This is a genomic window from Streptomyces niphimycinicus, assembly GCF_018883605.1.
Lineage (GTDB): Bacteria > Actinomycetota > Actinomycetes > Streptomycetales > Streptomycetaceae > Streptomyces > Streptomyces niphimycinicus.
The window spans coordinates 1-48,450 of the sequence record NZ_JAHLEM010000066.1 but is presented as its reverse complement, the minus strand read 5'-3'; the positions used below and the strand labels follow the sequence as shown (position 1 = coordinate 48,450).

28 protein-coding genes and 1 tRNA gene are annotated in these 48,450 nt (G+C 65.8%); 21 read left to right on the top strand and 8 right to left on the bottom strand.

Annotated elements, in window-relative coordinates; translation table 11 throughout:
* Positions 1–561 precede the first annotated feature (561 nt).
* From KN815_RS08100 to KN815_RS51845, 8 genes are all read left to right on the top strand, one after another.
* Positions 562–1,020 carry a hypothetical protein gene (locus tag KN815_RS08100; protein ID WP_216341060.1) on the top strand — a complete coding sequence of 153 codons (459 nt, stop codon included), beginning with the start codon at positions 562–564 and terminating at the stop codon, positions 1,018–1,020.
* A gap of 1,272 nt (positions 1,021–2,292) precedes the next feature.
* Positions 2,293–5,748 carry a helicase-related protein gene (locus KN815_RS08095; protein ID WP_216341059.1) on the top strand — a complete coding sequence of 1,152 codons (3,456 nt, stop codon included), beginning with the start codon at positions 2,293–2,295 and terminating at the stop codon, positions 5,746–5,748.
* A complete protein-coding gene (locus tag KN815_RS08090; RefSeq protein ID WP_216341058.1) occupies positions 5,745–7,646 on the top strand; it encodes a DUF8724 domain-containing protein in 1,902 nt (633 codons plus the stop codon). The genes KN815_RS08095 and KN815_RS08090 overlap by 4 nt, the downstream gene beginning before the upstream one ends.
* A 769-nt stretch (positions 7,647–8,415) precedes the next feature.
* On the top strand, positions 8,416–9,906 hold the full coding sequence (locus tag KN815_RS08085) for an ATP-binding protein (RefSeq protein WP_216341057.1): 1,491 nt from the start codon (positions 8,416–8,418) through the stop codon (positions 9,904–9,906).
* Between the two features lie 68 nt (positions 9,907–9,974).
* Positions 9,975–12,767, top strand: a complete 2,793-nt coding sequence (locus KN815_RS08080) for a Z1 domain-containing protein (protein ID WP_216341056.1) — start codon at positions 9,975–9,977, stop codon at positions 12,765–12,767.
* Entirely contained in the window at positions 12,764–13,777 is a 1,014-nt protein-coding gene (locus KN815_RS08075) for a PD-(D/E)XK motif protein (RefSeq protein ID WP_216341055.1), read from the top strand. Before KN815_RS08080 ends, KN815_RS08075 begins: the two co-directional genes overlap by 4 nt.
* Positions 13,770–15,794 (top strand): AIPR family protein, encoded by a 2,025-nt coding sequence (locus KN815_RS08070; protein ID WP_216341054.1) that lies wholly within the window; start codon positions 13,770–13,772, stop codon positions 15,792–15,794. Before KN815_RS08075 ends, KN815_RS08070 begins: the two co-directional genes overlap by 8 nt.
* Positions 15,694–16,128 (top strand): PDDEXK family nuclease, encoded by a 435-nt coding sequence (locus KN815_RS51845; protein ID WP_308403644.1) that lies wholly within the window; start codon positions 15,694–15,696, stop codon positions 16,126–16,128. The genes KN815_RS08070 and KN815_RS51845 overlap by 101 nt, the downstream gene beginning before the upstream one ends.
* Before the next feature lie 230 nt (positions 16,129–16,358).
* Here the strand turns inward: KN815_RS51845 and KN815_RS08060 are convergent, their stop codons facing one another.
* On the bottom strand, positions 16,359–18,272 hold the full coding sequence (locus tag KN815_RS08060) for a DNA cytosine methyltransferase (RefSeq protein ID WP_253208830.1): 1,914 nt from the start codon (positions 18,270–18,272) through the stop codon (positions 16,359–16,361).
* A gap of 474 nt (positions 18,273–18,746) precedes the next feature.
* Between KN815_RS08060 and KN815_RS08055 the strand changes: the two genes are divergently transcribed.
* Both KN815_RS08055 and KN815_RS08050 read left to right on the top strand, forming a co-directional pair.
* Positions 18,747–19,121 (top strand): hypothetical protein, encoded by a 375-nt coding sequence (locus KN815_RS08055; protein WP_216341053.1) that lies wholly within the window; start codon positions 18,747–18,749, stop codon positions 19,119–19,121.
* 485 nt (positions 19,122–19,606) lie between these two features.
* Positions 19,607–21,367, top strand: a complete 1,761-nt coding sequence (locus KN815_RS08050) for a DEAD/DEAH box helicase (protein ID WP_216341052.1) — start codon at positions 19,607–19,609, stop codon at positions 21,365–21,367.
* An 85-nt stretch (positions 21,368–21,452) separates the two neighbouring features.
* On the opposite strand, the gene drmB is transcribed toward KN815_RS08050, so the two are convergent.
* From drmB to KN815_RS08035, 3 genes are read right to left on the bottom strand one after another with little or no spacing between them, the layout of a single operon-like run.
* Positions 21,453–23,195: an MrfA Zn-binding domain-containing protein gene (gene drmB, locus KN815_RS08045; protein WP_216341051.1), complete on the bottom strand. Its 1,743-nt coding sequence runs from the start codon at positions 23,193–23,195 to the stop codon at positions 21,453–21,455.
* Positions 23,196–23,198: 3 nt separating this feature from the next.
* Entirely contained in the window at positions 23,199–27,107 is a 3,909-nt protein-coding gene (gene drmA / locus KN815_RS08040; RefSeq protein ID WP_216341050.1) for a DISARM system helicase DrmA, read from the bottom strand.
* A complete protein-coding gene (locus KN815_RS08035; RefSeq protein ID WP_216341049.1) occupies positions 27,100–29,406 on the bottom strand; it encodes a sensor histidine kinase in 2,307 nt (768 codons plus the stop codon). The genes drmA and KN815_RS08035 overlap by 8 nt, the downstream gene beginning before the upstream one ends.
* Before the next feature lie 1,779 nt (positions 29,407–31,185).
* Here KN815_RS08035 and KN815_RS08030 point away from each other — a divergent pair.
* Positions 31,186–33,666, top strand: a complete 2,481-nt coding sequence (locus tag KN815_RS08030; RefSeq protein ID WP_216341048.1) for a Mu transposase C-terminal domain-containing protein — start codon at positions 31,186–31,188, stop codon at positions 33,664–33,666.
* Positions 33,667–33,950: 284 nt separating this feature from the next.
* Complete coding sequence (locus tag KN815_RS08025; protein WP_216341047.1) at positions 33,951–34,559, top strand: hypothetical protein; 609 nt, start codon at positions 33,951–33,953, stop codon at positions 34,557–34,559.
* A 226-nt stretch (positions 34,560–34,785) separates the two neighbouring features.
* On the opposite strand, the gene KN815_RS08020 is transcribed toward KN815_RS08025, so the two are convergent.
* Positions 34,786–35,187 carry a helix-turn-helix domain-containing protein gene (locus tag KN815_RS08020; RefSeq protein WP_253208829.1) on the bottom strand — a complete coding sequence of 134 codons (402 nt, stop codon included), beginning with the start codon at positions 35,185–35,187 and terminating at the stop codon, positions 34,786–34,788.
* Between the two features lie 155 nt (positions 35,188–35,342).
* Between KN815_RS08020 and KN815_RS08015 the strand changes: the two genes are divergently transcribed.
* The 4 genes from KN815_RS08015 (at position 35,343) to KN815_RS08000 (ending at position 39,160) form a co-directional block, all read left to right on the top strand.
* The gene (locus KN815_RS08015) at positions 35,343–36,173 is read left to right on the top strand and encodes a hypothetical protein (RefSeq protein WP_216341046.1); all 831 of its coding nucleotides are present in this window, start codon (positions 35,343–35,345) and stop codon (positions 36,171–36,173) included.
* 227 nt (positions 36,174–36,400) lie between these two features.
* On the top strand, positions 36,401–37,327 hold the full coding sequence (locus tag KN815_RS08010) for a site-specific integrase (RefSeq protein ID WP_216341045.1): 927 nt from the start codon (positions 36,401–36,403) through the stop codon (positions 37,325–37,327).
* On the top strand, positions 37,324–38,832 hold the full coding sequence (locus KN815_RS08005) for a hypothetical protein (protein ID WP_253208828.1): 1,509 nt from the start codon (positions 37,324–37,326) through the stop codon (positions 38,830–38,832). Before KN815_RS08010 ends, KN815_RS08005 begins: the two co-directional genes overlap by 4 nt.
* Positions 38,833–39,084: 252 nt before the next feature.
* Positions 39,085–39,160: transfer RNA gene (locus KN815_RS08000), tRNA-Arg, on the top strand.
* A 90-nt stretch (positions 39,161–39,250) separates the two neighbouring features.
* Here the strand turns inward: KN815_RS08000 and KN815_RS07995 are convergent.
* The 3 genes from KN815_RS07995 to KN815_RS07985 are packed head-to-tail and all read right to left on the bottom strand — an operon-like array spanning position 39,251 to position 41,197.
* Complete coding sequence (locus KN815_RS07995; RefSeq protein WP_216341044.1) at positions 39,251–39,679, bottom strand: arsenate reductase ArsC; 429 nt, start codon at positions 39,677–39,679, stop codon at positions 39,251–39,253.
* Entirely contained in the window at positions 39,672–40,796 is a 1,125-nt protein-coding gene (gene arsB, locus KN815_RS07990) for an ACR3 family arsenite efflux transporter (protein ID WP_216341043.1), read from the bottom strand. The genes KN815_RS07995 and arsB overlap by 8 nt, the downstream gene beginning before the upstream one ends.
* Positions 40,796–41,197 (bottom strand): ArsR/SmtB family transcription factor, encoded by a 402-nt coding sequence (locus KN815_RS07985; protein WP_216341042.1) that lies wholly within the window; start codon positions 41,195–41,197, stop codon positions 40,796–40,798. Before KN815_RS07985 ends, arsB begins: the two co-directional genes overlap by 1 nt.
* Before the next feature lie 80 nt (positions 41,198–41,277).
* On the opposite strand from KN815_RS07985, the gene KN815_RS07980 reads away from it, so the two are divergent.
* The 5 genes from KN815_RS07980 to KN815_RS07960 form a co-directional block, all read left to right on the top strand.
* Complete coding sequence (locus tag KN815_RS07980; RefSeq protein ID WP_216341041.1) at positions 41,278–41,745, top strand: ArsI/CadI family heavy metal resistance metalloenzyme; 468 nt, start codon at positions 41,278–41,280, stop codon at positions 41,743–41,745.
* Positions 41,746–41,952: 207 nt separating this feature from the next.
* Positions 41,953–43,008: a hypothetical protein gene (locus KN815_RS07975; protein ID WP_216341040.1), complete on the top strand. Its 1,056-nt coding sequence runs from the start codon at positions 41,953–41,955 to the stop codon at positions 43,006–43,008.
* Positions 43,009–43,329: 321 nt separating this feature from the next.
* A complete protein-coding gene (locus KN815_RS07970) occupies positions 43,330–45,450 on the top strand; it encodes an ATP-binding SpoIIE family protein phosphatase (RefSeq protein WP_216341039.1) in 2,121 nt (706 codons plus the stop codon).
* A gap of 341 nt (positions 45,451–45,791) precedes the next feature.
* On the top strand, positions 45,792–46,631 hold the full coding sequence (locus tag KN815_RS07965; protein WP_216341061.1) for an FAD binding domain-containing protein: 840 nt from the start codon (positions 45,792–45,794) through the stop codon (positions 46,629–46,631).
* Positions 46,628–48,450 (top strand): molybdopterin-dependent oxidoreductase (locus tag KN815_RS07960; protein WP_216341038.1); only part of this gene is annotated, 1,823 nt, incomplete at its 3' end. The genes KN815_RS07965 and KN815_RS07960, both read left to right, overlap by 4 nt.

Genomic DNA, 48,450 nt, shown 5'->3' with positions numbered 1-48,450 from the left:
CCGGGAAATGGTCGACCTCCAGGACCCGGCGGGGGCCCTCCAGCTCATCGGCACACTGAAGAACCCGATCGCGGCCTTCGAACGGGAGGACTGAGACGGCCGGTGCCCTTCGGTCCGGGGCTTGAGGGGCGGGGCTTCGGGCGAGGGCTTGGGGCCGGGAGCAGCCCGGCCCCAAGCCCTCGCCGGCCCGGAGCACCCGAAACGATCCAAGTGCACGACCCGCTACACTGTGGCGGTGCGACGCGGCGGCACCACCATGCCGCCCCGACGCCGGGCCTCCGTGGGATGTGTGGGAAATTCCGTCGCCGCAGGTCAAGCCTGGTGGCATGCGACGACCCAAAACGCGGCAGCCCCCAATCCCAAACGCCGTTTCAGCGTTTTCGCAGCTCATGACGTGTGCACAGAGTGCAGTACAGCGCCCGAGATCGGCGCAACTGTGCACGCCAGCGGGAGCAGGCAGGCACAGCGCGCGGCGCGCATCTGGCACTGCCCGAGTGAACCTGTCACCCATGGGACGGCACCCAGATTGCTACTTGAGTAGCGAGGCGACAGCCTGGCCGCATGGCAACCTCCCATGCCCCGTCAATCGCCGACCGCCGCGTCCTCCTGCTCCTCCTGGACGACCAGGATCGCCTGATGCTGTGCGGCGGATGCTGCGGCGGCTGGACGGTGCCGCAGACACTGCTCGCCGCCGGCGCCCCTTTCATGGAGGGGGCCGCTCGGTATCTCGCCGAGCGATTTCACATCGAGAATCCTCACTTCGGATCCCTCTATGGCGTTCGTGAAACGCGGAAGTCCGACTGCTGGGAACATGACCAGCGCACGGTTTCCCGCGTTTTCATCGTGAGGATCAGCACGAAAGAGTCGGACTCGTTTCAGGCGATGTCTCCGTCACACGCTCGATGGGAAATCAGCGAGCTCAGATCTCGCCATCGAGACGTCTCACCTGAAGGCGTGGCCCTTCTGATCTCCGGATATGTGGAAGGCTGGCTCCCCGACGGCCCCATCTCACTCTACTGACCTGGAGCCCCCATGCCTCTGCACGCAATTGATATAACCCTGACTCGGGCCGTAGATGAAGTTAAGCCGAAAGCTACACGGCAGTTCAGCGGCACGCCGATCGCATCGCCACAAGACGGCAAGAACATCGCCGTTCTCGTATCGGCACGTAACGAGAAGCGCGCCATTAAGAAAGTCTGGCGGCGACTCGGAGGTCCCCTGGATGTCCTGTGCGGTCTCTTCCCGGGGCGGAAAAGCATGCTCAAGATGAGCGTTCCGTTCACGCCTGGGGTCAAGAGACGAATCCACGCATGGACCAAAGGAACAGGGACGAGTGGGAGGAGTTTCTGATCGAGGCCGTCACAGGACATTGACCCGCGATCAAGCAAGGAGCGCAGCACGTCAGGAATCTACACAAGATTCACTACTCCGAAACTCGCATCATTTTCGCCCACGACACCGCCCCCACAGCTTCACTGATCAGCGGGCGGGAGCTGACGGTACTCGAAGACACCCTCATGGTCACTGAATGCGAGCGGGGGAAGATCGACGACTCATCTCGTGTACCGCATGATGAAGCGGTAGAGAATCTGTCGGGCGATGAAGAACTTCACGGCGGTGGGGAGAACCCTGGAACTGCCTGATCCCGAGTACTCGCTTGCGGGGATCTACGGTAGCGCTGGCCACCCACAGTCACCGGGGTGCTGAACCGCTGGGCGGCGCGTTCTGCCGACGCAGGGCGACCCGCCCGCCCGCCACCGCCGTAGACCTGGGCCCCGGAGTCCAAACCAGCCTCAGCCAGGATCCCCAGGGGAATCTCAACCGCTCCGCCCTCGCCCAGCCGGACTTCCGCAGGTTCCCTGATCACGGCCCCAAAATGCCACGTCCCCGGTGACCCCGCCGCCCGGCAGGGACGTGACCCCCGCCGCCGTGCAGCGCTCACACCATCCAACCGGCGTCAGAATCCGGCAAAGCACAGTCTAAATCAAGACAGATTCGATCAACTTGGCATACTCGCTTGTGACTTCAGAGGCTCCCGTTCGATGCTGCTGAGGTTCGGAGAAGCAGAAGACGACCGGCCATGGCGCCGTGCCATGGCGACTTCTGACTCGCGGACCTTGGAGATCCCGTGGACACCCATGTCCTGCGGGCCGATTTGGCATGTCTGCCACGACCGGCACGCACTTCTGAGCCGTCTCGGCTCTCGTTTCCCTCTGCATGTGCAAGCAGGCACCCCCGTCCCCTTTCTCCTCCGCCGCTGGCGGAGCGTTTCGGATCCGACGGGGAGGCGCGATGACCACGCCCCGTTTTGAGCCGAGCGTCGCCCAGCAGACCGCCCTCGTCGATCATCTCGTACACGCGGTGGTCACTGATGCAACCGGGGAAGCCCAAGGCGACATCTGCCTCGGCGAGCCTCCGAGCGCTCGCTACTTCATGGAGAGTCTTGGCCCGCACACCGTCGAACCGGGCGGTGCCGCCCCGAGATACGGCCGCACGACTCCGGACAGCCTCGGGTTCGAGTTCGAGGCCGAAAACGCCAGCTCCATCACCGTCAAGGCACGGGCGTCGTTCTACTACGCAGTCCTGCCGACCCGCGCCCAACAGCTGGAGTGGGCCGGTGAGCGCGAGGAGCCGTACCGGCTGGCGCCGTTGTTCAAACGGCTCGGCGTTACGGTCGGGCCGGTCGAGATCGTCCTGGGGCACGAGGCTGGCCTGCGCCAGACCCTGGAACGTGAGTTCCGCCACGCCTTCGACGAGGCCGTCAAGCATGCCCTCCGGGACCCCCGGATCGACCGCCGCGTCGGGAGCGACCGCAGAGAGCGACTGGTGCCTCCCGCCGCCATGGCGGACGACGGGGCCTTCGAGCAGTGGCTGACCCGGGAGGTGGGCGGTGACCCGGTGGTGCCGTCCCCCGCCGCGCACGTCGTCGTCACGTCGAGGCCCGTCGCGTCCGGACGGCTCCGTGTGACCGCGACGCTGCAGAACCTCGCCACCGATCCCGTCGTGACCGTCCAGGGCCGGGGCAGCAACGCCGGCCGTAAACGCCGCGACGAGGCCAGGGACAACGCTCTGTTCCGCGCAGGGCTGGAGGTCGAGGGCGACCTGCTGCTGCCCATCACGATGGACCTCGGTGCCGACGCCTACCGCTACTCCGGGGAGCTCGGAGCGTACGCGAACAACTGCGGTGTGGAGTCACGGTGGCACCAAGGCCAACTCGTGACTGTGCGCAGTGTGCCCGTTCCGGAGCATGACACCCACCGCGCAGTGGCCCGGACCGACGAACGCTGGGGCTACGCGACGCTCGCCGCCGACCCGATTCCGGTTCTCGACGATCTCGCCGACGAGATGGAGGCATATCTGGACGCTCCCGTCTGGGACACGGCAGATCTCCAGGACAGGCCTGAGCTGGCCTATCGGAAGGAAGCCGACCGACGGGCCGCCAAACTGGAGGTTGCGCGATTCCGCGACGGTATCGCGTGGCTGCAACAGGACAAGCGTCTGTTGACGGCCTTCCAGCTCGCGAACGAGTCCATGACGGAACTCAACCATCGTCGGAAGCGGCCGAGCCGGGGGTGGCGCCTCTTCCAGCTCGTGGCCATCGTCAGCCAGCTGGGCGCCCTGGCCTGGCGGGAGCACCCACAGCATCTCTTCACCCCAGGGCTCTGGGGTGACGACGGAGACGTGGATCCGACCGAGGCGGCAACCGTCGTCTGGTACCCGACCGGAGGGGGCAAGACCGAGGCGTATCTCGGTCTGGTGCTGGTGTGCATGTTCTACGACCGGGCCAGGGGGAAGAAGGTCGGGGTCTCGGCTTGGTGCCGGTTCCCCCTCAGGTTGCTGACACTCCAGCAGACGCAGCGGCAACTTGACGTCGTCGCTGCCGCGGACACCGTCCGGGACCGGAACGCCGACCGGCTCAGGGAGGTCGGCGGCGACCCAGGGTGGCCCTTCTTCATCGGCTTCTACGCCGGCGGCGGCAACACTCCCAACTCACTCACGTCCGACCGCATGCTTGACCGACTTCGGTCGAGCGAGGAGGAGCGGCACGCGTATCGACTCGTGCACGACTGTCCCTACTGTAGTGAACGGTCCGTGCACATCCCGCCCCCTGATCCCCAGCGGCTCAGGCTGGAGCATGTCTGCGGCAACGAGCAGTGCGGGAAGGTCCTCCCGATTGTCGTGGTCGACACCGAGATCTACCGCTACCTGCCCACGGTCGTGGTCGGCACCCTGGACAAGCTCGCCAACATCGGGCTGTCGGACCGGTTCGGCGCGCTGTTCGGCGACGTCGACTGCTGGTGCCCTCCCCACGGGTTCGGTCGGGGTGGGAAGTGCCACGAGCGTCATGCGCCGGGCCACCCGAAGTCGCCTCCCAAGGCCCTGGACAAACCCCTCTACGACCCGTCTCCCTCGCTGGAGATCATCGACGAGCTACACATGGTCAACGAGGAGCTCGGAGCGTTCTCAGGGCACTACGAGGGGCTCTTGGCGGAGGTACAGCGCACTCTGACGTCCAAGCACCGCCCCGACGGACGGGGCGTCCGCATGAAGGTGGTCGCGACCACCGCGACCATCCGCGGCGAGGACCGACAGAGCGAGCACCTCTTCGGCCTGAGGTCGGTGGTGGTGCCGCTTCCCGGGCCCAACCTCGACGAGAGCTTCTACTGGCGTCTCGACCGCAGCCTCCCCCTCCGCCGCTTCGTCGGGGTCATGCCGACACGAGGGACGGCGGAGATGACACTGGTCAGGATCCTGACATCCGCGCACCGGGCTCTGTGGAAGCTCGACCAGCGCCGCGATCTTCCCCTCAGCCTCGCAGAATGGCCGGAGGAGGAGCTTCGCGCGGTGGTGGACCTGTACCGGACAAGCCTCACGTACGCCACCACCCTTGTCGACTTCGGTCGTATCCGCCGCTCGCTGGACACCCAGGTCAACGAGGCGCTGCGCAGGGAGGGCTTCCCAGATCTCCGTGTGGCCGAGCTGAAGGGTGAGACGCGCTTGGACGAGGTCCGTGGCGTCCTGGACGACCTAGGCAGTACCAACGGCAGCACGGGCATGGTCGTCGCGACCAGCATGGTTAGCCACGGGGTCGACGTGGACCGGCTGAACCTCATGCTGTTCAACGGGATGCCCAGGTCCATGGCGGAGTACATCCAGGCCTCGTCGCGAGTCGGCCGCGCCTACCACGGGCTCGTGTTCATGCTCTTCAACCCGGTGAGGGAACGGGACCGGTCGCACTACCGGTACCACGGCAAGTTCCACGAGTACCTGGACCGTATGGTCGAACCGGTGGCCATCAACCGGTGGAGCCGGTTTGCGGTCCGCAAGACCCTCCCGGGGATACTGATGGGGCATCTCCTCCAGATCGCCAACCGCGACTGGTGGCGCGCGGGTAACGCACCGAGCCACCTGCACGACCTCTCGAAAATGCAGGCCGCCCTCCGTGATCCGTCCGGCGGAGGGCTCGAGGGGGCCCAGCTCACCGAGCTGCTGGAGGCGCTTCACGCGGTCTTCCAGTCGCAGCGCCCCGAGGCGCAGGAACTCCGCAGCGACCTTGAGGACATGGTGGAACACGCCTTGGCCAGCCTTCGCTCCGCTGGCGCCTCCGCCGGTCTCGCCGGCGGCAACAACCGAGGATACCGCGCAACGGGCGACTACCTGGGCCTTGAGTACAGGCCCATGACCAGTCTCCGTGACGTGTCCGAGGGCATCCCATTCCACATCGTGTCCGACAGCCGGAGGTCATGATGGCGTTCAATCCCAGGAACGACGACATGGCCCGCGACCGGGGCCAGGTTCTCTACCGGTACCGCCCCGGCCAGACCTTCGACCATCGCGGCGGCTACACGGCCCAAGTGGTGCAGTTCGGGCGTGACGAGGAGTTCGACGGCCCCTCCCTCGACCGCGAGCACCTGGTTCAGGAAGCCATGCGGTTCGTGCGCAGGTGGCGGGCCGCCGGCCGAGCATTCTCCACCGGATCCGACCGGGCGCCGGAGTTCCCCGGAGACGAGGACCGACTCGCCGATCGCCACTACGAGGTCGTGGTCCCTGGCAAGGTCTTCTGCCGCATCTGGCCCCGGGTTGTGCGCTGCTCCAGCGGCCACTGCGGACACGTCTGGACGGCCAGTGATCCACGACCCGGAACGGACGACTGGCCGCCGGCCTGCCCCGCCTGCGGTAACCCCGTGGGGAACCGGCAGCTCCAGTTCATCTTCGCGCACAAGTGTGGCGAGATGTCACCCATGTACCCACCAAGCAAGTGTCCCAGGGGACACACCGGGTTCAGGCTCGATGACCGCCCCAGTCGGTTCCGTGACTTTCGGTGGGAGTGCATGACCTGTGGCTTCCCTCTGGGTGTGCAGTGGAGCTGCAGCAACTCCTCGTGCAGTTATCCGGACAGATTCATGAGCCCCCTGCTCCACACAGCGGGGACGGCGCATGTCGGCCAGGGCCTGACACTCGTCAACGTGACCACGACCGAAGAGGCCACCCGACAAAGCAACCCCTTGTACACGCCCGCCGTGCTCGGCTGGTGGCTTGGGGAGATCACCGAGGACGAGTTCCGGCGGCTCACGGACGGGCACACGGTCGACGTCCCCAGCGAGGTCGTCGAGAGCATCCGTGTGATGGAGGAGGCTGGCCTGCACGACCAGGCACGTGCGCTCCAGGCACGTTTCATGCCGGTTGAGGTGGACCACCTGCGGGACCGGGTGGGCAAGGCTCTCGGACTCGACACAGAGAGCGACGATGCGCGCGGACTCGCAGCCGAGCTGCACACCTACCGTCGGGTTCTGAACCTGGAACGCCTGGGTGTCCCCCGTCTCCAGAGGGAAGCTCACAACGCCGAGCGCCGTGCCCTGTACGAGCGCTACCCCGGCGTCCTCGCGTCTGCAGGTCTCGGCCAGGAGACCTGTCTGATCAGTGATCTCCCGATCACCTACCTGGCGATCGGCTACAGCCGGACTGGCTTCAGCCCCGAGGAGGCGGACCTGGTCCCCTACCGGGGACGTGCTGTACGAGGAGCCCCCGAAAAGACCCTTCTCTACGCCCACCCCACCGAGGCCGAGGCACTGCTTTTCCCAGTGGACCGGGAACGGGTGAGCCGGTGGCTCGTCCGCAACGAACTCGTCAGCCGCAGCACTCTTGAGGAGGCCGGTGGCGTCGCCCGGTGGCTGGTGCACCAGCTCGGGCCAAGCGACGGCAAGGCTCTCTCGCACGAAACCCGCCCGGCACCGGGACACCCGGACCTCCCGGTCCACGAACTGTTCGGTCTGCTCCACTCCCTGTCGCACCAACTCCTGCGAGCCTTGGCCGTTGACAGCGGCTACAGCGAGACGAGCCTGTCCGAGTACCTTTTTCCGTACGACCTAGCCTTCGCCATCTATCCCAACGGTGGCAGCGACTTCAGCCTCGGCGCCATGCGGACGGTACTCGAACAGAATCTGGACGCAGTCGTCAGCCGTGCCGTCGACAACGACGCGTGCCTGTACGACCCGAACTGCATGATCACGAACGAGGGCGCGGACCACGGCTGTCTCCAGCTTCCCGAGACCGCCTGCCAGTCCTGGAACCGGAACCTCTCCCGCTGGCACCTGTTCGGCTCTCCGGACGGCTCCAGGGTCGGGTACTGGGATCCGACCTTGTGAACACCAGTGGGGAGGGCACTGGGCTGGTGCCCTCCCCACCTCCTCCCCTTCGTGGGTGGAACCCCGGCCAACCGTCGGTCACGCACGATTAGGAGTCCCCCTGAGGCCCGAGCTGGATCTTCTGGACACCGTCTCCGACTCGCGTGCCCGTGTCCGCGCGGCCCCCGGCTTGGCGCTCCGGGCCGGAACGGATCTACGACCCGCTCCGTACGGCTACCAGGCACGGCGACAGCCGAACCGCGGAGCGACCCACCGTTCGAGTCGATCGACTGGACCTGGTACGTCGGTGCCCCTCAACAGCTCTGCCTGCGCCCCCTCCCGGTGCAGGAAAGATGCACGCCACGTCCCTTCGCTACGTACAGGCCCTGGGAACGACACCCAACCTCAGCACCTTGGTGAAGGTACTGGTGAGGCCCGACCTACCGGTCAAGGACGCGCACTTCGAGGTCATCAAGAGATTCTTCCTGTGGGACGTCGCCAAGTGCGCTTGGACGCCCTCGGCGTGTCTGTGGGCATTGACACTCTCGTTTCCGCTAGGGGTGGTTGACGAGGTGGATGACCGATTAGTGGCTGCAGCATCGATGCTCCATGTATGGACGCTTCTGAGCGTCCTGCAACTATCATCGGTCCGGGGTGGAGCATCCGCGCTCATGGTGATGTGGCATGAAGAGGGAAGGGCCCCGCTACGGGGACCATGCCCGTCACTGTCATGGGAATCCCGGACGGCCGCCCATCGCAACCGCTGGCCAACGGGGACATGACGCCGAACATGAGTGTGAAGTACGAGGACTACGAAGTCGCCGCGCCGGATCCGGCTGGCATGGTCGCTTCTCTGAGTTCGCTCGGCTACTCGCTGGAGGCAGCCGTCGCGGACCTCGTGGACAACAGCATCTCGGCCAGGGCACGACGCATCGACATTGAGTTCACCTGGGCCGGAGGGGACTCCTGGATCGCCGTGGTCGACGACGGTGACGGCATGACGAGCGACCAGCTCGTGACCGCGATGACGGTGGCGGCACGAGGCCCGGGCACCCTGCGTACGGGTACCGACCTCGGCAGGTTCGGTGTGGGGCTCAAGTCCGCCTCGTTCTCACAGGCCAGACAGCTCACCGTGGCCAGCTCCGACGGCGGTGAGTGGAGCGTCCGGACCTGGGACCTGGACGTCGTCGAGACCTCGGGCAAGTGGCTGCTGCGCCGTGGTACGGGTCCGGACACCGCCGCCCTCATCGAGGGTCTTCGTGACGGTGCGGACAAGGGCACCATCGTGCTCTGGCGACGTCTCAAGGGATTCCACTCCGAGGGTGTGGGCGAGGACGACGAGAAGGTGCAGCAGCAGTTCTACGATGAGGCCGAGCGCACCGAGTCCCACCTGGGCATGGTGTTCGCACGATTCCTCACCGGATCGGGCAGGCGGACCATCCGCGTCTCCGGAACATCGGTCGAACCTTGGGACCCGTTCATGGCCACGCATCCGTCCGTGCAGCGTCTGCCGGTTGAGAACCTGCCGCTGGCCGAGGACCAGGTCAGGGTGGAGGCTTTCGTACTTCCCAGCGCGCAGCGCCTGTCCGAGGACGATCACGCCCGTGCTGCCGGCCCCGCCGGGTGGCTGGGACAGCAGGGGTTCTACGTTTACCGCCGCAACCGGCTGATCCTCGCAGGGCAATGGTTGGGACTCGCGGGCATGCGCCGGGAGGAGAGGTACAACCTGGCGCGGATCGCGATCGACATCCCGGCCGAGACGGATGCGGACTGGGGCGTCGATGTCCGCAAGGCCAGCGTTGTGCCTCCCGTTGCGCTGCGACGGCACCTGCGCCGGATCGCCGCGAAGACCCGTACCCGTGCCGCAGAGGTGCTCCGACACCGGGGCAGGGTTTCGGCACGAACCCATGGGGATCCGCTCCTCTACGCCTGGACCGTCAAACGAGAGAACGGACAGGTCAACTGCAGGATCAACCGGAGCCACCCACTCGTGCGCGAGCTGCTGCAGCACGGGCGTGACTCGGCGCCCGAAGCACGGGCGCTGATCCGCCTGCTGGAGGAGACGGTGCCAGTCACAGCGCTGCGCGCGCTCCATGAGACGGACTCCGAGGACGACCCCGTTCCGTTCGGGGGCGAATCCATGGCCCCGCCGGAAGCGGTGGAGGTGGCCGAGCAGGTGTTCAAGTCGCTCGTCACCCAAGGACGCTCCCCAAGCGCGGCCCGGGACAGGATTCGAGTCATGCCCCCCTTCGACCAGATGCAGGGCTTCTGGAACACCTGATCCCTGGATTGTCGGTAGGTGCCCCTCACCTTACTTCCCATCAAGTAGAGACCCTGCGGAGGCCGTTCGTGAGCACCATCCCCGACGACACCTTCACCGTGGCCCGACGCGTCGCCCTGGCCATGTTGCCCGTGAACCGCCAGGCGTCGTCGGAGGAAGTGATCACAGCGGTCAATGCCGTCATGGGCATGATGGCCGCCCAGGGCAAAGTCCTAGACCGCGAGCAGTTCACGAAGGACCTCCAGGAGATGGTCGCCGTCTACCAGGAGACGTCGTCCGGGCTGCACGACGACACAGGGCACAGGGCGTGGTTGCCGGATGCGAAGAACGACCGGGAGTGGGACTTCTGGGAGCGTTACCGGCTCTACCTCGAAGACGTGCGCAACATGCCCCGCCGGGTCGTGTGGCGTCTCGACGAGAGTACCGACGAGGTTCTGGGGGAGCTGGAGGACCCGCGGCGTGAGGGTTCGTGGCGTCGCTCCGGCCTCGTGATCGGCCAGGTCCAGTCTGGCAAGACCGGTCACTACATCGGTCTCGCCGCCAAGGCGGTTGACGCTGGCTACAGACTGATCGTCATTCTGGCCGGCATCCACAACGACCTGCGCAGCCAGACCCAACTGCGTGTGGACGAAGGGCTCCTCGGGTTCGACAGCCAGCACCTGATGCGCTCGGACGAGGCGGGGGCCAGTCGCCGCCGCATCGGGGCCGGGGCCATGTCCCACGCCAAACAGCTCCCCAGCGCGTCGCTGACCAACAGCTCCGAGAAGGGTGACTTCGACCGCAGGACCGCAGCCAAGGCCAACCTGCCCATCGGCAGCTTCCCCGTCGTCCTAGTGATCAAGAAGCATCGCAAGATCATCGACAACCTGCGGGAGTGGGTGACGAGCACCCACGGGCAGCACGATCCCGAGACCGGACGGGACATCGTCCGCAACGCACCGCTGTTCGTTATCGACGACGAGGCGGACAACGCGTCGATCAACACGTCCAAGGACGCCGACACCGACCCCTCCAAGATCAACGCCGCTGTCCGCAAGCTCCTGAACAGCTTCGACAGGGCTTCCTATGTCGGATACACCGCGACTCCGTACGCGAACATCTACATAGACCCGCATGCCAACCACAAGAAGTACGGACCGGACCTATTCCCCGAGGGCTTCATCCGCACGCTGCGTGCTCCCTCCAACTACCTCGGGCCGGATCGCGTCTTCGGTCTTCGAACGGACGACGTGGAGGAGGACGACGTCGAGCCGCTTCCCCTGGTCCATGATGTGAAGGACGCCGACGGCTGGCTCCCGGGCAAGCACAAGTCTGGTCACGAGCCGGCCGACACCCTGCCTGCGTCGTTGAGGAAGGCGATCCACTCGTTCGTGCTCTCCTGCGCTGCGCGCCGTGCCCGCGGCCAGCTGACCGACCACAACTCGATGCTTGTGCACGTCACACGGTTCACCGCCGTCCAAGGCATCGTCCGCACCCAAATCGACGACTTCCTCCGCCTCGTCAAGGACAGTCTCCGCGACCGCCACGGCGACGCGGCAAGCATACGGATGGAGGAGTTCCGGAACATCTGGGAGGCGGATTACGTCCCCACCACGCGCTACTTCACCGCGGACGAGGCGGTCCGTCTCACCTGGGACGAGGTGGTCCCTCACATCCTTCCGGCGCTGCGGAAGATCGAGGTGAAGGCGGTGAACGGGGCGGCCAGGGACGCCCTCGACTACTACGAACACCGCAGGACAGGGCTGTCGGTCATCGCCATCGGCGGCGAGAAGCTCTCCCGGGGGCTGACCCTCGAAGGGCTCACGATCAGCTATTACCTCCGCGCTTCGAAGACCTACGACACCCTGCTCCAGATGGGCCGATGGTTCGGATACCGCCCGGGCTACGAGGACCTCTGCCGCCTGTACACCACGGCGTCCCTGAAGAGGGCGTACGTGGAGATCACAGCAGCGACGGACGAACTCCGCAGGGAGGTGGAGGAGATGGCGGCCCTTCGCCTCACTCCTCGTGAGTTCGGGCTCAAGGTCAAGGCTTCCTCCCTGGGGCTCGGAGTCACCGCGGCCAACAAGATGAGGAAGGGCACAAAGGTCCTGCTCAGCTATTCGGCCGAAGGCCCCGAGACCGTGCTCTTCAACCTGTCGAAGAAGGCCGTGCAACGGAACTTCGAGACGCTGCAAGCATTCGTCAGCAGGTTGAACGTCATCGCCAGCCCCTCGGTGGAGACACCGGGCAACAGTGTGGTCTGGAGGGACGTCCCGCCGGAGGAGATCGTTTCCGGGTTCTTCGCGGAGTACCAGCCCGATCGTGCGGCACAGCGGGTGCGACCGGCGTTCATCGCCGAGTACATCCGAAAGTGTGCCGCGGCTGGGGAGCTGGGGAGGTGGACCGTGAGGCTGGTGGGCAAGAACCCTGCGGAGCCACCTGTGGACCTCTCGGGACACAGCGTCGGAATGGTCACACGTGAGCCGCTGAACGATCCGGAGAGTGAGGGTCGGTACACCATCCGTCGAGTGCTGAGCCCGACCGACGAGAGCCGGGACTTGGACGAGGAGCAGTACGCAATCGCTCTAGCCAGGACCAAGAAGGCCGCCGAGGGAAAGACCACCCCCAAAGGCGAGCCGCGGGACCCGAAAGTGCCCGCCGGCCCGCAGATCCGGTACCAGAGGCGTCCCGACCAGCCCCTGCTGCTGATCTACCCCATCAAGCCGCCGGTCTTCGGTGACCTTGACGCCAAGACCCCGTTGGTCGGCTTCGCCGTGAGCTTCCCCCGCTCCAGCAACCAGAAGAAGACCGAGTACGTGGTCAACGACATCTGGATCAAGGAGGACATCGAGACGTACGACGAGGAGGACGACGAGTGACGATCACCGAAGGCGACTGGATCGAACTGGAAGACGCCCCCCAGGCCACGTCGGGCCGGTCCATGCGTCGCATCCACTCGAAATCGCCTCACGACATCTTCCTTTCCGTCTCCCACCCCGGCCGTCGGCGGATGCTGGTGTTCCAGGCGGACGCCACTGCCGCCGAGGGCGTGGTGCGTTCCCTGGGACGGCTTCCCCAGACGGCCGGCCTCGAGTTGTCACTCACCTCCCTGTCGCGCCACCAGTACGAGCTGCAGGTGGTGCTCACTGCGGACGACCTACGGGAGGTCTTCTCCCCGCTCGTCACGGACATCGCCGCGACCGCGAAGGACGAACTGACCAGTCTTGAAGCACTCACCGCGGTTGTCAGCCGATTCGGTCACTGGCAGAACCTTCTGCGTTCCGTCGGCCGCGACGGTCTCGGAGTCGAGGCGCGGCGCGGCCTCTTCGGTGAAGTCCTGGTCCTGAGGGAACACATAGCGCCTTCACTCCCACAGTCCGAGGCGGTTGCCGCCTGGACCGGTCCCACCGGCGCCAACCAGGATTTCCAGTGCCCGTGCGTGGCTGTTGAGGTCAAGACGACCACCGCCAGGAACGCTGGATCCGTGCGTATCGCAAGCGAGCGACAACTCGACGACGCAGGGACCCCCTCGCTGCTGCTGGCGCTCGTCATGCTCGACGAAAGACGCGGAGGGCTTGGCCAGAGCCTCAATGCACTCGTCGACCAGGTGCGGAACCAACTTGCCAACCCGGGCGCACGAGCCCGTTTCGACGGACTGCTGATCCAGGCCGGCTACCTGCCAGGCCAGCGGGACCTGTACGACGAACCACGCTACACACCTCGTGACGTGCGGTTCTGGGAGGTGCGCGACGGCTTTCCCAGGGTCGTCGAGTCCGAACTGCCCGCCAGCGTAAGCGACTGTTCCTACAGTCTGGCGCTTTCAGGGCTCGACCAGTACCGCCTCAGCGACGCCGGGGTGGGCAACCTGATCAGGGGAAAGAATGAGTGAGCTCGACCAGAGTGCGTATGCCCGCCAGCTCGTGGGCGACGTCCTGGCGACCGCGGAGGCCGAACGCACGACCACGCCGGAGGCGTTCACGGCGCGTGTGCTTGAGGAGCTTGAGGAGGCGGGCGTCGTCTCCAACACCTACACCGCCTACCACCGGTCGCACGGTCTGGAGGTGCACGGTTACGGCGCAGGAGAGGACTCCGGCAGGCTTGACCTCTTCGTCACCGAATTCCGGCTGTCGCCGCTGGAGGACAGGCTCACGAAAGCGCAGGCCGAGTCTCGCTTCAAGCGGCTTCTGACGTTCCTGCGTCGCTGCCAGAACGGACTGCGTCAGCACATCGACGAGTCGTCGGACGTCTACGACATGTGCGACGCGGTGGAGAAGGCCCTCACCGACGTCATGCAAATCCGCCTCTTCCTGCTCAGCAACGGCGTCAGCACGTCGACAGCCCCGAGCCCAACCGAATTCGACGGCATCCCGGTCATCCACGAGATCTGGGACCTGGCCAGGCTGCACCGACACGCGACGTCCGGCACCCTGAGCGAGCCCATTGTTGTCACGTTCGACCCGCCCCTTCCCTGCCTTTCCGCACCGAGCACGGAGGCGGACCACTCCGTGGCGCTCGCCGTTCTGCCCGGGGACAGGCTCGCGGACCTCTACGCGGAGCACGGCACGCGCCTGCTCGAACTCAACGTGCGCTCCTTCCTGCAGACAAGAGGCACGGTGAATAAGGGAATCCGGGAGTCGCTGCTGCATTCGCCCGGTCGCTTCCTCGCCTACAACAACGGCATCACGGCCACTGCCTCCGAGGTGGAGTTTGCCGAGGGGGCGGACGGCCAGCACCTCGGGATCTCGAGTATTCACGGGCTGCAGATCGTGAACGGCGGCCAGACCACAGCCTCGCTCCACCATGCCAAGAAGCGGGACAAGGCCGACCTGTCGAATGTGCGCGTGCAGATGAAGCTCACGGTGGTCTCACCCGAGAGATTGATGGAGATCGTCCCGATGATCTCCCAGTACTCGAACACCCAGAACAAGGTGACCGCCGTCGACTTCAGCTCCAACCACGAGTTCCACGTCGACGTGCAACGGGTCACCCGTTCCCTCTGGGCTCCTGCCGTTGACGGCAGCGGACAGGAGACGCGCTGGTTCTACGAGAAGGCCCGTGGACAATACGCCGACGCACTGGCCGACTTGAGCGCTGCAGGCCAGAAGCGGTTCAAGACAATCTGGCCCACAAGGCAGAAGTTCACGAAGGCGGATCTGGCGAAATACACCCACTCCTGGGAGCAGTTGCCGTTCCTGGTGAGCCGGGGAGCCCAGAAGAACTTCAACGAGTTCATGATCAACCTCCGCAAGCAGCCTGTCCACGTGGACACGGCGTACTGCCAGCGGATCGTCGCGAAAGCCATCCTCTTCAGAACAGCCGACAGCATCGCCCGTGATCACGATGCGGGCAGTTACAAGAGCGCCATCACGACGTACACAGTCGCACGCCTCTCCCTGGCTGTGGGAAAGCGCATCGACCTCGACGAGATTTGGCGCCGGCAACAGGTGTCCAAGGCTCTCACGGATGCTCTTGACGACCTCTGCCCAAGAGTCATGGCCGTTGTGACCAACCCGCTCCGAGGCACGCACGTCGGCGAGTGGGCCAAGCAACCCGCCTGCTGGGAGGCAGTGTCCCGGGTCAGGTGGACGGTGCCCCAGGCCCTGGAGGCCGAGCTGTTGGATCTTCCTCTGGAGAATCGCCCTGCCAGCGACGCCGACGAGGCTGGCACCGCCGTGGCCCGAGAAGCCGTCGCCAGGGTCCCGCTGCAGGAGTGGGCCGACATCGAGCAGTGGGCGAGGGCGACGCGTACCCTGGAACCCTGGCAGCGTCAGCTGCTTCAGGTGGTGGGACGGCAGCTGAAGGTGAATGAGTCGGTTTCGGAAACCCAGGCTGCACAGCTGCTGCACGTACGCAGCGAGGCGGTACGTCTGGGATTCGCCCCTGCCGGAAGTGCGAGTGTTCAGTGACTTCCCCGTCCAAGGTGCACGGCCCCTCTGCGATCATGTCACAGATGGTGCCGAAGGGGAGCAGCGAGGTGGGAGCCAGATGTCTTCCCGTGGTGACGAAGCCGACAGAAGCTGGATGAAGACGGAGAAGGGCGAACACCTGAAGGGTCGGCGTGTGCGTGACACGGCCCCGGAGGTAGCGCCCGGCCGCGCCCTGCACCAGCTCAGCTTCCATTTCCGCCTGCAGCGACGTGTGGCGCCCCGGTGTACCGCGGACTTCGTCCTGCCGAAGCCCCACGTGGCCGTGTTCGTCAACGGGTGCTGGGCACGGCTGTCCAGAGCACGGGGCTCGTGAGTTCCGCGGCCCGAACGCGTCACGCTGGGCCGAGAAGATCCAGACCAACCAGGCCCGCGCCCCTGCACAATGACCAGGCAGCCCGGGAGTCAGATTGGAAGGTAATCCGGGTTTGGGAATGTGTGATCCGAAAGGACTCCGAGGCTGCGGCGCAGCGGGTGGCAGAGGTCGCCCGTGCAGGAACCACCGCTACACGCCCGCTGCCCTCCGACCCTGCTGACGGCAGGAGGTCAGAAGATCGTCGGCGTCTCTTCCTGACGAGGACAGAGCGTGGCGAGCGGGCACTCCGCACAGAGTGTCTGCCGTTCCCGGCAAAGCTCCGAGCCAATCAGCCGGATCGCAGCCATCCGAAGCGGAGCATACTTGCCCGCGCCCAGAAGCTTCACCAGATTGACCCTGCCCTCGCTGAGGCGGTTCTCGTGATCCGTCCTAGCCCCGTTCATCCGGGCCGCTACGCGGATCGTGCCCTGCCCCACCAACATGATGTCATCGCCGATCAGCAACCTGTAGAGCGACTCCTCGGCGGGCTTCATAGCGAGCTTCGCGGGGATTTCGAACTGGTTGCTCTGCTTCCAGGCCGCAGGCTGGTCCACCAGCGGTTCCAGACGGTCGATGCGAGCTCGCACGACGGCGTTGGGAGCCGCGCCGATCAGCTTCTGGAAGCCCGTCGCCGTGAGCTGCTTGGACCGCCGCACCGTCGCCATCAGGACGGCTCGCTCCTCCGGCTTCATCCTGGTTCCGGAGATCACAGCCGCCACGGCAGCATGGAACGGCACAGGCTCCGCGCCGGGGAACTCGTACCAGTCGTTCACTTCGCGCCGCTCAAGCGCCCACTTGGTGAGTGCCTGGCGAACCTGCTGCCAGTGAGGGTTTAGCCCACCGTCCGCAGGAGGCTTGGCCCCCTTGACCGGCTTGAGAACCTCCGCCGCTGCCTTGCCCAGCATGGGCGGCACGGCGTTCCCGATCTGGCGAAACGCATCGCTTCGGGTACCCGCAAAACGGAAGCCGTCAGGGAAGGTCTGGATGCGAGCTGCCTCCCGCACCGTGAGCGTACGCAGTTGTTCGGGATGGATGTACCAGTAGCCGTCCTTGGCGATGTGAGCAGTGATCGTCCGGCTGAGTTCGTCCCAGGACAGCTTGTTGTACTTGTCGGTGTACTGGTCGGCCTTGTACCGCTGGAACTGCTGTTCCTCGGGTTTAAGCTTCTTGTGCAGCTGCGAGTACAGCGTGGTCGAGTCCATCACGGCGAAGATCCTATGATCGTCTTCCCGGACCCTCCGGGTCATGTGGTCCCAGACCAGACCCTCCGGCGCGCCTTTACGCATCTTCTTGGCGAAGGGTGAGATATCGCCGGGCTCGCTGTAAGCCATCTCGCGCCCCCCGACTCGCTCCAGCGGCACAACTTCGAGTTCGGGGAGGTCCCCGATGGCGTCTCGGAGCGTGGTCCGGCCAGACTGAGGGGCGCGCCACTCGAACTGATCAACGTCCTTCCTCGCCAGCAGTATGAGTCGCTTGCGGTGCTGGGGGACCCCGTAGCTCCACGCATCAACGAGCCGGACCTGGGTTGCATAGTGAAGCTCCTCCAGTTCCTCCTCGATCGTGCGGATCACGGAGAAGTCATCGCCGAGACCCATGTCCGGGACGTTCTCCATGAGGACGACCCTGGGACGGATCTCCTTCACGACGTCCAGGTAGGAGCGCCACAACTTCTTACGGTGGTCCTCCGGATCCCGGTTGTGGTTGGCCACGAGATTCCGGATCTTGTTACGACCAGCCCTGCTGAAGGGCTGGCACGGAGGCCCTCCGGCGACCAGATCGATGTCCGCTGGCTCAAGCAGCTCGAGGAGCTCCCTGCGCTTGGCCGGGTCCCCAAGGTCCATATGCAGGCTGAGACCAGGGAAGTTCGCGCGATGGGTTTCCAATGCTCGCTCGTCGAAGTCGACTGCAGCAGCAAGCGTCCACCCAGCCTGCTGAAGGCCGTAGCTCAGGCCACCCGCCCCGGAGAAGAGATCAACAGCAAGCCTCTTGTCCTTACCGAAGGTTTTCAGCCACTTCCCGAAGTCCTCTGCGGTGCAGCTGTTCTTGTGCGGGCCGAGCTTCAGTGGATCGCTCCGCTCAAGAGGCACACCGTAGTAGCCACCCACAGTCCGACCTCCGTCACAACGACACAAACGAGCACCAGGACATCACACAATGGCTGGTCAAAGCAAGATTCAGAGGCCGTTGACCTCGGTGTTCTGCCTGCCATGCATCTGTCGGTGCTCGTACGAGCTGCGGAGGTGTACGGAGCCCCCCTGACTTCGCGTGAACGGCCTAGTGCACTCCTCGGGCTCAAGCATAAGGGACGCGTGTGGCACGGAGAGGGGGGACTGCGTAACTACTACTGACGGGTTATTCCGCCCCAGGCGCCACGGCCGCGAGGCGGGATGAGCGCTCAGGGGCAGGCAGGGGCGACACCGTGGGACGTGCGATTCCTCCAGTCCCACCCAAGGGTCTCGCCCCTCAGCCCGCGCTCTGGTCGAGGCACGGCGCCCTGACCAGAATACCCGCATGCCGGAATCGTTTATTCGATCCAGACCGACAGGGAAACCCAGGCCGACGGGGAAACGGGGGAGTCGGTGAACGATGCGTCGATCGTCGAGTACAGGAGGTCGACCGGCAAGGCAGTGATCACGCGGGTCTCCTGGTATCTGGCGTTGCTGCGGGACCATCGGCACGAGTGCCTGGTGAAAGACCGGCTGGGTGAACCAAGCCGCCGGGTCGATCGGAGCAATCCACGACTGGTGTGTCCTACTGGGGACTTCACCCCGTTCGATGCGCATGCTGTGGAGAAGATCGGCCGCCGGATCGACCTGGTGAGCTATCGAAACTTCGGCGGTAGGTTTCTGGCCATGCAGCTTGTCGCCTCCGCGGAAACGCCGCATGCCCAGGCAACGACCGCGGATGCCATGAGCGGAGGCGAAGGTCAGGTCGGCCCGGCAGATCCACAATGAGGCCGAAGCGGTTGCGGGATCTGTACGCCGATCTCGATGCCCTGTTGATCTCCTCTGACGAAGTGCAGAGGGAGTTCCAACTGCACTGCACAGCACCGCCTACCGCCGGATCAAGAACGTGGCCACACTCTCGTGCTCACACTCAAGGTCGATCCGAACACAGTCGAGCTGAGCAACGGGCTCGCTCGTAACGTTCGGGAAATCCACTGTCTGGGGACGGGCCCTCTGAAGGTACAGATCCGCTCCCGGGGGACCTGGCTAGAGCCACCACCCTTGTCCAGCGAAGCGCCGAAGGTCGCTGAACAACGGGCGAGGGCAAAGCATCGGGCCGCCCTTGCGGCAGCTTGACATCCAATCAGTAGGCTCACCCTGGAAGAGAGACCCCGCTGACCGTGAGAAACTGGCATAACCCCCCACTGCACCGTTTGACCGTCTGTGAACACTCAAGACAGGCGGCTCTTAGTTGGTCCAGGAGACAGTGTTCGGTGGAAGCCTTCGGCCAGTTGAGCGAGCAGGACCGCTCCCAGGCAATTCAAGTACTGTGTCGGCGTCTCTCCTCACGGGATCTGCGGGCGGTGATCGAGGACCTTGAGAGCGGTGGGAGATCTCGTTCCAAGAAGTCGGTGGAGTGGATCATCGCGGCAGTTGAGAACGAATCCGGAAGGCTGCGGTCAAAACTTCCCGAGGGCGAGCTTGCCGAGTTCCTGGTCGACAGGTCGGGCTTCGGCCTTCTCGAGTCCAGGACGCTACGGGAACGGCTTGCGCTTTCCGCATCGGAGGACGAGCTGGAGAGCCTGCACGACTACCGAGGTGGCGAACGCAGCCGTGGGGGGAGCAGAGCGAAGGCCAAGAAGATCGCGGAGCGCACGTGGAAGCCGGGCAAGAGCTGGCCTCGCCACTTCGTGCGAGTCCTCGACATACCGCCTACCTTTGCCGGCCTGCCAGGAAGCCCACGGGAGCCGGACACTCTGGAAGTTGCTCCTTTTGTACCTCTCCGAGACTTGGAGGACTTCCAACTGGACCTCAAGGAGCAGGTGATGGAGGTGCTTTCCGGGGCACCGGGCGCCAACCGCGGTGTTCTGACCCTGCCCACAGGAGCTGGCAAGACCAGGACCGCGGTCGAGAGCCTCATCGAGTGGCGCATCGCCCAGCAGGGCCGTCAGGCCGTTCTCTGGATCGCCCAGAGTGAGGAACTGTGCGAGCAGGCGGTCCAGGCGTTCCGTGAGGTATGGACAGACCTCGGACATCGCAATGACCAGGTACGGCAAACCATGAAGGTCGCCCGACTGTGGGGGAAAGCCTCTGTCCCGAGCGATCCCGACATCGTCGTGGCCAGCATCCAGAAGCTCTACGCAGTTCTTCGAGGCACCAACGACGACATGCAACAAGAACTCGAGCTGCTGCGCGAGAACCTCGGCGCGGTGGTTGTGGACGAAGCGCACCGAATGCTGGCCCCCAGCTACAGCAGAGTCCTGCGCTTCCTTGGGATCGAACTCGGGCAGAAGGCCGCGGTACCCCTCATCGGACTGACAGCCACACCCTTTCGAAGGGTCGACACCGAGACTCGCCAGCTGGCGGCCAGGTTCCACAGCAGGCTTCTCAGTTCCCGCTCCTTGGGTGAGGACATCGTGTCCGAGCTCCGTCGGCGAGATGTCCTGTCACGGCCTGAGCACAAGGTGCTCTCCTATGCCGGTCCTGAGTTCCAGATGGAGGACGTCGAAAGCTACCGAACGCACTTCGCTCAGTTCGATGACTTCCACCCTGACTTCCTCCGCCAGATCGGTGAATCGGACGCGAGGAACCGTGCTTTGCTGAAGCAACTGCTCGAACTACCGTCGGACTGGCCGACGCTGTTCTTCGGCTGCACCGTGGAACACGCGATAGCAATGGCTGTCCTACTGCGACGCGCCGGCCGAGCCGCGGAGGTCGTCACCTCCGACACACGCAGCGCGACACGGCGCGCACTAATCGAACAGTTCCGCGACGAACACCTATCCGCCCTATGTAACTACGGTGTCCTCACGACCGGTTTCGACGCTCCGGCGGTACGAGCCTTGGTGGTCGGTCGCCCCACCACCAGTCCGGTCCTGTACGAGCAGATGATCGGTAGGGGCATGCGCGGACAGCGGTTCGGTGGAACAGAGAGTTGCCTGGTTGTGGACATTGAGGACAACATCCGGTTCAGCGGACAACTCGCCTACAAGCGGTACTCCAGCTACTGGTCAAGCACCCAGAGCGGCACCTAGCCCGGCGGCGCACCGCTTCTGCGTCGGCTCTCCCTCAGCCCACGCAGAAGCGGTCGGGTGACGCCAACCCCAGCTGATCAGCAGGTCACGGTAGGTTCTCAGCGAGGAGAAGGCGGTCCAACCCCTGGTTGCGGTGCTCACACGAGGTCTCCGACGCCAGGAGACACGAGTAGCAGGCAACTCCGTCGGCCCCCACGGACGGCGCTTCCTGACACAGCGGGTCGTTGGAGCAACTGTCGACGTCTCGCAGCGCGTGCGAAAGAACGTTCTCGAAGCGGTTGACGAGAGCGACCAGCCCTCCAAGAGTGCCGTCTCCTCCGGGTTGGACCGTGTAGAGGAGAAGTCCACTGCCTGCGACCCTGCCGTCCTGCACGCTGAGATAGACCCGCTCACGGATCGCTGCGGACGAGTATCCGGAGTCCACTGAAAACGCCCTGAGGAGGCGGTGGGAGAGGGTGTGCCACCAGACGTGAACGGGGTGGAGTGATGGATCACCGTCTGGATCACTCCTGAACCGTTCGTTCCACTGGTGGGCCCTGCTGCCTCCCAGGGTGAGCGAGTCGCCCGCAAGATCAATGAAGACGCCCTCGCCGAAGAGCTCGATGCCGGGATACCAGGTGGTGCCGTTCCAGTCGAAGGCAGTCGACACCTTCTGGGCCTTCTGCGGGTCCAGCCGCTGGTAACCTGTCTGAACCATGACCATGCGGAGACGGCTGACGGGTGCGACCCGCAGCCTGTGACGGCGGTCGGGCCCCTGTACGAGGCGCACATCGTCCTGGCGAACCTCGAACAGCGGAGGAGAACCGAGGTGCGGGTGGGGAACCGCCGGAACACCACAGGTCGCTGCTTGGCGCAGTCGGTCGAGTTCGTCGTCACGTAGTGACGCCGAGACCGTGTTGTCAGCTCCCAATAGTTGGTCAACCGCCTTGCTGATCTCGGACCACGGTGTCTGTTTCAGGTACTCGATCGCGTCCGGGGGAAGCCCTGCCCGTTCAGCCCCAGCCATGAGTGCCACCTGGTCGAGGAGGCCAAGGGGATGAAGTGCCCCGACTGCCCCCATCAGGGATCGGTCGCTGAGGATGTCATGAAGCCTGGTCGGCATATCCACGATCGTCAGCGCGCTCTGGAGCAGACTCAGCCGTAGGTTGGCAGCCCCTCGCTGGACGATGCGGGCCTTCTGCACACACCGCGCCGTCGCCGACGCCGGGCGCCCCCCGTGCTCCACGATGCGGCCACTACACCACCAGGACTTGGCGTACGCCTGGCCGAAGTTGGCGGTCGCGTGGCAACGGGGACACTCAATGCGGACGAGCCGGAGGGCGCGGCCACCCCCGTGCCACAGGTAGTGTTTCGTGCCACATCCCCCACCTTCATGTACGAGTCCGTGCCAATGGACCTCGTCCAAGTGACCGTTCTCGCATGTCTGCACGAAACGGATCGCCTCGCGCCCCGCCTTCTCCCGGCGCTGCTGCGACGACACCGACGGGCACTCCGGGCAGCCGCTGTCGGCCGCGTACAGCACTTGGTGCGGTCGGTGCTGCGTGCACAGGGACCAGAAGGGAAACGCGTGGGCGGGGTAGATCGTTCTGTCAGAGGGGAGTCCGAGTTCGGCGTTGGTGGGCACACGAGCGATACGCGCACCGTCCAGCTCGAGGCGTGAGAGCCGTTCGTCGACGATCTCGAAGTCCTGGGGCTGACGGCCGATCTCGTTGAAGAGTGTGTCAACCGTCTTCAATATGACCGGCCCGGACCCGGTCTCGAGAATACTTCCAGGGCCAAGGGTGATGACGAACTGGGACGGGCGGATCTCCTGGTAGGGACGGCTCACGGTTCATCCCCTTCCCTTGACAGTGGTGGTGGCCTCCACCTCACGCAGCGAGTTCGGCGCGTTCTCGTAAGCCTCACCGGTCCCTGCGACATGGTGCGCAAGGTCACCGAGGACGACCGGCCGAGAGGCCGGACGTGTGACTGTCGGCTCGTGGTACAGCAAGGCACCACCTACACGATCAGCAACCTGCCGCCACCGTTCCAACTCCGAGCGGGCGTGGTCCTCCGTGTCCGAGGTCGGTGGTCGGCGGAGGGCAGGCTGCTGGGCGGCACGTTCCTCGAGGATTCCGGGGAGAACGTCCACTTCGGGGTCCAGGTGGGCATCCCTCATCTCGTGGGCACGGCAGGACCAGCCCCCGTTGCTGAGCCGCTGTTGGATCCGCCACCGCTCGTCGACTGTCACAGAACCCGTCGTGGTCGGAACGCTCGCTGCCTGACGGAGGACACTCACCATCACCGGGCCGAGTGCCCTGTCCCTGGCCCGGGGCGCGAAGGGGTTGACAGTAACGGGCTCGACGTGGCGGTAGAGCGTGGTGTGGTAGCCGGTGAAGTACTCGTAGTGGCTGAGGTCCCGCGGGCGCGAGGCCCGGTAGAAGGTGACGACGAGACCGCCAACACCCCGGCCCACGCGACCGGTGGCCTGGATGTAGGAGGAGGTGGTCTTCGGCTGCCCGTGTACGACCATGAGTCCGAGTCTGTCCACGTCGACACCTGTGCCGAACATCGAGGTGGCGACGACCGCGTTCGCAGGTTCCCGGTCAGGCGCCAATCGGACCCCCAGCTCCTCGAGCATGCCCGGGAGTCGTAGGGAACTGGTGCGGCTGGAGAGCTCCATCGGCTCCTGCTCGTCCAGAGTACGAGGCGACGCGGCAACGCTCCCCAGACGTTGGGGGATGTCCTGACGGGCCAGCGCAACAGCTCCAGCGAGTTCGCGGATGGCGTTGAAGTAGCCCACGAGCGTCCAGAACGGATCCAACTCCTCCTGTGCGACGCCGACGTCGAGTCTGTCGCGGGGTGTCTGGAGTAGACGCGACCACATTCGAACGATGGGTGTCTGCGCTCCGCGGCCAGGGGCGATCACTCCGACGTGCAGACGACCCGCCCCCTTTGCGTCGAGTGGATGGGAGGAACCGGTCGAGGAGAAGAACGTCTCCTCTGCGCGGAGTCCCTGGGGAGGGAAGACCTCCAGACTCCGGTCGAACAGCGAACGGACCTGTTCCTCCGCCCTCCGGACGGTCGCGGTGGAGGCGACGTACTTGGGCCTGACGATGTTCTCTCCGTCGTGCACCGTGGAGAGGATGTCGATGCCAGCCTCGTAGAGGCCGACCATACTGCCCAGAGGGCCTTCGATGAGATGCAGTTCGTCCTGCAGCACGAGGTCGGGTGGGCGGAATCCACGGACCTGCACGTTGCTCCCATCTGTCACCTCCTCACGGGGGTTTCGTGGGAGGGTCGCCGGCCCTGCCGGAGGCGCCCAGGCCCTGTAGTAGCCCAGGTGTTCGTTGAGCCTGTCGACGTTGCCGAACAGAGCGCCGGCTCTCGGTTCGAAAGCCAGGCGGGCGAACTTGTCCACCGTCGCCACCACCATCGACGGGCACCTGGCATAGACCTGCTCGTCCACCGTCCACGCCGGGACGGGGCAGTGCGTCGAGGAACCATCACCCCGGTCGAAGGCCGGCAGCACGGGCCAGGCACCGACCTCGGTCGTCTCGGACCAGGCCAGGTCGGAGTTGAGTGAACACTCCGGGTTCGGACAGAAGATCTCGAACTCGACGGGCTTCTCGCTTCGTCGCTTGCCCCACTCGACCGTCCGCACGAAGTACCCCGGTCGGCTTGCGCGTGCGGAGACGAGCCAGGATCCGGAACCGAGCAGGCGACGCGCGTGCCCGTCGAACCACTTGTCGACGCTCTGGTCAGACACGTCCGCAGTGACGCGGAACCAAACGGACACGGTCACGAACGACGGGTCCGCGTGACGGGTGACCGCGACCGCGGTCACGTCGAACGGCTCTTCCGACAGCTGCGGTGCCACGTCCGGGCCCAGAGCGAACTCCGGGTCGCCCACCACGAGGTGCAGCACACCCGTGTCACCTTCGCGCAGACCCTCCGGGGGGAGGGCAAGCGTCGACCTGCAGGCCGGACAGTTCAGGATCTGGGCCGGGTCGCCCTCTCCTTCCTTCCCCTCCAGAATCGAGATGGCTCCGTGCCTCGTGATGATCCTGTTGTTCGCGTCGCGGTATTCGAAGTCCTGCAGGTTGTTCGGGGTCACGTTGCCACCCACCCACAGACCGACCGAGAACCTGGTGGAGCCCCACGGCACGTCACCGAGATCCTCCCACCCGGAGGGCCGCCAGCCACGCTGTCCGGGCGAGCCGCTGACCCTGAGGAACTCGCACGCGGTCACCATGGCGAGCGCCCTCCGGTACTGCTGGATCGTGAGGAGCCGCAGTGTGTACCGGGAAAGGACGGTTACTCCTGCTCCTCCCCCGGGCTCCTGCCAGTGCTGGGCACGAAGCCGCCGGAACGCGAGAGTAAAGGCAGCGAGTCCGAGGTACGCCTCGGTCTTGCCTCCACCGGTCGGGAACCACAGCAGGTCACACACCTCACGGTCCTCGTGGGTGTCGTCGACGACCCCCCGTAGGTTGACCATCTGGAACGCGAGCTGGAAGGGCCACCAGCGGTTGACCCTCCCCTTGGTCCACTGCGACTGGAGGGCGATCGCCCGGTTGGCGAAGCAGAACGCGAGGAAGGCGTCGCGGTCGCCTGCCAACAGCTCTATACCGTCACGGATCCGATCGAGCGCGCGTCGGCACCCGGAGAGGTGTCGATGGGCCGGCGTACCCGGCGCATGGTCTCCCACCCCGCTGGCCTGGCCCTCGATCCAGCGTTCGTACGCGTCCGCGAGCGGCTCCAGCTTTCGGCGGAGTACGGCACCATCCGTGATCTCGGCCAGTTCCACCGGGTCCAGCTCGGGTGGATCCCCCGCGCCGGTCGGCCAGCCCTTGTCCGGGGCGTTGACGGGAACCACAGGAACGAACTCGGACCGGACCTCGGCCGGTTCGAACTCGGCCACCGTCTTGTCGTCGAACAGGTGACGCCCATCGGACCACCTGAACGGGGGCCGGGCTCCCTCCAGCCCTCCCGGACATGGGCGCTCTGGATCGACCTGACGCCAGACGGCGGAGCAGAGGTGCCCCCTGGCAAGGACGGGTCGGTCCTCGTAGAGAAGCGCCAGGCTCTCGTCCTCCTCGTCCTGCGCCAAGTGCTGGTGTTCCAGCGGAACCAGCTCGACTCCACCCTGACAGCGCAAACGTACCTGCGGCTGGAACACGTGCTCCGACGGGGAGGGGCGGTCTGATTCCACAGTGCTCTGGTTGACCACGAACACCGAGATCTTCCAGATGCCGCGGGAGTCCCTTCGGCTACGGACCCTCACCACGACCCCTGGGTCCTCGGGGTCGCTCAGCGAGTGGTCGACGGAACAGTCCACGTCGCGCCAGACAGCCCCGTGTGGCTCCCGCAGCCATTCCCCGTTCGCCTCCTTGCCGTACCTGGCCCAGGTACCGCAGATGTCGATGCGTGGGCTGTCAGAGACATTGACCGCCAGAGACACACCCATCGACGACGGTCTGGCGCGAGGGTCGATTGCCAAGGGTGGAAGGCTCGCACCAAGAGGTTGGTGTCCAGACATGGACTCGCCTGGATCGAGGTCGTCGTCACCGCCCAAGGGCTCGTCGCCGACGAGCTCCTGGTCCGAGTCGACCTCGACCGAAGGGGATGAGAACGGAGCCAGGACACCGACGATGTACTCGTCAAGCGGGTCTTCTTCGCCCCCCAGCCTCTCGATCGGCCCGCCCCGGGGACCGAGGATCTCAGCTACGAGATCCTCGACGAGGTGGTCTCGCTCACTCAACGGGGTACTCCTTATCGCTTCGTTCCTCGTGGGGGAACCCGAGAACGAATGCGGCGCCGCCGAGTTCGCCCTGCTGCTCGGTCTTGTCCGCCAAGCGCAACGTGCATCCGAGACTCCGGGCCAGCTCAGCGGATATGAAGAGGCCGAGCCCAGTGCCCCCGACCTTCAGGGTGCTGAAGGGCTGGAAGAGCTGCTCGCCCATCTCCGGATGCACGCCCGGACCCGAGTCGACAACGAGGACCCGCCGCTCCGTAGGCCTCAGGTGCACCACGATCCGTTGGTCAGCCGCTTCACCCAGTACCGCCCAGTAGCTTGCGTTGTGTAGCAGATTGTCGAGGATCTGAACGACGGCTGCGGGTCGGCTGCGAACCTCGAAGTCGTCACCCTCGACCAATACGTGGATCCCTGCCGCATCCAGATTGTGCTGGTTCAGAAGGAGAGCCAGACGAACTGCGTCGGCGACACTGGTCGATCGCACGCGGTCGGCCCGTCCGACGGACTCGTACGGAGCGAGCACACGGAACTCGTTGCGCAGTGTTCGCAGGCTGACCGCAACAGCTCTGAGCATGTCACGCGTCCTGTCGTCACCCCGCGCAACGCTCTCCAACTGCTGCAGGTGCGTCATGGCGGCGCCGACTTGGCGCCCGAACTCGTGGACAACCCTCTCGGCAGCCAGCCCGGTGGCGGCAAGCTGCCGCATGATGTCTCGACGCCGCTGCCGCTCCTGAAGGTCCGTACTGACTCCGTCGAGCTCGTTAACCAGTTCCGACACCGCCTGCCGCTGCGTCAACACGGCTGCCAGCTCCGGGATGTGCTTCTGGTCGGCACCCTCTGCCTCAGAGGGACGAGCAGGACTGGGAGACCAACGTACCGGGACGTCATCGCGCGCCGTCTTCTCGATAGCCGAGGCGAGCGCCCTGGCTGCCCGTACACCGTCGGCTGCGGTGACCGGCCGTTGTTTCGTACCCCCCGTCGGCCTGTCTCGACGCCAGTGTGAAGTGAACAGCCTCACAACTGACCGCACGAGGGTCCGCAGGTCCTGGAAAGCCTGGTTCTCGATCAAGCCCTCACGGTTCGTTTTGTCCCTCAACTGCAGGTTCGTCGTCTGGTCGACGAGCACCAACCCGATCACCTGGTTATTTCCGACCCGCTCGGCCGGGGCCTGGATTCGCTCTTGGTCCAAGAACAGCCAGTCGTCACCTGGCTCACCGTAGGGCAGCGCTCTCAGGCCGTCCCGGAACAGCGACACTCCGCAGTGTGCGTCGAGCTCACGACGGGAAACACCACTTGTCTGAATGAAGTTGCTCGACCGGTCCCAGACGTAGAGGTTCACCCAGAACGGACCACAGTCAGGGGTTCGACCGGCCAGTTCGTCACCACTCAGCGCGAGTAGGGACTCGGTTCCAGAGCGAGATCTCGAAGCCACCGCAGGGTGCCGACAGGTGTACTCGTAGTCGCACCCCCCGTCAGCGTCAACGAGTACCCGGAACTCGTAATGGGCGCGATCCAGGATGTCAGTCGGGTCGATGTCCTGGAGTTCGGAGTAGTCCGGGCACACCAGCCCCACCCGGAAGTCCGCCACTTCACTGACCGGGCTCTGAAGCCGCTTCAGTGTCCGGTGCACCTTACGGACGAGCTTTTCGTTCCAAGGACCACGGCTGGAACGGATCTCGAGTCGCGTGCCGGTCAACTCCCCCATGAATACCTCAGGGGAACGTTCCACGGCCGTCAGACTGAGCCCATCAAGGAACGTGTCGGAGGCATCGAATCGGTCCCAGTCGACATCAAGGCAGATCTCGTCACTGCCAGCCGCCCGCGTGACGAGTCTCAGACGTCGGCCGAGATGATGGACCGCGAACCGCCCGACGCCCTTCTCTCCGATCGGCAACCGCCCCCGCGGGGTTCGTTCCGCCCTGTGCTTCTTCCGTTCCTTGTGGTCGACCGCGGGACTGAGCCACTTGCCCACTAGGTCGTCGAGCGTCATCCCCACACCGTTGTCTTCGACGACCACGAGTGCAGTCCCTGGATCGGCAAGGTTCGACAGTTCGACGGTCACGTCGGTCGCATCGGCGTCGTAGGCGTTCTTCACCAACTCCACGAGACCGACCGCCTGGTCACTGATCAGGTGTTCACCAAGAACACTGACCAGACGAGCGCGTGGTCTGAAGGCCACGGCATGCGTTCGGGTGGTCACGTCAGCCGTCGTTCCGGGAGCCTTGAAGCGTTCCAAGGGCTCCAGAGCGCTGGCCTCTCCCCTCTCTGCCCCTGTCAACATCCCACCGTCTTCTCCCACGACCACGTCGTCGTGGTGCTGCTCTCTCGGAACAAGCCCCCAGCCCCCTGTCAGCCTGATCTGGCAGACGTTCCATCACCAGTAGACCCGGAGACGGAACGGATCAAATACTCGTTTCCCCCAAGAAGGAAACACGATACTCCCAGGGCCACCCGAGCACCTTGCGCCCCCGAAGGTTGCACGGAGGGCCCTCTCCGCTGAGACAGCTCAGCAGGCAGCAGCCACGGTGCAACGAACTCGACCAGCACTCCCGGATACCCGCTTCAGGAAGACCCGTGAGCTCCCCCGGGACGAAATTCGCTCCCGATCTCTCTACCCCGTTCGGCTATTCACGAGCCGTCTCTCCCAGAATTCTGGAGGGAAACACCACACGCCCAACGCGGGTGGTGATGGCAGGCGGATCGCCTGTTCCAGCACAAACAGCCCCGAGATGCTGCCAAGTCTGCCATGTCAACTCCCAGAGCCCGGGGAGCATGGGCGCATGGACGGCACCGCGCGACCGGCTCCGCGTATGGTCTCGGGGACGCCATTGTCCATTGCGATCGCGTCGCCGACCATTCAAGGGTGGATGCGTCGTGAGTTGCAGGAGGTACTCCAAGGCGAGACCACACACTGACGGCCCCAGTTCAGCAGCCACCTGCTGGTCCGCTGGCGGAGCCTGCTCCAACAGGTCAGGCCAACGCACCACGATCACCTGCTCCCAGAGCTCGGGCGGTACCGTGTTCGCCAAGTGGTGACTTTCTCCTACAGGAAGATCCCTGAGCCGCCGTTCTGCCTCCTGTGTCTGCCCTACGTAACACAGCCCCATACCAGGAAGTAAAACCCCGTAGAGCACAGGGCCAGTCATTTCAGGGCAGTCTTCATGCGGACTCGTTAGCAGTTCCCCGATCCTGTAGGCAAAGTGATATCGCCGCTCTTGCCATGCAGCAAGCCCAGACACATCAGACATGAGTTCACGCAGAGACGTGCGCCATCCGTTAAAGGCGTCATCAAAGCGGTCGTCCACAGATACGCCCCCTCCGGTGACTAGGCCAAGGGTTGGAATTACACCGACGCCCTTCCGACGCTGGCCGATTCAGCCCCCGCCCTCCGACCGCCGCCCTGCGCATGCACAGTACAGCTGCCTGAAGACCGCGGAGGCGTCTGCCAGCCGCAGTCAGCCTTCTCTCCCGTTGCACCACATCGTCTATTGCCAGTTCAGGAACGTCGCCATAGCCCGCCCCCAACGCTCAGTCACGCCCTCGTGTGCAGCCCGAGGAGGACGCCACATGGTGGAGCCGACCAGAGCTTCACCGGTGACGCAACGAGTGCCCCGCATGTCCTCGCTCCCCTGGCCTGCTCGTACATTGCGGCCCAAACCACCTCGGCCTGCGAGGGGTAAAGAGCCCATGGACCGGTCCGCTGACAGGCAAGGGCGCGTGTCCCATCCGGTCAGCGGCTGTACTCGACGCACCCACGACGCGCGTCCTGGACACGGGCGTGAAGCAAGAACATCCTCCTGAAGCTCTCATTGCACGGACGGGCACACAGAGTCCTGCCAGGGCCCACTGCGGCCGACCGGCACGGGCACGGCACCTAGAGCCGATGTAGTCCCCGGCACGCGTGGTTCATGGGGGGGGAACGGAGCGCACGGGGTGGCCGCGAAAGCCAACGCCGTTGGACGGACTCACGGCCACTCCGCGGTGCCGTTTCGCCATATTGGTCAATTCTTTTTAGTTTTGCGGGCAAGCTGGACCCAGAGCGGTGGGTGTGCCGCCGTCGTACGACACTGTGTGAGGAAGGCCGATGGATGTTTCCTGGCCCCCGCGCCTGGGTCTGGGGGACCAGGTGCGGTTCGAGGGCCGAGTTTGGGTGGTGGCCGGTTTCGCAGATGGACTCGTCCACCTGACGGACCCGCTGGGCGACATCGCATGTCCCGCAGTCGCGGAGTTGGCACTGTCCGCAGACTTCGAGGTTCGGGAACGCGGCTCTCGTGTGCCTCCGATCCGGGATCTGCCGACGACCGAGGGAATCCTGGATGAAGCTCGGTGGTGGGAACAGCACATTACGGAGGTCATCAGCGGGGTGCCCGTCGGATCCGCTCCTGATGTCATGCCTCGCTCCGCGTACGATCCCGCGGTCCACTCGCTGAGCGAGCGGGAAGCGGCCAAGGCCGCCGAGCTCACGGCTAAGGGGGTCGCCTGTGTGTCGGCGCGTACCGTGCGGCGCCGTCGTCAGCGCTACCAGGCTCAGGGGATCGAGGGGCTGGTCGACGGGCGGGCAGTGCGGCAGCAGGCTCCGGGGGCTCGTCAGGACCCGCGCGTACTGGAGACGCTGCTGATGCTCGTATCGGACGACGTCCAGCGAGGCCATACCGAGTCGGCCGAAGGATACCGGCAGGCTGTCGGCCGCATGCTGGAGGCGTTCTATGGCAGTGGCACCGTGCCGCTGCCGTCACGGTCCACGTTCCAGCGACTGGTGAAATCGGTTCGGGCCCAGCACGGCGGGGCGCTTGGCATCACCGCGGTCGACGAGAACGGCTTCAAGCTCTCCCGGCCCGGCGAGCGCGTGCATATCGACACCTTCGAACTGGCGCTGCCCGGGCGTCTTGCCCGCCGCTCCCTGCGATCGGTGCGGGTCACGGTCGCGGTCGACGAACTCACCCTGATGATCTGCACCTTGATGGTCCACCCGTCCCGCGACGGAGTGGACGGGCCGACTCTGCTGGCACGCCTGTGCGGTCCACCTGCTCCGCGGCCTGAGCAGGGCGGCGCCGACGAGCACGGGGCAGTGCCACTGATCATGCCTGAATCACTGGTGTTCGACAGCTTGCGGATGCGCCGGGGGCGCGAGTTCCTGGCCGGGTGCCGCGCCATGGGCATCCGAACCGAGCGTCGCAGCCCGACGACAAAGGCGGCCGCAGAGCGCATCGCCAGCAGACTCGTCTCGCTCTTCAGCACGGAACTGACAACGCTGGGGGGGGACCCCTCCCATGACGACATCTCCTTCATCGGCTGGTTGCAGAACCGGGCCGAGCAGTGGGTGGAGTCGGTCTGGCAACATCAGCCCCAATGGGGGTTGCAGGCATTAGGAGGTCACAGACACGAGACGCCGTCCTCGGCATACGAGGCCTGTGTCGCCAGGCTGGGGTGGGCGCATCTGCCACTGGGCGGGGACGTGGTTCGGCGGCTTCTGCCCAGCGTGACCCGTCAAGTGACGGAGAAGGGCGTGTGCGTCAAGGGGCGCCACTACTTCCACGTCGAACTCGCGTCCTTGAGGGTAACTGGGCCAATGGAAGTACGGTATGACCCATATGATCTGCGTCAGGTGTGGGTGCACACGAGCGCCGAAGCCTGGTTGCAAGTGCCCTTGGCCATGGACAGCGGGCGGCTTCTGGCTCCCTGGTCGCGCGACAGGATGAGCACCGGCACCAGACGCCGCCATCTGCCTCATGTCCCCGCTCAGGAGCCCTCGGTGCTGGGCTCTGTCCGGGAACGGCTGTCCTACCACGCTCAACTCCCTCCCCTTCGAACGCCGTTCCTTCAGGACGTGCTCCACCTCGGCGCCCGACTCGCCATACTGAACCGCACTCCCACAGGCGGCAGACAGGGCCTGTTGATCACTGGGCCACCCCGCAGCGGAAAGACCACGGCCTTGCAGGAACTGGGTCGGTGCTTCTCCCAGATGGCTGTCGATGGCATTTCCGCAGGCCCGCCTGTTTACCTCCGTCTCCACCCGGCCGACAGCAGCCGGACGGCGCTCCTCAGACTGGGGAAGCTCGTCGGCCTGCCGCCATGCCCCCGGAGGACAAGTACCGCCGCTGCCTCCGAGGCGGTACTTGAGGCCTTGATCGCATCGGAGGCCAGTCTGGTCCTGGTGGACGACGCCATCCTTGACGCCTCGATCCCCCAGAAGCCATGTCCGGTTGAGACGCTGCACTTTTTGGCGGATCAGGTACCGGCCCTCTTCGCCTATGCCGGTCCGGACAGTGAAGAGGACTCCTCCGCACCGTCGCACGGGGCAGGGCAGACACGTCTGACTCATGTGCGGCCAGCTCCTGTGCCGTACGGGGCAGACTGGGAACGCCTGGTCGGGGCCCTCGATGAGAGCCTCCGACTGCAGCAGCACGAGCCTGGCTCCTTGGTCCGGCTGGCTCCAGTACTGCATGACCGGACCGGCGGCTGGGCAGCAGCCCTGGCTCACCTCGTACGCTCCGCCGCGATCGACGCGATCCTCTCCGGACGCGAGGAGATCACCGAGCGGGACTTCGCCTCCATGACCGTGTGAGCGGTGCCGCATCACAAAGCCGCACGCCTCGACGTGTAGCCGAAGAGACCAGGTTTCGTGAGCAGCCCTGAATGTTGATGTCTCTTAAGACCCACACTCGCGCACAGCATCGACCCTACGCCGCGTAGCCTGCCCCTCCCTGTCCCCGAGCACAGGGGTCTCATGAGGTCGATCCAAGACAGGTTCCAATCACCTTCCCGCCCTCCCATGCCCATGTCTGACCGTGTCTGTCCTCCTCTTCCGTATGGGCAGACGGGCTGCCTGACTCCCCCTACTGTGTCGCCATGAGTCAGCACGAAGGCCACCCGTCCTCGGCAGACTGGGTGGCTCAAGACCTGGAACAGTTGCTCCACGAATGCGACGCACTCATCGAGTCCCATGACGAGCAACTGCGCCGGCTGCGGGCTTCGATCACTGATCTTGAGACGGAGCGCGAGCATGCCTGCCGTAAGCGGGACCAGGCAAGGCGCGTCCTGGAAACCCTGCGCGCGGCCGTCCTGGAAGGCCAGCAGCTGCGCGCCGCTCGAACGCAATCACCTAACCCGCACCTGCGCATCGTCTCTGGCTCAGAGGACTCCTCGGTGCCACACGCCAGTTCCGAGACCGGTACGCCCGGGACCTCGCAGCTCCCTCCAGGCAACCCGGTCGTGCTCATCGAGGGACCACGGTCCGTGACTATCATGAAGGTGATCTCGAGCGACGGTAGGCGGGACTGGACCGCACGAGCGGTTACCGACGCTCTCGGCGAATCCGCCGACGCCGTCCGGCGAAACCGCTGCGTTCTGGAGACCCTCTGTGGCCGCGGCGTGCTGACGAAGAAGCAAAGCCCCAGCGGCAGGGGAAACGGCAAGAACGTCTTCTACCGGCTGGCGGCCCCCTGGCAGGCCGCTTGACCCCAACCCGGCACGGTCCATGAGCCCAGGACCCGAACCACAACCTCATATGCAACAAGCGCCGCCGCGCCCAGCCTGTTGGTTTGGAAGCCCTATCGGCCTGGACACGGCGGCGGTCAGCGCCCTCAGAGGTCGCCGTCCTCGACGCTACCGGCTTCCGGTAGCGTCCGCCGGACGTTCGGCCAACTCACCCCAGAAGGGTCGAACACTCATGCCCGAACGTTCATTACGTTCGAGGTCGGCGTTCCTCGCGTTCCGCCGTTTCCACGTCCCGCTGCCGCTTGATCCCCTCAGCCTGCGGCTGCACCCTCCGCCCCCTCTCGTCGCGCGGCCACTCCAGGTGATTGGGCCAGAGCGACTCCCCGAGAGCGCCCTCCAGATTCGCCACGGTCAGCAGATCAGGCCACACGGTGCCGGCCAGGACGTTGGCGATCACCTGTCGGTTGACATCACTCGCCTGGGCCAGCGCATTGGCGCTGATGTTCTGGCGCTCCATGGCCTCCGCGAGCGTGCGGGCAACTGCCTGGGCCACCTGCGCCCCGAGATGGTGATCCATCACGGCATACGGCCAAAAGCCGTCCATGGCGTATTCACACGGCTTCTTGGCACGTCGGTTCCCTCCAGGCATGTGAACAGTGTGACGGAGAGGCTGCCGGGATGCGCCCACCAACGAGTCATGCTACTTGAATAGCAGAAGCCGATGCGGGTCAACGCAGACACTCGTACGCGGGAATTTCCTCACGCCCTGAGTGGAGGGGCCCATGACGAAGGAGACGGACGGGGATGAGCAGCCGTCGGAATGCCGCCGGGCAGTTCGGCAAGCCACTGCCGACGGACCGGGTGCTCGCCCATGAGCATGTGGCGATCACCCGGGTTTCCTGCGCCGCCGAGGCGCCTTTCACGGCCGTGGATCTGGAGGGGCTCACGGGAGTCCCGGCCCGTCGTTGCGGACTCGTCATGGCCTTCCTGCTCGCGTACGGGCTGGTCGAGAAGGCGCCGGGGCGCAATGTCTACCGGTCCACGAAGGCGGCGGGGAACGTGGCCCGCGCCTGGGAGGAGAGCGAGGCGGAGGGCCTCAGAGCACTACGTGAGATGTGGAAGGCGTCCTGGTTCGCCCGGGCCGCGAGCAAGCGCCTGGCGCCGGGACCGACTCTGCGGATCGGCCTCGTGAGCAAGCTGATGACGTTCTCACACTCCGGTGAGGCGCAGCGCCGCAAGGTGGAGATCTTGGTCGACCTGATGGTGGCAGTCGGCATGTTGCACCCCGAGGACGACGGCTATCTGCGCTGGATCGATGACGCAGCCGTACCGAAGCCACGCAGCCAGCCCCAGACCGCTCCAGCCGACGCTCCCCCGTCCGGCGGCGCCGAGACTCCGGACGAGGACACCGGACCCGCGGGGCCCGCGCCGGACGGCGGCATCCCCCGGCCGCGCGGCCACGCTGACATGCCGCCCGCCAGCAGCGTGAACGAGGACCTGATCCGCCTGATCAGTCCTCCGATCCTGCTGGCCGACCTGGCACGCCTGTCGTCGGAGGACATCGTCGCCCTGCACGGCCACATCCGGGGGCTGGCAACGCTCCTCGCCAAGTTGAGGGGGCCGTCCATGCCATAGACACAGCCAGAAACAGCAGGTCCGGCAGCGCCGCATCCCTTGGCCGGGTGGCGCCGCCGGACCCCACCTCCACCACCACGCCGCGCGGCACGGCCGCGCGGCCGAGGGGCTTCGGCATGCCCACACACAAGGCGAGGGACACGCACCACGGTAGCGGTCCGGCGCCACTTCACAGCAAGTACTGCACCGCGCTGCTGTCTGCGCGCGGTCGGACCGGGAAGGTGCTCGTGGCCGAAACGAAGATCAAACAGGCTCTTCTGTCTGTTGCCCGTGCCTGGGAACAGCGCGCTGTCGCCGGCGAAATCAGCCTCGAAACCGTCACCCTCTACTCTCAGGTCGCCGAGCGGCTCCTGCGCTTCGCTGAGGCCCAGGGGGTGACATGTCTGGATGACGTCACCGCCGAACTCGTCTCTGGCTTCATCGAGGCTCCGGGCCACGACCGTCACCGCGGCATCATCCTTACGCCGGCCGCCGGCACCCGTCGACAGCGCCGCTCCGGGCTCGAGGCGCTCTTCGCGGAGGCCCGGGCGCTCGGCCTCACGAAGGCCGCCCCACTGGTGGACTTTCCGCCGATTCCTCGCAGCCCACGCAAGCACGGTACTGAACTGAGCGACATCGACGTGCAGTTGCTCCGGTTCCACGCGGAACGCGGCATGCCCTCCACCCGCCACGCCGCGCTCTTGGCCTTGCTCCTGGCGGGCCTGCACACGGCTGAGATCGCCGCCGCGACCACCGACGACCTCAACCTCGCGGAAACCGAGGTATGGACGCACGGCGCCACCCATACCCGTGGCCGATGCTGTCCACTGGACGACTGGTGCACCCAGGCACTGTGGTTGCGCTGCACCCATCTCCTGCGCAGCAGGGAGTCCGGCCCACCGCCGTGCCTGGTCACCGCCGCTACATCTGCCTATCGATCCCAGGCCAGCGTCTGCGCGGGTTTCGGCGACATCGCGCGCCGCAGTGGCCTTGCCACTCGGGAACGCAGGGTCGAGCCCAAGGACGTCACCCGCTACGTCGCCCGTCAGGTCCTGTACAAAACCGGTCAACTCTCCGAGGTCGCCCGCCGCCTGGGACTTTCCTCACTCGACGCGGCAGCCGCTTTCGCCGGTCTCCGGTGGAGCCCGGAGGATGAAGGCGGTGAGGTAGCTTGAGTACGCCCAGAAAGCGTCCCCGCCGGACCAAGAAAAAGCCTGCCAAAGACAGGACCTGGCTGATCGGCCCCGCTCCCGATGACGCTTTCGGGTCCGCCTCCGACGCGCCCCCTCCGCCGGGCCCGGAAGCACCCCCGCTCGCGATCGACGAGCGATTCGAACACCTGCTGGAGAACCCTGACCTGTACACGGCAGTACGCACAGCCTTACCAGCCCGCAAACCCCAGAGCGTCGGACGCCCGTCGACCCACCCGCCCTACGTCTACTTCCTCTTCCTCTGCGCCATTTCCGTATTCGGCTCGGCCCGCAGCACAGCATGCCACCTCCAGCGGGACATGTGGTGGGGTGCGGTACGCGAAGCCGTCCGCAGGCACCTCGGCCCCGAAGAGGCCGACGCCCTCGCGCCAGTCGGACCCAGCAGAAGTCAGTGGAACTACTTCTTCAAAAACCATCTCAAAAAGCACGTGCCTGCCGTCCGTGACGCAAGCCGAGACCTATGGATCCGACAGGCGCTCGACATGGGAATGCTGAAGGAAACAAGGGGGCGGGGAAGCTGGATCTACCCGGAGCGCGATCAGGTGATCCACGGCGACGCAACGGTGGCCGCGCCGCCTTCCGACCACACTCATCACGAGACCGCCGACGAAGAAACCGGCGAAATCCGCCGACACCGGGTGGACGACGACGCCAGTCACACAACCGAAGGCGGAGGCCGGAAAGTATATGGAAATAAATTCCTCTCTCTAGCCGTCCGCGCCGCGAACACCCCTCACAGCCGCGTCATCCTGGCCTTGGAATCCATCCGCCATAAATCACGCGCGCGCGACCCTGAACGCGACGACGAAGGGACAGCGGTCGTCCGACTTGTCCAACATATTTTGCGAACAGCACCAGGAATTCGCGCTTTCACTTATGATACCGCCCTGCGTGGCGTACACCGGGCACCGCTCATCGCAGAGGGAATTGTCGTCTTCACTCCCCAGCACGGCGGACTCGAACCACATCCCCTGCACCAGCGCAGATCCAAAAAGTGCACCCACAAACTGTATGCTGTCGAGGGACGAGCCTGCGAGTGGCGGCTCACCGTAGACGGAAAGGCGTATTACACGCCTCTCCCGGTCGACGAACTGGAGCGCCGAAAGGAAAATTTCGCCCGTTTCTACCACCGCCTCACAATTCCCTGCCCCGAGGGCGACCATGGGCTCCGCATCCGCGTGGACGAAACCAAAGAAGACCGAGAAATCGACCCGTCCACCAAGAAGCAGCGCTTCAACAGGACCGAACATCTGAGGCAGATCGCGCCAGGCACTGTCGCCGGCAACCGCCTCAAGGGATTCCGACAGGACAGTGAATCCAGCCATTCCCGCTTCGATCAGTCATATCCACACAAGCGGGTTCCCGCCTACGGCGCCAACGCCGCCCTCCTCATCTACATCGGCTACGCCTGGGTCAACAACTCCATCAGTCGCGCCCTGGGCCGGAAGCCTGCCGACCTCGCCTCCTGACTGGTTGACCCTGCCGATCAGGGCCCCAAAACCACCCGCCCAACTCGCCTCCCCCAGGGCCGACCTCCCACACCGACCTGCCACCCAGCAGCCCACCTGACCGACTCGCCGACCGCCGGTGCACCAGCCGCTACACTGTGGGCGGTGGCAGAGCTGCGCGTCAGCCATGCCGCCGCAGGACTGCTGGGATCGTGTCTGCATGGGTCCGCCCACCTGGGCACCAATTTCAGACACGTTTTCCGACAGATCCCGGCCTCCGTAGCTCAGGGGATAGAGCACCGCTCTCCTAAAGCGGGTGTCGCAGGTTCGAATCCTGCCGGGGGCACCATGCCTTAACAGGCCGAACGCCCCCGCGATCTTGGATCGTGGGGGCGTTGACGGCAGAGGTTGACGGCAGTTCCGCCTACGGCGTGAAGGGTCACCCGCGGTCTCCAGCAGTGAGTTCACCGACGAGGCCCCGAATGCGAGCCCGGATCTCGTCGCGGATGGGTCGTATCGCCGCAACACCCTGCCCGGCCGGATCGTCGAGCTTCCAGTCGAGGTAGGTCTTGCCGGGGAAGTAGGGGCAGGCGTCGCCGCAGCCCATGGTGATGACCACGTCCGAGGCTTGCACGGCTTCGGCGGTCAGCACCTTCGGGATCTCTGCCGCGATGTCGATGCCGACTTCCGCCATGGCTTCCACCACGGCGGGGTTGACGTGCTCGGCCGGTGCCGAACCGGCGGAGCGGACTTCGACGCGGTTGCCCGCGAGGTGGGTGAGGAAGGCCGCGGCCATCTGGGAGCGGCCCGCGTTGTGGACACAGACGAACAGCACGGATGGCTTCGGCGAGGGCTGGGGGTCAGACATGGGCGGAACCTTCCTGGGCGGGCGCGTGCTCGGCGGTCATGGCGGTGGGCTGGGGGAAGTGGCGGCGGGCGGCGAGGGCCACGTGGACGAGGCCGATCAGCACGGGGACCTCGATGAGCGGGCCGACGACTCCGGCCAGGGCCTGCCCGGAGGAGGCGCCGAAGGTCGCGATGGCGACGGCGATGGCGAGTTCGAAGTTGTTGCCCGCGGCGGTGAACGCCAGCGTCGTTGAGCGCGGATAGTCCAGTCCCATGGCCTTGCCCAGTGCCATGGACCCGGCCCACATCACGGCGAAGTAGACCAGCAGCGGCAGTGCGATCCGCGCCACGTCCATTGGCTGTGAGGTGATCGCGTCGCCCTGGAGGGCGAACAGGACGACGATCGTGAACAGCAGCCCGTACAGGGCGAACGGGCCGATGCGCGGGATGAACTTGGTCTCGTACCAGGCCCGGCCCTTGGCCCTCTCGCCGAGGCGCCGGGTGAGGAACCCGGCCACCAGGGGGATGCCGAGGAAGATCAGCACGCTGCGGGCGATCTCCCACACGCTGATGTCGAGACCGGTCTGTTCCAGGCCGAGCCGGCCGGGCAGCACGGTGAGGTAGAACCAGCCGAGCGCGGAGAAGGCGATCACCTGGAAGACGGAGTTCAGGGCGACGAGGACGGCGGCGGCTTCGCGGTGGCCGCGGGCCAGGTCGTTCCAGATGATGACCATGGCGATACAGCGGGCCAGGCCGACAATGATCAGGCCCGTCCGGTACTCCGGCAGGTCCGGCAGAAGGAGCCAGGCGAGCGCGAACATGACCGCCGGGCCCAGCACCCAGTTCAGCACGAGCGAGGAGACCAGCAGGCGCCGATCCCGGGTGACGGTGTCGAGGCGGTCGTAGCGGACCTTGGCCAGCACCGGATACATCATCACCAGCAGGCCCAGCGCGATCGGCAGCGAGACGCCGGTGACGGTCACCTTCGCCAGGGCGTCGCCCAGGCCGGGAACGAGCCGCCCCAGGCCGAGGCCGGCCGCCATCGCCAGCAGGATCCACACCGCGAGGAAGCGATCCACGAACGACAGGCGCGCGGCGGCCGGAGCGGCCGAGGACGCCGTCGTGGCGTCGGCGGCCATCAGGCGTCCCCCGCCGTTCCAGCGGGCTCGGGCAGAAGCTGCCCGGCGGGGCGGGTGAGGATCCCGGCGAGCCGGTCGGTCATCTCCGGCAGCAGCCAGTAGTAGACCCAGGTGCCACGGCGCTCGCAGTCGATCAGCCCGGCCTGCCGCAGCAGCTTCAGATGATGGGAGATCGTCGGCTGCGACAGATCGAAGGCGGGAGTGAGGTCGCATACGCACACCTCGCCCCCGGCCCGGGAGGCGATCATCGACAGCAGCCGCAGCCGGATCGGATCGCCCAGCGCCTTGAACACCTTCGCCAGCTCGATCGACTGTGCCTCGTCCAGGGGAGCGGTGAGCAGCCCCGGGCAGCAGCCGTCGGCGTCGTCCTGGCCGAGTACCGCAAGCTCTTGTTTCGACATTCTTCTATGTTGACGTTTTTCGATCCAAGGCGCAATGTTGCATTGAAGAACATCGATACAACCCGATGGGAGTCCTCGTCATGTCTCGTGTGCAGCTCGCCCTGAACGTGCCCGACCTCGACGCTTCGGTGGCGTTCTACTCCAAGCTCTTCGGCGTCGAGCCCGCCAAGCGCCGCCCCGGATACGCCAACTTCGCGATCACCGAGCCGCCGCTGAAGCTCGTCCTGATCGAGGGCGAGGCGGAGCAGGAGACGCGACTGGATCACCTCGGCGTCGAGGTGACGTCCACCGACCAGGTCACCGCCGCCACCGACCGCCTGAAGGACGCGGGGCTCGCCACCTTCGAGGAGAACGACACCTCCTGCTGCTACGCCCGCCAGGACAAGGTCTGGGTCCACGGCCCCGGCAAGGAGCCCTGGGAGGTCTACGTCGTCAAGGGCGACGCCGACCAGATGGGCAAGAGCGCGGCACTCGACACCGCCGACGCCTGCCGCACCAACGAGCCCGCGACGACAGAGGACGCCATGAGCGGCGGACGCCGAGCCTGACAACAAGCCGCGGAGGCGCCCCCTCCTGGCCGATGCATGGGGATGCGTTGGAGGGGGAAGGACTGGACCCGTTCGGCGGCACACCAGGTGAGGGCGCGATCACCTGTAGTTAGAAAGAGAACGTCATCTTGCCATCCCGGTTGATCAGCATGCCCGCTGGGTGCCGGTGATGCGCCGCTTCACTCCAGCGCTGAGGAAGGCGTAGCGATGAGGTTCATTTCGCGGTCCGGCGCTCTGACCGTCGCGGTCGGTGCGGGACTCTCCCTCACGGTCCTGCCCACCGGGGCGGCCAGTGCCGCCGACGACATCCCGGTGCGGTGCGACGACATCCCCGGCCTGGTGGCCGCGATCAACCAGGCCAACACCAACGGCGGTCGCATCACCCTCGCGCCCCGCTGCACCTACACACTGACCACACCGGACAACCCCGACGACGGGCTCCCGGAGATCACCGGGGAGGTGACCATCTCCGGCAACGGCTCCACCATCCGACGCGACCCGGACGCCACGGAAAGCTTCCGCATCTTCCACGTCGTATCCGGTGGCACCCTCACCCTGAAGTCGCTCACCGTCAGCGGCGGCGTCAGCAGCAACGCCGGCGGCGGAGCCCTCAACGAGCAGGGCACGCTGAACCTGAACGACGCCGCCTTCAAGGACAACTCCGCGGTCACCGGTGGCGGCATCTCCAACAACGGCGGACAGCTCAACCTCGACCGCACCACCGTCGAGCGCAACACCGCGGCCGACTTCGGCGGCGGAATCCTCAACACCGGTGACGGCACAACGACGATGAAGCGCGGCTCCCTGCTCAAGAACCGGGCGGTCACCAGCAATGGCGGCGGTTTTGAGAACCAACTGGGTACCGCGTCCCTGGAGTCCGTATCGATCAGGGGCAACACCGGCATCGAGGGAGGCGGCATCCGCAACGTGAACGCCTCCACCCTGAACCTGAAGTCGACCACGCTCAGGGACAACATCGCGGTGAGAGGCGCGGGCCTCTCGAACCTCACCACCACCGCCGGTACCGCCACCGCCACCCTGGTCGACAGCCTGGTCACGCGCAACACGGCGATCACCGCCGGCGGCGGCATCGACAACCAGGCGGGTCAGGTGACGCTCACCAACACCAGGGTCATCGACAACGCCCCGGACAACTGCGCCCCCGAAGGCAGCGTCCCCGGCTGCACCAACCCCACCGCCACCATCGACCCGCCCGCCACTCAAGGGCTCCAGTCCGACGACGACATCAAAGACCCCGAGTGAGCCGGCTGAGCCGAAGCGCGGCCACGAGCCCCTGACCACGACGCCGCTGAAGGGCGGGACCCACTCACCGGGTCCCGCCCTTCCGCGCGCGTCCGACCACTCGCCGAGCCGGACACGCGTGAACTCCACCGAGCACCGCTTGCTCATGTTGTTCTTGCTACTCACTACCTGAACAGCTTCCTCCGGGACTCATCCGTCCCGGTAAGGCTGTCCAGGTCAGCGGGGCAACTCGAGGCCGAGGACCAGGACGTGATGTGGGCGTACTGTTTGTGGTGAAGCGGGCTTTGACTGGGAGGACTCATGGGCTCCCTGGAGACACCTATGGGTGTGGATGTACGGGATAGGCTGCTCGCCACCGCGGCACAGGAAGTCGTACATGCGCTGAGAGCTTCGGCGGCGACGGTGTATCTTGTGCGCCCGGAACCACCGAAATCGATGCTGATAGCCACGGCAGTGGTGGTCAGTCCCCTCGGAGTGGGACCTATTGAGCATATAGCGACAGATGATCCGGTATATGCGACGGCGGCCGCTTATCGGTCCGGTGATACGGCGACGGCACATTCGATCGATTTCCTGGGAGAGCATCCCGAGGAGGCGGTTTCCGTGCCGTTTCCTTTTACCGCATTTTCGGCCCCCGTCGGCGGGGTAGGGGTGATGACCGCGTTTTGGATCAATGGCCCCAGGGAGCCGACGGCAGAAGAGCGGCGGCAGCTCACGGAGATATCCGGCAGGCTGGGGCGCGAGTTGGAGCATCTGGCCGCCCAGCGGGTGCCCATGACTCCTCCGGCCGTGCCACGGGTACACGCCGCGCAGTCGGGGCTGGCTGAGGGCCAAGGAGCAGCGGCCATTGGCAACGCGCCGCTCGTCTATCACCTGCATCGGCTCGCCGTGCAGCTCAACCACGTGTCGGACGGCCGGGAAGCTGCCGCGTTGGCCTGTGCGCGGGTGATGTCCGCGGTGGACGCGGACGCGATGGCGGTGACCCAGGTAAAGGGTGACCGGCTCGTCATCGCCGCTGCCGAGGGTTGCTCGCGCTTGTTCCTGCGGGAGCTGGAAGGGCAATTGCTCATCAGTGCTTCAACGCCCGAGGCGAGGGCGGTGGCGCACCGGCGGCAACTGACCTATGCACCGGGAGCGGCACTGACACGCGGCCGGGTGGGGGCAGGGGACCGTGACGATTACGCCTGGGTGGTGCTGCCGCTCCTAGGGGGAAGCGGGGTCGTGGTGGGCACCTGCTCGATCGGCAGCGAGCAGCCGGGCATCTCGAAGACCGCTCCGCCCGCGCTGGCCACGCTGCTGGGACAGGCACTGGAACGCACGGCGGCGGACGGCGCCCGACACGCCCTCGCACAGCAGCTTCAGAGGACCCTTTTGCCGCGGGTGCTGCCACAGTGCGCAGGCATCCGCAGCACGTCACGATACGTACCGACCGGCGGGATCGACCTGGGCGGCGACTGGTACGACCTGGTGACGCCGGCTGATCAGCACAGCGTCACCGCGCTGGTCGGCGATGTCCAGGGGCACGACATCCAGGCGGCTGTGGTGATGGGCCAGCTCCGGGCGGCCGCGCGAGCCTATGCCACCGAGGGCCACCACCCCGGCGCCATCCTGGGGCGGATAAACCGCTTTCTCTGGGAGAGCAGTCATTTGATGTGCACATGCGCATGCATGCAAATCGACTTGGATACCGGCGTCGCCCAGCTCGCAACCGCCGGACATCAACCGCCCATAATCCGTAATCCTGCGGGCTGCTATTGGAATTCCAATTCCGACCTGGACATAGGTGTACCGCTGGGAGTCGATCCCGATAGCTCATACATGGTGACCGAGGCCATTTTGGAGCCGGGCACGCTGCTGGCCCTCCACACCGATGGAGTGATCAATCCAGAGGAAACCCAGTCGGATATCATGGAGGTCGCGATTAAATCCTCCGGTGCCGACGAGTTGGAAACTCTGGCAGACGAGCTGATCCGCCGCCGCAGCAATCGCATGACCGATGACGCAGCGCTGCTGCTGCTCCAATTCGAGGGTCCTCCCGCGTATGCGCGCATTCGTCAGCTCGAAATCACGCAGAATGATTTGCGAGGTGCTCATCGTGCTCGTTTCGCCGTGCATGGCTGGCTGCATGAGTGGGAGATGGGCCATATAGCCGAAAAGATGGAGCTACTCGTATCCGAGGTGGTCACCAATGCGCTGATTCATGCCGCCACCGACGTGTATGTGTGTGTGCGCGGATACTCGGGCTCTGTGCGTGTCGAGGTGCGGGACAGCGACGTGCACCCGGCGCGACCGGACACCTCGCCCCTACAGGACGGCGATCTCGCGGAGAGCGGCCGCGGGTTGCTCATCGTGGATGCGCTGGCGGACCGCTGGGGCAATTCGCCCAGCGGCCGGGGGAAAACGGTGTGGTTCGAGGTGGCGGCGAAGCCATCGCGTCCGTGAGGCTGGTCGGCACATCCGGTTGATCTTGCCCAGGCGGGCGTGGGCCTGTTTTTCAGCTCCTTGCACCGGCCACCGTGAACGCGGAACGCGCATCTCACCGGCCGGCAAACACGGCATTCGGTGAATGTGGGCCGGTTCTGGATCAGATAGTCACGTTCCGGCTCTCTACTCCGGGCCGCGACTAGAATGGCACCGAGGACAGGGGGTTCGGTGATGCCCTCAGCATGCGCAGCGCGCGGAGCATCACCGTCGAGCAGACGCACCTCACGTTGAGGTGGCGTGGACGGACAAGCTCAACGGCATCCGTACCGACATCCTTTCCCCGCGCCCTGGGGTTCCGCATGGATCTGAACACCATCGAGGCGGTCGTCGAGGCACCTACCCGTGCCGAGCAGTCGGTGTGGCAGGCGGGCGACGCCTGGCTTGCCGGCGGCACGTGGCTGTTCTCCGAGCCGCAACCGGAATTGCGCCGCCTCATCGACGTGAGAGGTTTCGGCTGGGCGCCGTTCAAGACCGACGCCGATGGGCTGGAGATCGCCGCGACGTGCACACTGGCGCGGCTCGTCGAAATCCCGACACCCGCGGAGTGGACCGCGACCCCGCTCCTGGACCAGTGCCGTCAGGCGCTGCTGTCTTCGTTCAAGGTCTGGAACGAGGCGACCGTGGGCGGCAACCTCTGCCTGTCACTGCCTGCCGGCCCGATGATCTCGCTCACGGCGTCTCTCGACGGCGTCTGCACCATCTGGACCCGTGAAGGCGGCGACCGGCAGGTCACGGCCGCCGACTTCGTCACTGGTCCGCAGCGCAACGTACTCGGACCCGGTGAGCTGCTGCGCTCGATCACCTTGCCGGCGTCCGCGCTGCGCTGCCACACGGCCTTCCGCCGGATCTCGCCGACCCCGCAGGGCCGGTCCGCCGCACTGGTCATCGGCAGGCGGTCACCCGAAGACGGTGCGTTCGTGCTGACAGTGACCGCATCGACCGTGCGTCCGGTCCGGCTGGCTTTCCCCGGGGTACCCGGGCCGGGCGAGCTGCACGCCGCCCTCGACCAGGCGATCCCGCCGGAGCTCTACCACCGCGACGTGCACGGAGCACCGGCGTGGCGGCGCCACATGACTCTCCGGTTCGCCGAGGAGATCCGGTCGGAGCTGTCGTCGCTCGGGGAGGGGCGAGGCCGATGAAGATCGAGGTGAACGGTGAGGTCTTCAGCGAACCAGCGCGGCCCGGGCAGTGTTTGCGGAGCTACCTGCGGGATCTCGGCTGGTTCGGGGTGAAAAATGGCTGTGACGCGGGCGACTGCGGCACGTGCACCGTGCACGTCGACGGGCGGCCTGTGCATAGCTGCCTCTATCCCGCGTTTCGCGCGGCCGGCCATCGGGTCACCACGGTGGAAGGACTCGCCCGCGCCGGGGATCTCCATCCGGTCCAGCGCGACTTCCTGTCCGCCCAGGGCTTCCAGTGCGGCTTCTGCACAGCGGGCATGATCACGACGGTGGCCGCTCTCGACCCCGCCCAGATGCGGGATCTCCCCAGGGCGCTGAAGGGAAACTTCTGCCGGTGCACTGGCTACCGCTCGATCGAGGACGCCGTCCACGGGATCGTACAAGTGGAGCAGGATCCGAAAGGGGAGCCGTTCGGACGGAACCTGGCGGCGCCCGCCGGCCGGCAGGTGGTGACGGGAACGGCCCGTTACACCCTGGACGTCCCCGTCGATGGCCTGCTGCATGTGAAGCTGTTGCGCTCCCCGCACGCGCACGCGCGGATCACGGCGATCGACACCAGCGCCGCGCGTGCCGTTCCCGGTGTGCGCACTGTTCTCACCCACGAGGACTCACCGCCACGGCTGTACTCGACAGGGCGGCATGAGGACCCTAAGGGCGATCCCGCCGACACACGGCTCTTCGACGACGTCGTCCGGTTCGCCGGGCAGCGGGTCGCGGCCGTCGTGGCCGACACGGTGGCAGCCGCGGAGGAGGGCTGCCGCAGGCTGGCCGTCACCTACGACCTGCTGCCGAGCGTGTTCGACCCCGAGGAGGCGATGGCGCCGGGCGCCCCCCTGCTCCACGGCGACAAGGGGGCCGAGCAGTACATCGCGCACGCGAAACGCAACATCGCCGATCAGGTGCACGGTGACATCGGCGATGTGGAGGCGGCCTTCGCGCAGGCGGATGTGGTGTGCGAGCGCACCTATGTCACCCAACGTGTCCAACACGCGCACCTGGAGACCCACGCCTCGATCGCCTGGCTGGACGAGTCCGGCTGCCTCACCGTACGGACGAGCAGCCAGGTGCCGTTCCTCACCAGGAAGGCCCTGTGCACCCTCCTCGACCTGCCCACGGAGAAGGTACGGGTGGTGTGCGGCCGTGTCGGCGGCGGCTTCGGGGCCAAGCAGGAGATGCTCACCGAGGACGTCGTCGCGCTGGCCGCGCTGCGCACCGGGCGCCCCGTGAAGCTGGAGTTCACGCGGGAGGAGGAGTTCACCGCGACCGTCACCCGCCATCCGGTCAGCGTCCGCGTCAAAGTGGCCGCACGGCGCGACGGCACGCTCACGGCCGTGCGGTTGCGGGTCGTCTCCGACACCGGGGCGTACGGCAACCACGCCTGCACCGTGTCCCGCTCGTGCAACGAGTCGATCGCCGTCTACCGCTGTGCGAACAAGAAGGTCGAAGGGTACGCCGTGTACACCAACCACATGCCCTCCGGCGCTTTCCGCGGGTACGGGCTCAGCCAGACGATCTTCGCCGTCGAGTCGGCGATGGATGAACTCGCCCGCGCGCTCGGCATGGACCCGATCGCCTTCCGGGAACGTAACGTGATCCGGCCGGGCGACGCCATGGTGAGCTTCGGCACCGAGCCGGATGACGTCGAGATCGGCAGCTACGGCCTCGACCAGTGCCTGACCCTCGTCGACACGGCATTGCGCCGCGGCAACGACGTTCCGGCGCCGCCGGGCGAGGAATGGCTCGTCGGGCAGGGGACGGCACTGGCGATGATGATTAC

Excerpts from the sequence above, each read along its gene's own strand:
- KN815_RS08015 (WP_216341046.1), top strand. The coding sequence starts at position 35,343 with ATGAGCAGCCGTCGGAATGCCGCCGGGCAGTTCGGCAAGCCACTGCCG.
- KN815_RS07975 (WP_216341040.1), top strand. The coding sequence starts at position 41,953 with ATGAGGTTCATTTCGCGGTCCGGCGCTCTGACCGTCGCGGTCGGTGCG.
- KN815_RS07985 (WP_216341042.1), bottom strand. The coding sequence starts at position 41,197 with ATGTCGAAACAAGAGCTTGCGGTACTCGGCCAGGACGACGCCGACGGC.
- KN815_RS08100 (WP_216341060.1), top strand. The coding sequence starts at position 562 with ATGGCAACCTCCCATGCCCCGTCAATCGCCGACCGCCGCGTCCTCCTG.
- KN815_RS07970 (WP_216341039.1), top strand. The coding sequence starts at position 43,330 with ATGGGTGTGGATGTACGGGATAGGCTGCTCGCCACCGCGGCACAGGAA.
- KN815_RS08020 (WP_253208829.1), bottom strand. The coding sequence starts at position 35,187 with ATGCCTGGAGGGAACCGACGTGCCAAGAAGCCGTGTGAATACGCCATG.
- KN815_RS08030 (WP_216341048.1), top strand. The coding sequence starts at position 31,186 with ATGGATGTTTCCTGGCCCCCGCGCCTGGGTCTGGGGGACCAGGTGCGG.
- KN815_RS08085 (WP_216341057.1), top strand. The coding sequence starts at position 8,416 with ATGAGTGTGAAGTACGAGGACTACGAAGTCGCCGCGCCGGATCCGGCT.
- KN815_RS07995 (WP_216341044.1), bottom strand. The coding sequence starts at position 39,679 with ATGTCTGACCCCCAGCCCTCGCCGAAGCCATCCGTGCTGTTCGTCTGT.
- arsB (WP_216341043.1), bottom strand. The coding sequence starts at position 40,796 with ATGGCCGCCGACGCCACGACGGCGTCCTCGGCCGCTCCGGCCGCCGCG.
- KN815_RS08025 (WP_216341047.1), top strand. The coding sequence starts at position 33,951 with ATGAGTCAGCACGAAGGCCACCCGTCCTCGGCAGACTGGGTGGCTCAA.
- KN815_RS07980 (WP_216341041.1), top strand. The coding sequence starts at position 41,278 with ATGTCTCGTGTGCAGCTCGCCCTGAACGTGCCCGACCTCGACGCTTCG.
- KN815_RS07965 (WP_216341061.1), top strand. The coding sequence starts at position 45,792 with ATGGATCTGAACACCATCGAGGCGGTCGTCGAGGCACCTACCCGTGCC.
- KN815_RS08070 (WP_216341054.1), top strand. The coding sequence starts at position 13,770 with ATGAGTGAGCTCGACCAGAGTGCGTATGCCCGCCAGCTCGTGGGCGAC.
- KN815_RS51845 (WP_308403644.1), top strand. The coding sequence starts at position 15,694 with ATGAGTCGGTTTCGGAAACCCAGGCTGCACAGCTGCTGCACGTACGCA.
- KN815_RS08090 (WP_216341058.1), top strand. The coding sequence starts at position 5,745 with ATGATGGCGTTCAATCCCAGGAACGACGACATGGCCCGCGACCGGGGC.
- KN815_RS08095 (WP_216341059.1), top strand. The coding sequence starts at position 2,293 with ATGACCACGCCCCGTTTTGAGCCGAGCGTCGCCCAGCAGACCGCCCTC.